Raw genomic sequence first — 57,671 nt, 5'->3', positions numbered from 1 at the left:
CGATGACCCCGTTCTCAACACGACGGCCCAGTTTGATGATTTCCGAGACCTCCCGCTTCCCCGTGGCATTCCTCTCGCAATGAACGACCAGGTCGATGCATGAGGCAACAGTGGGTAGGACGAAGTTGGAATTGATGTTCTCGCCGGCCAGTAATGGAAGCGTACAGATCTTGGTGACGGCGTCTCGTGCGGAGTTCGCATGGACGCTCGCCATCCCGGGAAGTCCGGCATTCATTGCGATGAGCATGTCGAGCGCCTCCGCCTCACGGACCTCTCCTACGATGATCCGGTCGGGGCGCATCCGCAACGCTTCTTTGACGATTCGGCGCATGTCGATCTCGCCGTGGCCTTCAAGGTTGGATTGCCGGCATTGCATGGCCACCACGTCGCGCAAGGGGATCTTCAACTCGAAAATCTCCTCCACCGTGATGACGCGTTCACGGCTCCCGATGCCGGAGGCGAGGCAGTTCAGCAACGTCGTCTTGCCTGCTTGGGTGGCGCCTGAGACCAGGACATTGAGCCCCGCCCCGACGGCAAGATGCAGAAAGTCCGCGGCTTGGCGGCTGAGCGATCCCAACTCGACCAAATGATCCAACCGCGAAGCCCTGGCGATGAACTTCCTGATGTTGACCGACCAGTGCTTCCGGGTGATGTCAGGGATCACCACATGCAATCGGGAACCATCGGGAAGGGCCGCATCAACGAACGGGGTGGAAAGGTCCAATCGCCTTCCCGAGCTCTTGAGCATGCGCTCCACGAGAAGCCGTACTTGTCCGGCGTCCAACCTGATGGACGTCAGCTCGGAGCTACCTCCGCGGGCAGCGAAGACCTCGGAGGGGGAATTGATCCAGATCTCTTCGACTTCCGGGTCGTCTAGCAATGGCTGGAGCGGCCCGAAACCGGCAACGGCATCGAACACGGCCCTGCCGGTTTCGTCGAGGTGCCCCAGCCGGGGCAGGCCTTCCAGAAGCGAGCGTTCGTCGTAGTCGCGGACTGCCAGGTCGACGATGCTTCTTACCTCGGCGACATGCTCGGCGGGATCCAGGCCGCGACGTCGCACACGCTCGCGCACCTCGTCTTCAATGATGCGTTGACCGTCCACGTTCACCTCCCGCCTAGACCTGGGCACGAGCACGATGCCCATGGTGTCCGCAGCTGGGGACAGCAACTGTGAGACTACCGACAGCGACTCCGCCAGACAAGGGATTACAACGTCATGTGGATAATCTCTGGGCCGGTTTTCCACAGCTCCTCGACGCGGGCCACATCAAGTGTGTAGCGCAGCTAGCGTATGAGCGAGCAGGAGACCCGGAAGACTGAGGAAATTGGACATGGCTCTGCACGTCGCTGTATTACCACGTCCCAATGGGCCGTATGAGGCCCCATCCACGGCCTACTTTGAAATCCAAGGACCTGCAGGACTCACCGGAGCCGAACTGGCGCGGGCGCTCGGCGATCTGGGGTATGAGGACTTGTGGCCCAGCGGCACTCTGCCTCTGGAGCAGGTGGGGGCATTGCCAACGCGGGGCATGCTGACGCTCACACCCTTTGCTCGGCCATCGGCAAGGGTTTCGACAACGATGCAGGTGTGGCTGGTAGCAGTCAGTGGTCCCGATTGTGGGCGGCGGGTAAAACTCGCCCGCGGTACCTACTCGATCGGCCGCGGCGATTGTGACCTGCATGCGGCTGATCCGGCCCTGTCTCGGCATCATGCGGACATCGTCGTCGACCACACCTCGATTGCCCTGATCGATACGGGGCGGTCGCATCGGAATCCACGGGCCGGTGCGGCGGCACACCCGAAGTTCCTCGAAGTCGGCGACGAATTCGACATGGGAAACACGACCTTTCGGATTTGCCCGGCAGAGGCGAGTGGCAGCGCCCCGGCCCCCACAGACAGTGCGGCCGCGTGGCCGCCGCCCATGAGCAGGCTTCCGGGTTCGAAAGGCACCGCCGGCCGGCCGTGGTTGATGATCACCGCAGCGCTTCTTCCACTCGGCATCGGCATCGTTCTGGCTCTGGCAATCGGATCCTGGATATTCCTGGCTTTCAGCGCACTCGGGCTGCTCACGGGTGGAGTGCCCGCATGTACCGAGCTCGTGGCTCGTCGGAAGCTCCGTCACAACATCCACCTCCTCTCCACGAAACGCCTCGCCGAAGTAGACCGCGCGGTGCCGCCCGTAGGACTCTGCCTCCTGCAGCGCGGTCCGACCTCCCGGCCAGCCGACGACGGATCTTCGACCGCACGTCGCACCCACGCATTGCGACTCGGCAGTGGTCGAGTCATGCCCCCGGTCCAGGTGGAATCGTCCACGGACCGCGGACCCCACGTTCTTCCACTCCCCGGCCCTGTCGTGGTGGACGTTTCCCGCGGAACCCTGGGGCGCATCACGGGAGCCGGGGCGATGTTCGGCCCGGTGCTGCGCTCCGTCGTCTTTCAGCTTGCCCGATCTTGCAGCAGGACCGGCGCCGCGCTGGTGATCGTCGGCGAAACCGCCGAGCTGCCCCCGGAGGCCCGGTTCCTGCCGGGCGTACTACCCTGCACGGATGCCAAACACGCACGCTCGATGCTCTCCGGGCTGCCTGCCGATTCGGTGATACTGGCCATGCCTGCGCTGCGAGACCTACCTGAGCTCATCTCCGCTGCCCAGTCCGGCGAAAGCCGCAACCCACCGGCAGCCGTCATCCTCACCTCTGCCGGGCCTTATGAACAAACGACGTGGGCGATCGACACTGATTCGGCGAAATTGCGCCGAGGTAGCGAGACGATCGCTGTCAGCCTCGATGGGATTTCAACAGCGACGCTGGCGGCAGCGGGGATCTCCACAGGTCCCGAGTATCCCTGGGGCCCGACCGACCGGTTTCTCCCGACGCAGCCAGATCCAGGTCACGCACCCGGGAACGCTCTGGCAACATGGAGCACTTCCTCTGCGGCTGCCCTGGTCTGCGGGCTCGGCCACTCCTCCGACGGCCCATTGCTCCTCGACTTCGTTGAAGACGGCCCGCATGTCCTGGTCGCCGGGACCACTGGCTCGGGCAAATCGGAGCTCCTCAAATCCATGACCATGGATCTGGTTTCCCGATACGGTCCGGACCAGGTTGCATTGGTCCTGCTGGATTTCAAAGGCGGCTCGACCTTGGGCCCATACGCGGGGACTCCCCACTGCCAAAGTCTGGTGACAGACCTGAATGTCGAGTCCGGACAGCGCCTGTTGTCCGGACTCAAAGTCGAGGTGCGGCGCAGGGAGTCCCTCTTTCGCGAGCTCGAAGCCGACGACTATGCACGGTACAGGCAACTGGCCGGACCGACCGCACCTCCACTTCCACGCTTACTGGTCGTGGTCGACGAGTTCCGGGTCTTGACGGACGAACTGCCTGACGCCGTCGACGAGCTGATGCGCATAGCCACGGTGGGACGTTCACTCGGGCTTCACCTGCTGCTGTCCACCCAGCGTCCCCAAGGCGTTGTCACGGCGGCAATGCGAGCCAATATCAATTCGGTCATTTCGCTCAGGTTGCTCAACGCCGCCGACTCGCAGGAACTCCTGGGGTCCTCGGCGGCTGCCGAGCTGCCTCCCACGAGGCCGGGCTACGGCTTCATGCGTCGCGCGGGCGAGCAACCTCGTCAATTCCGCTCGCAACCTGTTCAGCCCGGCGCCCCTGTCTGGCCCATACGGGAAATCGGCCCGGGATTCCAAGACGTCCGGACGGTAGCGACAATCCATGGCCGCCCCGCCGGGGAGGTGTCGCCGGCCGCCGCACTGGCATCCTTGGTTTCGGGTCTCCCGGAACCAAGAATGCCGATGGCTTCTTTCGCCCCGCCCTTGCCCGAGGAGCTCGTGGACATCCCGGCCCATCTGTGTCGGCACCGTCCGGATGGGGGTATCGCCCTGGGACTGGTGGATGACATCCCCCACCAGCGCCTGACCCCACTCTGGTGGGTTCCGGAGGAGCAACGCAGACTCGCCGTCATTGGCGGTCCGGGAAGCTCGGCGGCGGCAGCCGCATTGCGCATCGTCCACTTGCTGGCACGTGAGGATCCTGAACGGCACGTCTACGTCCTCGACGGTTCCGGCTCCTTCTCCACGGCGTCAAGCTTGCCGCGGGTAGCGGGATACGTCGGGGTGGACGAGCCTGAGCGAGTGGCGCAATTCCTGGACATTGTCGGCGTCGAGCCCCCGTTCTCCCCGGGGGAACCGACCAGGGTTCTCGTGGTCAGCGGACTGGCTGCCTGGAACTCGGCCCTGGGAGCCTCGGCCTATGCGGCCCTGGACGATCGGCTGGCGGCCTTCGCCCGGGCGGCGGAGCAGCTGGGCATCAGCCTCATCGTCATCGGCGACCGGGATGTATCCTCGTCACGCTTCCATTCGCTGGCAGAACATCGGCTGTACCTGCGTTTCGGCCTCGGCCCGGAAACTCTCTTGGGTTGGCCCAGACTCCGGGCGACGGCACCCTATCCCGGACGCGCGGTGTGGACCGGGCCGAGCACGGAGGAGCACGGGGCGGTTGTCCAGCTCTCAACGTCGCCACCTGGCAACGCCGCACCGGAAGCACTCCCCACAATCCGACGATGCCTTGCGTTGCCGGAAGTCGTGTCCATGGACAGGCTCCCCATCAGTGATGCGCGGCCCGGTCGCTATCCACTGGGTCTCTGTGGGCCCGACAACGGGGCGTGGACCTGGGAGCCGGGCAAAGTCGCGCTCGTTCTGGGCGGTCCCGGATCCGGAAAGACCACCTTGATCGATTTGCTGGCACGGCAGTTGGCGGTTGCCAACGATCCGGTCCGCGGTATGCATCCGGGACGCCGTCTACCGGACGTGCTGCTCTTGGACGACGTCCTGGAACTCAGCGACAAGGAGATCACCCAACTGGACGAAAGGATCCGCGCCGGAGAACATGTGGTCATGACCGCGCCCCCGGATCGGGCAGGACTTCTCCGGCTGCCCGCCTCGGCCCGGCTACTGCCGCCCAGTGGATTCCTTGTCCTGAACCCCCGGCAGGCCAGCGACGGGGACGTTCCCGGGTGGCGCGTGCCGCCGCACCGACGAGCACGACCTGGGCGGGCCATGGCGATGGCCAAAGGGCTCCTCATCGACGTCCAATGCGCACAGGCAACTCCCGACGGATGACTCCCCAGCCTAAGCGCGAGGTTCGCGATCTCCGAAGAAGGCCGTTGCCCTGGGATCGAAGGTCAGGATGATGATCGCCGCAGCGGGAACCAGCAGCGCAATCCCCAGCGCGAGTGCCCATCCCCCGGCTCCGAGGAATGAAACGGCAAAGATGACTTGGAAGACCTGCCAGACGATCGCGGCGGCCCTGGTCCAGGCATGCCCCCTGAACACCTGGAACGCCACGTTGGCCTGCCAGATCGAGGCGGCGATGATCAGCACGAGCATGAAGATGCGCCCGCCCAAGGACACGGGCCCGTCGGCAACCAACGACGTCGCATACCAAACCGCCGCCCCCAGTGTGGCCAACGCCTCGAGGAGCAGCAGAACGGATACGACGACGATGGACAGGGGGCGCCCAGGGCCAGGGGCCCCAGCGTCCGAAGGGTCCGCGGGGGCATTCGGGTAGCTCACGTCCCCGAATGTACTCGACGGGTCCGACCCGCCCAAGCGACGCAGTGGCAAAGCCGTGTGCCGAACCCCGCATACCCAGCGCGGAAGCCAGAGTCCTGTGACGAAAACCTCAGGCCGAATGACCGATTAGTTGCCGTCCACCCCTTGTTTACGCACAGGTAACATGAAAACCTTATGAGGCAGTTGCACGGGAGCATGCTTTGATGCTCCCCTTTGTGCTGCCACCGCCCCACCTCTCGGAATATCCGTCGTGGGTCGTTCCCTGATATCTAACCCCAAGGAGCATCAACGAGCATGGATTGGCGTAGTCGCGCAGCCTGCCTGGACAAAGACCCCGAGCTGTTCTTCCCCGTGGGAAACACCGGTCCGGCCTTGCTCCAGATCGAAGAGGCGAAAAGCGTCTGTCGCCGGTGCCCGGTCATCGATACGTGCCTGCAATGGGCCATCGAATCCGGCCAGGATGCCGGTGTCTGGGGCGGCATGAGCGAGGACGAACGCCGTGCCTTGAAGCGGCGAGCAGCCCGGGCCCGCCGCGCGTCATAGCACCGCACGACGTTTAGCCGTTCGGAGGGAGCGAATCGAGAGATTCGCTCCCTCCGGCTCGTTAAGCCCCCTGGCCAGGTTGCCGGTGGACGGAAGTCCTCCTGCGTCCAGGTGATGCCAGGCAACACGGACGGACTCGACACCGCCATTTCCGGCTTCTCCGGGCGTATGTCCCCGGAAACGCCCCCGGTTCTGGCTACCATCGTTGGGTGAGTGAACATGCAGCCAGCCCCACCCGGGGAACGATGATCGATGGACGCTACCGCATTGTCGAGCGGCTGGCCGTCGGAGGCATGTCCACCGTGTATCGGGCCATGGACGTCCGCCTCGAACGCAGCGTGGCCCTGAAACTCCTCCACCCCTACCTGGCAGAAGATCCGGTGTTCGTGGAGCGTTTCCGCACCGAGGCCATCACGGCGGCGGGCTTCTCCCATCCGCATATCGTGGGGGTGCTGGACACCGGCGTCGACGGGCATACCGCCTACCTTGCCATGGAGCTGGTCCAAGGACACACCCTGCGCCAGCTGCTGCGCGACCAGGGACGCCTGGCCCCGCGACAAGCACTGGCGCTGCTGGACGCCATCGTGGAGGGCCTGGCGGCGGCCCACGCCGCGGGTCTGGTCCATCGCGACATCAAGCCGGAAAACGTCCTGCTCTCCGATACGGGCCAGGTCAAGCTCGCGGATTTTGGATTGGCCCGCGCCGCAACGAACCAAACTTCGACCGGGAACCTCATCGGAACCGTGGCCTACGTCTCGCCGGAGCTGGTTACGGGGGCACCGGCGGACGCGCGGAGCGACATCTACGCGCTGGGCATCATGGCCTACGAAATGCTCACGGGACACCAGCCATTCGTAGCCGACACCCCCATTGCCGTCGCCTACCAGCATGTCACCAGCGATGTCCCCGCTCCCTCCGCAGTGCTGCCAGGCCTCGCTTCCGACCTGGATGAACTCGTGGAATTCTGCACGCGGAAGGCTCCCGAAGATCGCCCCCAGGACGCCGAGGCGCTCCTGGGCGAGATCCGTCAGATCCGCCGGACATTGACCGATGACCAATTGGACCATCCCGCCGTCGAGCAGGCCGGAGCGGTTCGGGGTCCACACGACGACGAGGCAACGACGGGAACGGGAGCCACGGCACCCCTCGGCGACGACCACGGACCGACGGACCACACCGAGGTGATCGGCCGGACGGATTCGGCGACCAGTGTCATCGCCACGCACGATGCCACCCAGGCCCTCCCCCGCTACGAAGGGGACACCGACACCGGCGAGCTCACCGCCGTCGTTCCTGGCCACGGCGGGCAGGGAGTGCAGGACAACGGACGCAACCTGTCCCCCCGGGCCCGGGAACGCCGGGCGCGCAAGGACGACAAGGCCGCCCGGCGGCAGTGGGCCCGGGAGGCGCAGACACCCCGTGAAAGCCTGGAATCGCCGTCGTCGCGCAGGCGCGGCTGGATCCTGGGCATCGTGCTGATCCTGGTAGCCGCCCTGGTGACCACCGCGGCGTGGTTCTTCGGGATGGGCCCAGGTTCCCCGGTCCAGATCCCGCAGCTGGCCGGCCAGCCGGCCGCGGCCGCGGTCCAGGCGCTGGCCGCCGACGGCGTCTCCTCCAGCCAACGCGAGGTCTTCGACGAAGAGGTCAAGAAGGGCAGGGTCGTCGGCTCCGACCCGGGATCGGGCACGACGATCCGGCGGTACCAAGCAGTCGAGCTCCTGATCTCCAAAGGTCCGGAGCTTTTTGCCGTCCCCAATATCGTGGGCCGGGACAACGCCGCAGCGAAGAAGGCACTGAAGTCCGCCCATGTCGCTCCCGGCAAGGCCACGAAGGAGTACAACGAGTCGATGGCCGCCGGGCAGGTCGTCTCACAGGACCCGCGGCCGGACGAGCAGGTCCGCCGCGGCACCAAGGTCGCCTACGTCCTCTCGCGCGGCCCGGCACCGGTGGAGGTTCCCCAGGTCACGGGGCAGGCCGAAAAGGTGGCGGTTGCGGCCCTCGAGGGCGCCGGCTTCGAGGCCTCGAAGTCGGGCGAGGACTTCGACCGGCAGGTCCCCCAGGGGTCGGTCATCGCCCAGGACCCTGCTTCGGGCACCGCCGAGCGCGGTTCGACGGTGACGTACACCGTCTCGAAGGGCCCGCGGATGGTCGAGGTCCCGAACGTGCGGGGCAAGCAGAAGGACGAGGCGAAGAAGATCCTCGAGGATGCCGGCTTCAAGGTCGAGGTCAAGGAAAGCAGCTTCGGCATCATCTTCAACACGGTGGCCACCCAGAACCCGAAGTCCGGCAGCATGCAGCCCGAGGGATCGACCATCACGCTCGGCGTCGTCTGACCTGCCGAAGCCGCAGATGCCGCGAGGGCCCACCGGCAACCAGCCGGCGAGCCCTCGTGGCGGGGTATCCGGGAGGTCAGTCCATGCGCGGCTTGCGCCCGGCCAGGGCACCGGCGACCAGGAACGCCATCTCCAGGGACTGGCGGTGGTTCAGCCGCGGGTCGCAGACCGATTCGTACAGGTCGTCAAACTGGTCAGCCCGGATCGGGTCGGCGCCACCGAGGCACTCGGCCACGTCGTCGCCGGTCATCTCCACGTGCAGGCCGCCAGCGTAGGTGCCCAGCGAGTTGTGGACCTCGAAGAAGCCGCGGACCTCGTCCATGACGTCGTCGAAGCGGCGGGTCTTGTAGCCGTTTTCGCTGGTGACGGTGTTGCCGTGCATCGGGTCGGTGACCCAGAGGACCTGCGCGCCGGAGGCCGTGACCTTCTCGACGATGGAGGGGAGTTTTTCGCGGATGTTCTGGGCGCCCATGCGGGTGATGAACGTCAGGCGGCCGGGTTCGCGGTTCGGGTCGAGCTTCTCGACCAGGGCCAGGGCGTCCTCGCCGGTGGTGTTGGGCCCGAGCTTCACACCCAGCGGGTTGCGCACCCGGGAGAGGAAGTCCACGTGGGCCCCGTCCAGCCGGCGGGTCCGCTCCCCGATCCACAGGAAGTGGCCGGAGGTGTCGTACGGCTGGCCGGTGCGCGAGTCGGTCCGCGTCAGGGCCCGCTCGTAGTCCAGCAGCAGGGCCTCGTGGCTGGCGAAGAACTCGGTGGTCTTCAGCGCATCGAAGTCGGCGCCGCAGGCATCCATGAAGCGCACGGCCCGGTCGATCTCGGCGGCCAGCGATTCGTACTGGGCGTGCGCGGGGTTCGCGCGGAAGCCCTTGTTCCAGTTGTGCACGCTGCGCAGGTCGGCGAACCCACCCTGGGTGAAGGCCCGGATGAGGTTCAGCGTGGCGGCGGAGGTGTTGTAGGCCTTGACCATGCGGGCGGGGTCGTGGCGGCGGGATTCGGGGGTGAAGTCGAACCCGTTGACGATGTCGCCGCGGAAGGCCGGCAGCGTCACGTCCTCGCGAGTCTCGGTGTCCGAGGAGCGCGGCTTGGCGAACTGCCCGGCCATGCGGCCCATCTTCACCACGGGCATGGAGGCCCCGTAGGTCAGCACCACGGCCATCTGCAGGATCGTCTTGACCCGGGCGCTGATGCGGTCGGCGGTGGCGGCGGCGAAGGTTTCGGCGCAGTCCCCGCCCTGGAGCAGGAACGCGTGGCCCTGGGCCGCCGCGGCGAGGCGTTCGCGCAGGATGTCGACCTCGCCGGCGAAGACCAGCGGCGGCATCGACGCCAGTTCGGCGACGGCCCGGCCGTGTTCCGGAGTGCCCGACCAACTCGGCTGCTGGGCGATCGGCAGGTCACGCCAGGCATCGAGGCCGGGATCGGCTGCGGGCCCGGGAACCGGGGTGTGGAAGGGGACGGAAGGCTGGGTCGTGTCGGTCACCCGACCAGCGTAGCCGGGCCGTCGACCGCTGCCCTATTTCCTGCGTAAAGTTTCGGCGCCCTCGTCGCCGTCGGGACCCTCGTCACCGGCGGGGGAAGCGTCACCGGTGGCGTCATGCCCGCCGTCGGGGGCACCGGCGTCGTCCTTGGGAGCCCGGATGTGCTCGACCTCCTTCTTGGCGGCATCGACGGTCGCCCGCACCTGGGCGCGGGCGTTCTCGGCGAGCGCCTCGCGGGCGGCCTTGCGTTCGGCCACGCGTTCTGCGGTGAGCTTGGCCTTCACGGTCGCGGCGTAGGTGTCGACGTATTCCTGCCCGGAAAGGCGCATCAGGGCGTACATGATCTCGTCGGTGACCGAGCGCTGGACGAAGCGGTCGTCCTCCATGCCCGCGTAACGCGAGAAATCCAGCGGTTCGCCGATGATCATGCCCACGCGGCGGATGTTCGGGACGGTCTTGCCGATGGGCTGGACCTTGTCGGTGCCGATCATGGCGACGGGGATCACCGGGACGCCGGTGGCCAGGGCGAGCTTGGCGACGCCGACCTTGCCGCGGTAGAGCCGGCCGTCGGGGCTGCGGGTGCCCTCGGGGTAGATGCCCAGCAGCTGGCCGTCGAGCAGGGCCTGTTCGCCGGCACCGAGCGAGTTCGCCGAGGCGGCGCCGCCGGAGCGGTCCATGGGCAGCTGGTTGGTCAGCCGGAAGAACAACGCGGTGGCCTTGCCCTTGAGCCCCTTGCCGGTGAAGTACTCCATCTTGGCCAGGAAGACCACGGGTCGGTCCACGGCCACGGGCAGGAAGATCGAGTCGGAGACGGAGAGGTGGTTGCTGGCCAGGATCGCACCGCCCTCGGCCGGGATGTTGTCCATCCCCTTGACCCACGGCCGGAACAGCAGGTTGATCACCGGTGCGATGAACAGCCGCTTCATGATCCAGTAAAACACGTGGGGGCCTTCCGCCGGGGTCGGTCGTCGGGCGCCCGCCTCGTGCGGACCCCATCTCGGTTACGCTCTACTCTAGGCACATATCCACCCCGGGGCACGATCCCCGGCCTGCTTGGGAGCGGTATGGAATTCTCAACGCTGGCGCCGTCCGATGCCGCCGCCGGCTTCCGGGTGCGCGGGCGCAACGGCGCCGCGGTCCTGCTCATCCACGGATTCACCTCCGGCCCGCGCAGCATGCGCCCCTGGGCCGATGCGCTGCTGGCCGCCGGCTACACCGTCTCGCTGCCGGTCCTTCCCGGGCACGGCACGCGGTGGGAGGACCTGGCCGCCACCGGCCACACCGCGTGGACCGCTGCCGTGGAGGACGAGTTCGACGCGTTGGCGGCCACGCACCACCGGGTCTTCGTCGCCGGATTGTCGATGGGCGGCACCCTCGCCCTGCACCTGGGCATCGTCCGCGCCCCGGCCGGGATCGTGCTGGTCAACCCCGCGCTGAGCATGGCCGACCGCACCGCGGTGCTGGCCGGGGCCATCAAGCGGTTCGTGGCCTCGGTCCCGGCGATCGCCAACGACATCGCCCGCCCCGGCCAGGACGAGGGCGCCTACCCGCGGACCCCGGTCGCCGCGGTCCACGAATTGCGCCGGCTCATCGGTGCCACGCGCCGTCGGCTCGACGAGGTGCGCGCCCCCGTGCTGGCGTACCGCTCGCTCACCGACCACGTCGTCTCGGAGCCGGGGCTGGATGCGCTGCGCCGCGAACTGGTCGGAATGCATCCGTGCGGGCTGCCCCGCCTGCAGCTGCGCTTCCTGGAACGCAGCTACCATGTGGCCACCCTGGATTACGACGCCGATGCCCTCTTCGCCGGATCGGTCCACTTCTTCGACCGGTTGGGAGGGCACCACCATGGGTGAGGACGAGCGCCGGTCTCCACGCGACCGGGCCGCCGACGAGGCGGCGTGGCAGGACCTGGTCAGCCGGCTGGGCGACGTCGGCCAGGACGATATCAGCCAGGGCATCGAGCCGGACACCGGGCAGGACGACGCGGCAGGCCAGGCACCCGCGGACAGCCCGGCGCCCGGGGACAGCGCTTCCGGCCCGGAGGGACGGACGCAGCCGCCGGCCCCCGCGGGTCCCGGGCCGCGCGACTACGCGCTGGCCGAGGAGCCCGAGGAGGACTGGACGCCGGAGGAACCCCCGGCCCTGGGGGCGGGCAACCCGCTGAACGTGCTGGCATGGACCTGCGGCGCCGGGGCGCCCATCGCCCTGCTGCTGGTCGCGATATTCTGGCGCACGGCTCCGGCAACGGTCTGGGTCGGGCTCTGCATCGTGTTCGTCGCCGCGGCCGGCTACCTGGCCTTCCGCCTGCCACGCCATCGGACCGAAGGCGATGACGGCGCCCGGGTCTGACCCTGCGGCCCCGATGCACCCCGTTCCCGGCAGGTGCCGGCGCTGGCGCTTCCCCCGGCCTCGCGAACCGCGCTATCCCGGCTGACCGGTGGCGTGGAGGCGGGCCAGGTCGGCGGCGCCGATGAGCCCGGCGTCGGCCCCCAGCCCCGCCCTGCTGATCCGCGCGAAGGGCCGGTAGCCGCGGCCGGGCAGGTGGCGCCGGTAGGCCGACTCGGCCTCATCCAGCAGCAGGGTGGATGCCGCGCCGAGCCCTCCGCCGACGACGAACGCCCCCGGATCCAGCGCGGCGGCCAGGTTCGCCAGGCCGATCCCCAGCCAGCGGCCGGCCGTCGCCACGATTTCCCGGCTCGCCGGGTCCCCTGCGGCAGCCAGGTCCGTCACCAGTGCCCCGGTGACCGCCTCGGCATTTCCCCCGGCAGCGTCCAGCAGGGTCTGGGCCATCGGGGAGTTCGCCCGTGCCAGTTCGCGTGCCTCGCGTCCGACGGCATTGCCCGAGGCGTACTGCTCCCAGCAGCCGCGGTTGCCGCATGCGCACAGGTGTCCTCCGGGGACGATGACCTGGTGGCCGAACTCCCCGGCCAGGCCGAAGCGCCCCCGCCGCAACCGGCCGTCGGCCACCAGCGACCCGCCGATGCCCGTTCCCAGGGTCAGGCAGACGAGGTTCGGTTCGCCCTGCCCCGCACCGAAGCGGTATTCGGCCCAACCCGCGGCGTCGGCGTCGTTGGCCACGCAGACGGTCCCGCCCAGCAGCTCGGAGAGGCGGTCGCGCAGCGGTTCGTTGCGCCAGGCCAGATGCGGGCTGAACAGCACCGTGCCCGTGTCGGGGTTCATCCAGCCCGCCGCCCCCACGCCCACCGGGGCAGCAGGCGCGTCGCGGCGCAGCCCGCCGACCAGATCGAGAACCGCCTGCTCGACCAGCGCGGGGCTCGTTCCCGGGGTCTGGGCGTGCGCGCGCTGCACGATGGCCCCGGCGGCATCGACGACGCCGGCGGCAATTTTCGTACCGCCGATGTCCAGCCCAATGGCCGGCTGTGCGTGGGCCTGCGGCTCCATCGACCCCACCTTTCCGCGACACCCGCTGGCCCCGTAAGTTACCAACGAGTACGTTAGTGATCCAACACACTATGCTGGGAGCAACGACCGCGCGTCGCCAGCCATCCCGGCGCATACCTACGGAAGCAGAGGAGCACACCGTGCGAGAGTTCAGCGTACCCCCGCTCGTGGTCAGCCGGCCGACATCCAACACCACGGATTTCGTGCTGGAGCAGGCGGCCGGGTCGAACCCGATGCTGTTCTCCCGGCCCGACGGCCGCGGCGGCTGGATCGACGTCTCCGCCCAGGAGTTCGCCGCCGATGCCACCGCACTGGCCAAGGGGCTCATCGCCTCGGGCCTCGAAGCGGGGGCCCGCATCGGCATCATGTCGCGCACCCGCTACGAGTGGGCACTGGTCGACTTCGCGGTCTGGTTCGCCGGCTGCATCTCCGTTCCGGTCTACGAGACCTCCTCCCCCAGCCAGGTCGCCTGGATCCTTGGCGATTCCGGCACCACCGCGGCCATCGTCGAATCGGCCCACCATGAGAACGTCATCCGCCAGGCCGCACACCAGGAACAACTGGAGACCGTCCGATCGGTCTGGCAGATGGACGGAGACGGGCTGGACGCCCTGCGGGAGGCCGGCACCGGCATCAGCGACGAGCAGCTTGAGCAGCGCCGCTCCTCGCTGCAGCTGGACAGCGTCGCCACCATCATCTACACCTCCGGCACCACCGGCCGGCCGAAGGGCTGCGAGCTGACGCACCTGAACTTCGTCGAGCTCAGCCGTAATGCCCAGGCCGCCCTGCCCGAATGCGTGCACGAGGGCGCATCGACGATCATGTTCCTGCCGCTGGCCCACGTGTTCGCCCGCTTCATCTCCGTGCTCTGCGTCGCCGGCGGCGCGAGGGTGGCCCACACCCCGGACATCAAGAACCTGCTGGGCGACCTGCAGGGCTTCAAGCCCACCTTCATCCTGGCTGTGCCGCGCGTGTTCGAGAAGGTCTACAACTCCTCGATGCTCAAGGCCGAGGACGGCGGCACCGTCAAGGCCAGGATCTTCCACGCCGCGGCCCGCACCGCCGAGGCCTGGTCCCGCGCCGAACAGGCCGGTAACATACCGCTGGGCCTGAAACTGCGCCACCGCCTGTTCGACCGGCTCGTGTTCGGCAAGATCCGCGAGGCCATGGGAGGCCGCATCGAGTACGCGGTCTCCGGCGGCGGGCCCCTGGGCGAACGCCTCGGGCACTTCTTCCACGGCATCGGCCTGATGATCCTCGAGGGCTACGGTCTGACCGAGACCACCGCGCCGATCACCGTGAACACCCCGCGCCGGCTCAAGATCGGCACCGTGGGCACACCGCTTCCAGGCAATGCCGTCAAGATCGCGGACGACGGCGAAATCCTCACCCAGGGCGTCTGCGTGATGCGCGGCTACCACAACCGCCCGGACCTGCGCGACGAGGCCTTCGATGGCGATTGGTTCCGCACTGGCGACATCGGAGAACTCGACGCCGATGGTTTCCTGCGGATCACCGGCCGCAAGAAGGAAATCATCGTCACCGCCGCCGGCAAGAACGTCGTCCCCGGGCTGCTCGAGGACCAGATCCGCGCCGACGTGCTGGTCTCCCAGTGCCTGGTCATCGGCGACAACCGCCCGTTCATCGCCGCCCTGGTCACCCTGGACGCCGAGGCCCTGCCGGGCTGGCTCGGGCGCCACCAGCTCGGGGAGCTCTCCGTGCAGGAGGCCGCCGAACGTCCCGAGGTCCGGGACGCCATCCAGTCGGTCGTCGACCGGGCCAACCAGTCGGTCTCGCACGCCGAGTCGATCAAGGCCTTCCGGATCGTGCCCACCGACTTCTCCGAGGCCTCGGGCCACCTCACCCCGTCGTTGAAGGTCAAGCGGGGACAGGTGCTCAAGGACTTCGAGACGGTCGTCGAGGAGATCTACTCGGCCAAGAAGCCCGTCTGATTCCCAGCCTGCACCCCGGCCACGACCCCGCCGACGGCGCCGCCGCTACAGCGGCGCGTCGGGGCCGTGGGGCAGGTCCAGGCCCAGCAGGGCGTTCTCCACGACCTCGGTCAGTGCCGGGTGGATCCAGTAGGGTCCACGCGCCATCTCGACCACGCCCAGCCCGGTGGCCATCGCCTGGATGAGCGGCTGGATGAGCATCGAGGAGTCGTGCCCGAGCAGGTGTGCGCCGAGCAGCCGCCCGGTGGAGCGCGAGGCCACTAGCTTGACGATCCCCTCCTGGTCCTCCATGGCCCAGCCGTAGGCGGTGGACCCGAAATCCTGCACGACGGTGGCGATGTCGTCGGGATCCGCGGCCTGCTCCCGGGCCTGGGCCTCGGTCAGCCCGACGGTGGCGATTTGCGGGTCGGAGAAGACCGCCGCCGGGATGGCCGTGCGGTCGGTGGGCCGCAACGCCTGCGGGTGCTCGAGGTTGTGGGCCACCACGCGTGCCTCGCGGTTGGCCACGTGCTTGAGCTGGTATTCGCTGGATGCGTCCCCGAGCGCATAGCAGCCCTCGACCGGCTGCCCGCCGCGCAGCACGCGCTGGAAGTCGTCCACGGCCAGCCGGCCGTCCTCCTCCAGGTCCAGACCGGCCGCGGCGGCATCGAGCCGGTCGGAGTTCGGCGTCCGTCCGGTGGCCATGAGCACGACGTCGGCTCCGACCTCGAGCGCCTCGCCGTCGTTCTCGAAGTGGCCGGTGACGGTGCCGTCCCCATTGTCCGTGATCGAGGTCAGGTCGTGGTCGAGCACCACGTCCCAGCGCTGGGCGGCGGCCGTGGTGAACCGGCGCGAGATCTCCTCGTCATGGTGGCGCAGCAGGGCACCGGACCGGTTCACCTGGACCACCTGGGCGCCGAGCCCGTGGAAGACGTGGGCGAACTCGGCGGCGATGAATCCACCTCCGACGATCAGCACCCGGCCGGGCAGCTCCTCCAGGCGCATGATGGTGTCGGAGGTGTGCACCTGTGGGAGGTCGACGCCGGGCAGGTCGGGCACCACGGCCCGCGATCCGGAGGCCAGGACCACCTGGTCGGCGGTGATGACTTCCCCGGAGTCCGTCACCAGGGTGTGGGGATCGCGCAGCCGGACGTGCTCGCGGTAGAGGTGCACGTTCTCCAGCTCGTCCTTGCGGTAGCGCAGCCCGTCGGCCGAGATGGCGTCGACGCGGCCGAAGATGCGGTCGCGGATGGCCCGCCAGTCGGCGCCTCGGCGGACGAGGTCGACCCCGAGCCGCCCGGCCTGCGCGGGCGAGGCCCCCAGGGTCGCCGGGTAGGCGAACATCTTGGTGGGGATGCAGCCCACGTTCAGGCAGGTGCCGCCGAATGTCCCGGCCTCGACCAGGGCGACCTTCCGGTCGTCCCAGTAGGGGGTGATCAGCGAGTTGCCCGATCCGGAGCCGACGATGGCCAGGTCGTAGTGTGCCATGGGTTCAGCCCTTCAGCTCGTCGACGACCAGCGCGGCCAGCTCCATGACCGCGTCCCGGGTGGCGGGTGTGAGCCGGTCCAGTTCCACCTGGGAGCCCTGGGCCAGGTGCGGGTCGTGGGGCAGGCGGACCACGGTGGCCACGCGGGAGCGGAAGTGCGCCTCGATCTCCTCGACCTTGACCCCGTGGCCGTGGCCGGCCGACTGGTTGATCACCACGATCGCGTTCTGCGCCAGGTCGGTCCGGCCGTGGGCCTCGAGCCAGGACAGCGTCTCGGAGGCCAGCCGCGCCTCGTCCACGCTGGCCCCGGAGACCAGCACGACGGCGTCGGCCTTCTCCAGCGTGCCCTTCATGACGGTGTGGACCATGCCGGTCCCCGAGTCGGTCAGCACGATCGAGTAGTACTTGGAGAGCAGGTCCGTGACGGCCCGGTAGTCGGCGTCGTCGAAGGCCTCGGCGACCCGCGGGTCGGTATCTGAGGCCAGCACGTGCAGGCGTGAGCCCTCCCGTGCGGCGTAGGCCGAGAGCTTGGCGAAGGTGTCGACCGCGAACCGGTTCTGCACCAGGTGCCGGGCGGTGTAGGCCGACTTGCCCGGGGACCGGTCGCTGAGCGTCCCGCGGTCGGGGTTGGCGTCGAGGGCGATGATGCGGTCCTCGCGCAGCTGCGCCAGGGCCATGCCCAGCAGGGTCGTCACGGTGGTCTTGCCCACCCCGCCCTTGCGGGACAGGACCGGCACGTAGCGGGTCGTCCCGGGCAGGGGCGCGGAAATGCGCCGCTCGGTCTGACGGCGGATCCTCACCGCATCCGAGTCCCCGACGTTCACACGACCAAACGTGGCGCGGAACAACAGGCGACGCCAGCCGCCCACGGGTTCGCGGTCCCGCGGCTCGAGCAGCCGGTCGGCGGTGAGCTGGCCGGCGCTTTCAGGGACGGGCGCCACCGGCTGGGCCGCTTCGGGGGCAGGGCGGCGATCGGCATCCCCGGATGCTGCAGGCGCCGACTCGCCGAGCGTCCGGGCGGGCAGGACCAGCCCATCACCCACAGGACGTGCCCCGTCGGGGATGGAGGCGCCGCCGTCGTTCGCCGGTTGCCAGTCGGAGAGCTCGGGGACATCGGCGGCCCCGGGCCTTGCGGTGCCCGCCCCACCCGGGCTTCGCTGGCCCTCCGTGTCCGTGGCGTCCTGCGGGCCGGTGCCGGCTGCTGGAGTCGTTGCCTCGTCCGGCCCCTCGCCCGGGGTGTTCCCGGCGTCGTCGTCATGGTTCTGGTGCGGCTGGCTCATCTGGTCCTTCTGCGCGAAAAGTGGTGTCGTTCGGCTAGTCAGCACTCACCCTAGCGCACAGCGGGGCGGCCACACCGTGCGTGTGACCGCCCCCTCGATGCCCGTCCGGGCCCGGTTTCAGGCCTCGAGAACGACCAGCAGGTCGCCGCCCTGGACCTGGGCTGTGCCGTTGATGGCGATGCGGGTCACCTTCCCGCCGGCCGGTGAGGTGATGGCCGCTTCCATCTTCATGGCCTCGATCGTGGCGACCGTGCCCCCGGCGGGAACCGGGTCCCCGACGGACACGGTGGCGGTGACCGCACCGGCGAACGGCGCGGCCACGTGGCCGGGGTTGGCCGCGTCGGCCTTCTCGGCCGACTTCACCGTGGATTCGACGTTGCGGTCCCGCACGACGATCTGGCGCATCTGCCCGTTCAGGGTGCACATCAGGGTGCGCATCCCCTTCTCATCGGCCTCGGAGATGGCCTGCAGGGTCACCAGCAGCCGCACGCCCTTGCCCAACGAGATGACATGCTCGGCGTGCTGGACCAGCCCGTAGAGGTAGTCGCGGGTATGCAGGACCGACACGTCGCCGTATTCGGTCCGCGAGGCCTCGAAGTCACGGGTCGGACCGGGGAAGAGCAGCCGGTTCAGGGTCTGTCGGCGGGTGGCCGAGTCGCCCTGCAGGGCCTGGGAGTCCTCGGGGGCCAGTTCCTCGACGCGGACCTTGACGTTGCGTCCTTCCAGGGCCTTCGAGCGGAACGGCTCGGGCCAGCCCCCGGGCGGATCGCCCAGTTCTCCGGAGAGAAACGCGATGACCGAGTCCGGGATGTCGAAGGCCTGCGGGTTGGCCTCGAACTCCTTCGGGTCCACGTTCATGCCCACCAGCTGCAGGGCCAGGTCGCCGACCACCTTGGAGGACGGGGTGACCTTGACCAGCCGGCCGAGGATGGCGTTGGCCGCGGTGTACATGTCCTCCACTGCCTCGAACCGCTCGGCCAGCCCCAGCGCCTTGGCCTGCTGGCGCAGGTTGGAGAGCTGGCCGCCCGGGATCTCGTGGCGGTAGACCCGGCCCGTGGGACCGGGCAGGCCGGACTCGAACGGGCCATACATCGAGCGCACGGCCTCCCAGTACGGTTCCAGCGAGGCCGCGGCCTCCAAGGCGATGCCCGTATCGCGCTCGGTGTGGGCCAGCGCGGCGACCAGCGCCGACTCCGAGGGCTGGGACGTGGTCCCGGCCATCGAGGCGACCGCGACGTCGACCGCGTCGACGCCCGCATCGGAGGCGGCCAGCAGCGTGGCCAGCTGGCCGCCGGCGGTGTCGTGGGTGTGCAGGTGCACGGGCAGGTCGAAGCGTTCGCGCAGCGCCGTGACCAGCTTCGCCGCAGCTGCCGGGCGCAGCAGCCCGGCCATGTCCTTGATGGCCAGGATGTGGGCACCGGCGTCGACGATCTGCTGGGCCAGGTCCAGGTAGTAGTCCAGCGTGTAGAGATCCTCCGCGGGATCGAGCAGGTCGGCCGTGTAGCACAGGGCCACCTCGGCGACCGCGGTGCCGGTGGCGCGGACGGCCTGGATGGCCGGGGCCATCTGCGAGACGTCGTTGAGGGCATCGAAGATGCGGAAGATGTCGATGCCGGCTGCGGCCGCCTCCTGCACGAATGCGTCGGTTACCTCGGTCGGGTACGGGGTGTAGCCGACGGTGTTGCGCCCGCGCAGCAGCATCTGCAACGGGATGTTCGGCAGCTCGGCGCGCAGCAGCTCCAGGCGCTGCCAGGGGTCCTCCCCGAGGAAGCGCAGGGCCACGTCGTAGGTGGCGCCGCCCCAGACCTCCATGGAGAACAGCTGGGGCAGCGTGTGGGCGTAGGCCGGCGCCGCGGCGAGCAGGTCGCGGGTGCGGACCCGGGTGGCCAGCAGCGACTGGTGCGCATCGCGGAACGTGGTGTCCGTCAGGGCCAGTTCGGTACGGGCACGCAGCTCGGCGGCGAAGCCCTCCGGGCCGCGCTCGAGCAGGACCTGGCGCCAGCCGGCAGGCGGCTGGTGCTCGGAGGGCCCGTCGAACGGGCTGCGGGTGGGCTGGTCGGACTTGTCCCCGGGGAAATGCGGCAGCTTCTCCCGTGGGTCCAACCCCTCCCGGCGCGGGCCGTTGGGCTGGTTGACCGTGACATCGGCCAGGTAGGTCAGGGCCTTGGTGCCACGGTCCTGGCTCCGGTTGCCCTCCACCAGGTCCGGCCGCGAGTCGATGAAGTCGGTGGCCACGTCGCCGGCGATGAACTGCGGGTCATCGAGCACGTTCATCAGGAACGGGATGTTCGTGGCCACCCCGCGGATCCGGAATTCGGCCAGGGCGCGCCGGGCCCGGCGCACCGCCGCCTCGTAGTCGCGCCCGCGGCAGGTCAGCTTGACCAGCATCGAGTCGAAGTGCGGGGAGACCTCGGCACCGGTGTAGATCGTCCCGCCGTCCAGCCGGACGCCGGAACCGCCGGCGGACCGGTAGACGGTAATGGTCCCCACGTCGGGCCGGAACCCGTTGGCCGGGTCCTCGGTGGTGATGCGGCACTGCATGGCCGCCCCGCGGATGCGCAACTGGTCCTGGTGGATGTCCAGGTCCTCCAGCGTCTCACCGGCGGCGATGCGCATCTGGGCGGAGACCAGGTCGATGTCGGTGATCTCCTCGGTGACCGTGTGCTCGACCTGGATGCGCGGGTTCATCTCGATGAACACGTGCTGCCCGGCGCGCTCGCCCACGGTGTCGACGAGGAACTCCACCGTTCCGGCGTTCTGGTACTTCAGCGCCTTGGCGAACTTCACCGCGTCGGCGTAGAGGGCCTGGCGGATCCCCTCGTCGAGGTTCGGGGCCGGGGCGATCTCGACGACCTTCTGGTGGCGGCGCTGCAACGAGCAGTCGCGCTCGAAGAGGTGCACCACGTTGCCCTCGCCGTCGGCAAGGATCTGGACCTCGATATGGCGCGGGCGCAGCACCGCCTGCTCGAGGAAGACCGTCGGGTCCCCGAACGCCGTGCCGGCCTCGCGCATGGCCGCATTCAGGGACTCGGCCAGGTCCTCGCGCTTGTCGACGCGGCGCATTCCCCGGCCGCCGCCGCCGGCGACCGCCTTGACGAAGATGGGGAAGCCGATCTTGTCCGCTTCGCCAATCAGCCAGTCGGCGTCATCGCTGGGCTCGGATGAGGCCAGCGTGGGGATGCCCGCTGCCTTGGCGGCCTTCAGGGCCTGGACCTTGTTGCCGGCCAGCTCGAGCACGTCGGCCGGGGGGCCGACGAACGTGATGCCGGCCTCGTCGGCGGCCCGGGCGAGGCCGGGGTTTTCGGAGAGGAAACCGTATCCGGGGTAGATGGCATCCGCGCCAGCGTCCTTGGCAACGCGGATCACCTCCTCCACGTCCAGGTAGGCCCGCACCGGGTGGCCCTCTTCACCGATCTGGTAGGCCTCGTCGGCCTTCTGGCGGTGGATGGAGCCGCGGTCCTCGTAGGGGAAGACGGCTACCGTCTTCGCGCCCAATTCGTAGCCGGCGCGGAAAGCGCGGATGGCGATTTCGCCTCGGTTGGCTACCAGTACCTTTGAAAACATGGTGCTCCTGCAGGGTGTCTGTTGGTCAGGACGAACGCAGCGGAATGCCCGGGTTCGGGACGATGTTTCCTCCGTGCGTCAGGCGCGATGTGTCGATTCAGGCCTGTCGTTACCCTACAGTGGCGCATCACACACCCGGAACTGTGTTTCGTCATGACGTGTGCCACACCGGCGCACGTGGACCCGCGGGCTGCGGCGCCACCTTATGATGGGTAGGAGCCGAAACAGCGAAACAACACAGTAAGGTCGTGGTCCGTTCCGTGCAGGTCGTGAGCATCAGCAGTCTCAAGGGTGGCGTCGGCAAGACGTCCGTCACCCTCGGTTTGGCATCGGCGGCCCTGGCCGCCGGGATCCCCACCCTGGTAGTGGACCTTGACCCGCACGCCGACGCCAGCACCGGCCTGGGCGTGGAGCCCAACGGCGAGAACGACATCGGGCACCTGCTCAAGAACGCGCGGCGGGCCGACATTGCCGCGGCCGCGGTCCCGAGCCCCTGGGCCGGACGATCCGGAGCGGCCGCCGACGGCCAGACGCCCGTTCTGGATGTCGCCGTGGGCGGGGCCTTCAGCGGCATCTACGACCGTCCTGATTTGAAACTGCGCAACCTGCGCCGTCTCCACACCGTCCTGTCGCGCCAGAACCGCTACGAACTGGTCCTCATCGACTGCCCGCCGTCGCTTAACGGCCTCACGCGCATGGCATGGACGGCCAGCCACCGGGTCCTGCTGGTCGCCGAACCCAGCCTGTTTTCGGTCGCTGGAACCGAGCGGACCCTGCGGGCGCTGGAGCTGTTCCGCAAGGAATTCGTCCAGGGGCTGCAAACGGCCGGCGTGGTGGCCAACCGCTTCCGGGAGTCCTCTGCCGAACAGCGGTTCCGGCTCGAGGAGATGCGGACGATGTTCGGCGACGCCCTGCTCTCGCCCGTGCTTCCGGATCAGGCGAATTGGCAGCAGATCCAGGGCGCGGCCTACGCCGTGCACCAGTGGCCCGGCGATGCCGCCCGCCAATCGGCGGCACGCTTCGACGAGTTGCTGCACGGACTGGCCGACCCCGCGTCCGCCGGCGTCCGCTGACCGACCACCGCTCGGGTCCCCCGGGAACCAGAACAGCGCGTGTCCCCGTGGGGCACGCGCTGTTTTCTTGCCACCGGCATCGGCCGCCGGCGGTGACGGTTGCTAGCTGGCGGACTTCTTGGCGGCCCGCCGGCGTCCCAGCTCGTCGCCGGGGAAGACGGCCTCTTCCTCCACTGCGTGTTCGCTGGGGAGCTCGGACAGGCTGCCTTCGACTTCGCGCCAGACCCGTCCGACGGCGATGCCGAACACCCCTTGTCCCCCCTGGACCAGGTCGATGACCTCGTCTGCCGACGTGCATTCGTAGACGGAGGCGCCGTCGCTCATCAGGGTGATCTGGGCCAGGTCCTCCACTCCGCGTTCACGCAGGTGGACCACGGCAGTGCGGATCTGCTGGAGGGAGACCCCGGTGTCGAGCAGGCGCTTGACGACCTTGAGCACGAGGATGTCCCTGAAGCTGTAGAGGCGCTGGCTACCGGAGCCGGCCGCTCCGCGTACCGCGGGTTCGACCAAGCCGGTGCGGGCCCAGTAGTCGAGCTGCCGGTAGGTGATGCCGGCGGCCTTGCAAACCACGGTGCCGCGGTAGCCGGCGCCCTCGTCGAGGACCGGCAGGTCCTCGGTGAAAAGCAGGCCCTGCGCATTCACGCCAGTGCCCTGGCCGGAGCCGGACGATGCCCCGCTGTGCTCACCTGTCGGACTCACGTGGACCCTCCTAGTCAAAAACTCCCCCCATAGGGAGCTTGCCGGCTGCCGGGAACCGTGGAGGCATCGGATGCCGTCCACTGTGCCGAGTGATGGGACAGCGAAGCAATGGGATTCTTATGCTTTGACGGTACGGCCGAACGGGTCCCACGTCAAAGACCTTCAAGTTTAACTTGAGGGCGTGTCGCTACTCATCGAAATCCTCGGGCTCGACCTCGGCCAGGAACTCCCGGAACTGCCGCACCTGGTCTTCTGCGCCGTCCGCCGTGCTGCCGTCCTCGCTGACCAGGACCCCTGCCTCGTCCAGGACCTCGTCGGCACAGGTGATCGGGCATCCGGCCCGCAGGGCAAAGGCGATCGCATCCGAGGCGCGGGAGTCGACGACCGCACCGCCGTCGAATTCCAGCTCGGCGTAGAACACCGTGTCCTTGACCGCGACCAGGCGTGCCTGCACGAGCGGGTGGCCCAGGGCGGAGACGATCGATTCGAGCAGGTCGTGGGTCATGGGACGGGGAGTGGCCATCCCCTGCTGGCTCATGGCGATGGCGGATGCCTCGGGAGCCCCGATCCAGATGGGCAGATGGCGGGGCCCGTCGATCTCCTTGAGCAGCACCAGCGGCTGGTTGGACGGCAATTCGATCCGGACGCCGACGACGATGAGTTCTCGCACGGGTTCCTCCTGCGGTGCTAGTGGTCCATCCTGGCGATGGAGCCGTTGACCAGTGCGCTGTGCAGCGCGAGGCAGGCATCGCTGATCTCCCGTGCCGTTTCGGCGGCGCGGGCCCGGGAGGAGACGTCACGACGGCTGGCCAGGGGCGCGACAGCGCGTTCGACCAAGCCCAGCTCCCGGTCCGCGGCGGCGCGGAAGCCCCGCAGGTGGCGCGGCTCGATGCCGTGGCCGGCGAGCTTGGCGCTGGCGGTCGCGATCCGGACGGCATGTTCGTCGAAGCGCTGGTCTTCCTCGGCGATGATCCCGTAGGCGAGCAGTTCGGAAATGAGCTGGTCGGAGGCTCCGGTCGCCCCCTGCAGTTCGGCGCGGGTGAGGGGGCGTGTATGCCCTGCCAGTTCCTGGGCCAGCTGGTCGGTCACGCTGCGGGGGGCCAGGGTCAGGCCGCCGGCGAGCTGCTCGGGCCGCTCCCCCCGGTCCACGGCGTCGAGGTAGTCCTTGATGACCTTCAACGGCAGGTACTGGTCCCGCTGCAGGGACAGGATGAAGCGGAGCCGGTCGATGTCCCCCGGGGTGTACTTGCGGTAGCCGGCGGCGGTTCGCTGCGGGGTGATCAGCCCCTTTTCCTCGAGGAAGCGGATCTTGGAGGCAGTCGTCTGCGGGAAGTCCTCCGACAACTCGGTCAGGACCTCGCCGATGTTCAGGACATGACCCCGGGGGGCGTCGGAGGCGACCCCGACGCCGCGTCGGGACTGCGCGGATGAAACCACAGGAATTACCGTCAGTCCTGTCGCGGGGCGGTGGTCGGGCGGGTGCCGGCGTAGAAGGTCAGCCGGAATTTGCCGATGCGCACTTCGGCACCGGTCCGCAGGCGCACGGCGTCCACGCGGTCCCCGTTCACGTAGGTGCCGTTGAGGCTGCCCGAGTCAACGATCTGGAACCCCGAGCCGTCGCGCCGGAACTCCGCGTGCTTGCGGGAGACGGTGACGTCATCCAGGAAGATGTCCGCCTCGGGATGGCGGCCGGCGGTCGACAGGTCCCCGTCCAGGAGGAAGCGCGCACCACGGTTCGGTCCGGAGTGGGCGATCAGCAGGGCGGACCCTTCGGGCAGGGCGTTGACCGAGGAACTTTCCTCGGTGGACAGCGAGGCCTCGGGGACGATCTCGTCGCGGGCCGGAGGCAGGCTGATGTTGGTGGTCTCCGCCGCTGCTTCCTTGCGGTTTGCCGCGCCGTCCTCCCAACGGTGATCGCCACTCATGTGCTTCCTCCCTGGAATGGTGCATTGCCTGTGCCGGCCTCTTGGACTGGGGTCCAAATGGCGCGCCCACTTTGTGTTTTATCCAGCCTAGCCTACCGGTTATCCCTGTACGCAAGCCGGTCGCGGCAGCCGGTCATGCGGTGCTCGATCCGGGGGGTATAGGACAGGGGCGGCATGCTCCGGTGCCGGTGGCCCCGGGCGGTCCCTGCGGACGGATCGGCGTCCGGAGGGACCATGGTCCCTCCGGATCGGCGGCCGGGAAGGAGCAGCGAACGAGGAGCACGGAAAAGGGGCCTCACCCGAACGGTGTTCCGTTCTGGCAAGGCCCCTCTTCGCCGGTCGGGCTAGCGGGATTCGAACCCACGGCCTCCTGACCCCCAGTCAGGCGCGCTACCAAGCTGCGCCATAGCCCGGCGGTTCCGCAGCCGTTATCCCGTCCTTACGGGCGGGTGCCGTCTGCGAAAAGCTCCTCGGCTACTCTACCCCATTTTTCGGGTTACCTTGACCGCCCCCGCTTCTCGCGCACCCGCATGCTGACCTCGATGGGCGTTCCGGTGAAGCTGAAGGTCTCCCGCAGGCGGCGGGTGATGAACCGCCGGTATCCGGGATCGAGGAAACCCGTGGTGAAGAGCACGAACCGCGGTGGGCGTGACGAGGCCTGCGTCGCGAAGAGGATGCGGGGCTGCTTGCCGCCCCGTACCGGGTGCGGATGCGCAGCGACCAGCTCTCCGAGGAAGGCGTTGAGCTTGCCGGTGGGGATGCGCCGGTCCCACGATTCCAGCGCGAGGTCCAGGGCAGGGAGGAGCTTTTCCTTGTGCCATCCGGTCGCGGCGGAGAGGTTCACCCGTGGCGCCCAGGCCACGTGGGCCAGGTCCTGCTCGATCTCGCGCTCGAGGTAGCGTCGGCGTTCGTCGTCGAGCAGGTCCCATTTGTTGAAGGCCAGGACCAGGGCACGGCCGGAGTCGATGCTGGTCTGCAGGATGCGCACGTCCTGCTCGCTGAGGACTTCGTCGACTGCCAAGAGGACGACGGCGACCTCTGCCTTCTCGAGCGCCGATTGCGTCCGCAGCGAGGCATAGTACTCCGACCCCTGCGCCATGTGCTGGCGGCGCCGGATCCCCGCGGTGTCGACGAAGCGCCACGTCCGTCCGCCGAGCTCGACCAGTTCGTCCACGGGGTCGCGGGTGGTGCCCGCGACGTTGTCGACGACGACGCGTTCCGCGCCGGCCAGTTTGTTCAGCAGGGATGACTTGCCCACATTCGGGCGCCCGATGAGCGCCACCCGGCGCGGTCCGCCGCGGGGGATCAGCCCGCCGAAGGCAGAGTAGGCCGGAAGCTTCTCCAGCAGGTCGTCCAACAAGTCAGCGGTGCCGCGGCCGTGGAGCGCGGAGACCGGGTAGGGCTGGCCGAATCCCAGGCTCCACAAGGAGGCGGCGTCCGCTTCCTGCGCCTCGCCGTCGACCTTGTTGGCGACGAGGAAGACCGGCTTCTTCTGCCGGCGCAGCATCTTGACCACCAACTCGTCGGTGGCCGTGGCCCCGACGGCCGAATCCACGACGAAGATGACGGCATCCGCCAGGTCGGCGGCGACCTCTGCCTGGTCGGCGACGCGGGCGTGGATGCCCTTGGCGTCGTGTTCCCAGCCGCCGGTGTCCACCAGGGTGAAGTCCCGGCCGCTCCATTCCGCGCTGTAGGACACGCGGTCGCGCGTCACGCCGGGGATGTCCTCCACCACGGCCTCGCGGCGGCCGATGATGCGGTTGACGAGCGTGGACTTTCCGACGTTCGGGCGGCCGATGATCGCCACCACGGGGGGAACGCGGTCGTCCTGCACCTCGAAGTCCTCGTCATCGATGTGCGAGAGCAGCCGGGTGTCCTCGTCGTCGAGTTCGTAGTCGTCGAGGCCATCGCGCAGGGAGGCAGCGCGCTGCTCGGCCTCCTCGTCGGTGATCTGGCTGAGTCGTTCGGCGACGTGGTCCTCGCCCGAGGGGACGTATTCGTCTCCGTCGCCGGGGACGGCGGCGTGATCGGTCATGTTCAGGGGTTCCTTTGTTCGCCGCTCCCGTCATGCACGGAAGCACTTACCATTTTTGCATGCCGCGGCACGGCACTGCCTCAGGCGCGTTTGCCCGCGGCTTCGACCACGGCGAGCACGGCCTGGACGGTCTGCTCGAAATCCAGGTCCGAAGAGTCCACGGTCACCACGCCGTCGGCGGCGCTGGTGAAGCTGGTGACCTTCGAGTCCTTGGCGTCGCGCGCCACGACCTGGCGTTGCAGGTCGTCCTGCGACTGGGTCCCGCCGAGCTGCAGCCCGCGACGGGCCATGCGGACCTCCTCCCGGGCGGTGAGCAGGATGCGGGCCGGCGCCTCGGGGGCGACGACGGTGGTGATGTCGCGGCCTTCGGCGACGATGGGCGCGTTCTCGGAGATGATCTGCTGCTGGCGCCGCACCAGTTCGGCACGCACATCCAGGACGCCGGCGACCGCCGACACGGCTTCCGAGACGAACGGTTCACGGATCGTGGCCGTGACGTCCGCCCCGTTGACCAGGACCTGCTCGTGGTCGGGGTCGGTGCCGATCTCCACGCTCGCCGCCTTCACCGCGCCCGTGACCGCCGCTTCGTCCTCCAGGTCGGTCCCGCCCTCGAGGCAGGCGAAGGTCAGGGCCCGGTACATGGCCCCGGTGTCGAGGAAGGCGGCGCCGAGACGGCGGGCCACCTCCTTGGAGACGGAGGATTTTCCACTACCGGAGGGGCCGTCGATGGCCACCACGAGATTTTCCACTTACTGCACTACCTTCCACGAACGTTCGACGAGGGCTTCGGTCAATTCCAGGCTGCGCCCCGGCAGCACCGACAATTCCACCATGCCGACCTGGTGGCCCGAGGAATGTTCCATCCGCAGGTCCTCCAGGTTGACGCCGGCCTCGCCGACGTCGGTGAGCAGGCGGGCGATCTGCCCCGGTTTGTCGTCAACGATGACGGTGACCACGGCGAAGGCCTGCGGTGGGGCCCCGTGCTTGCCCGGGATGCGGGCCTGGCCGGCGTTGCCCTCGCCCATGAGTTCGGCCAGGTCCAACAGCGCTCCGGGCCCCTGCGGGTCCTCCAGGGTGGCGATGAGGCGGTTGAGGTCCTCGCGCAGCCCGTGCAGGATCCCCACCAGTTCGGGGGCGTTGTGGCTGAGGATCTGGATCCACAGCCGGGGATCGGAGGCGGCGATGCGTGTGGTGTCGCGCAGTCCGTTGCCGGCCAGGGCGAGGGCGTGTGCCGGTGCGTTCATCAGCCGCGAGGCCAGCAGCGAGGAGGCGACTTGCGGGAAGTGCGAGACGAGGGCGACGGCGGCGTCGTGTTCGGCGGCGTCGAGCCGGTGTACGGTCGCGCCCAGGTCGATGGCCAGGGACCCGGCGATGCGCACGCTGTCCTGGGCCGACCCGGCATGGGCGCAGATGACCCAGGGCATGGCGGTGAACAGTTCCCCGCGGGCTGCAGCCGGACCGGATTTCTCGCGGCCGGCCATCGGGTGAGTGCCCACGTAGCGGGCGAGGTCGGCCGCGCCCAGATCCTCGTCGGCCTGCAGTGCCCGCAGGATGGAGGTCTTGACGCTGGCGATGTCCACGACGGTCGCCGCCGGGTGGTCCCGCAGCGCCCGCGAGACCGCGGACGCCGTGACATCCGGTGGGGCGGCAACGACGACCAGTGCGGGCTCCGGGGAGGAATCCGGAACGTAGATCGATCCGGCACCGATGTCCTGGGCGACCTGCTGGGCGGTCGGCGAGGTGTCCGAGAGCAGCACGGAGATGCCCCGGCGGCTGAGGCCGAGGCCGATGCTGGTCCCGAGCAGGCCGGTGCCGACCACCAGGACCGGGCCGGCGAGATGCGTGGCCCCCATCGGCTACATGCCCACGCGGGAGAGCAGGTGGCCGACTTCGTGGTGGCCGAGCTGGCGGATGGTGCCCTGCTTCTGGTCGCCGAGCTTGATGGGGCCCATCTGCACGCGGACCAGCCGCTTGACCGGGTGGCCGACGGCGTCGAACAGCCGCCGGACGATCCGGTTGCGTCCCGAGTGGAGGACGACCTCGACCAGGACCTTGCCGGGGGTGGAGTCCACCAGCTTGAACGAATCGACCGAGGCGATGCCGTCCTCGAGGGCGATGCCCTCCTTCATCTGGGCGCCGATTCCGTGGGCCATGGGCCCGGGGACCTGGACGAGGTAGGTCTTGGGGATCTCGTAGGAGGGGTGCGTCAGGCGGTTGGCCAGTTCGCCGTCGTTGGTGAGCAGCAGCAGGCCCTCCGTATTCACGTCGAGCCGGCCGACGTGGAACAGGCGTTCGCTCTTCTTGCGCAGGTAGTCGCTGACGCAGGGGCGCCCTTCCGGGTCCTCCATCGTGGAGACCACTCCGCGGGGCTTGTTGAACACGTAGTAGCGCATGGTCTCGTTCAGCTGGATGCGCATGCCGTCAACGTGGATGCTCACTGCCGCGGGATCGACGCGGACGCCGAGTTCGGTGACGACTTCGCCGTTGACCTCCACGCGGCCGGCGGTGATCATCTCCTCGCTGACCCGCCGGGAGGCGACACCGGCATTGGCGAGGACCTTCTGCAAGCGGACCCCGTCCTGGTCCTGGCCGGCGTCCGTGCGCGGGGTGGTGCGCCGCTCGGGTGCCGGGCGGTTCTTCTTCACCGGTCCCAGGTTGCGCCCGAACCGTTCGCCGCCGAAGGCCTGCGGGCCCTGTGGCCGGCCTCCCTGCTGCCGGCCCTTGGCCGGCCCCTGCTTCTTCGCGCCGAAGCTGCCGCCGGTCTTGCCGCTCTGGCCCGTTCCACCCTGGTTGCGGCCGGAGGAGCCGGCGTCGGGCTTGCCCCCGGAGGTACCGCGGCCTGAACCGGCGGCGCCGCGACCGGCACCCTGGCCGGGCGTGGACCGGCGCTGCTTGCCGCGGCCTGCGCCTGAATTGGATCCCTGGTTCATGTCGATTCCTTCGTTACTGCTGCGGGTGGTGGCCTAGAACGGGACGTCGTCGAAGTGCTCGAGGTCGTCCAGGCCGGGTAGGTGGGGCGAGAGCTGCGGAAGGTCCGCCAGGCTGTCTACCCCCAATCTTTCCAGAAAATACGGGGTGGTCCGGTACAGCACGGCCCCGGACTGCGGATCGGTGCCCTCTTCGACCACCAAACCGCGCATGCCCAGGGTGCGCACCACCGAGTCCACGTTCACCCCCCGGATCGCCGCGATCCGGGCCCGGGAGACGGGTTGGCGGTAGGCGATGATGGCCAGCGTCTCCAGGGCCGCCTGCGACAGGCGGGCGGTTGCCCCGTCCAGGACGAACCGGGAGACGACGGGAGCAAAGTCACGTTTGGAGTAGACCCGCCAGCCACCGGCCAGTTCCCGCAGCTCGAATCCGTGGTGCGCGGCGTAGTCCTGCCTCAGCTCCGCCAGCAGTGTTTCGACGACCGCCGGTTCGGCCTCCAGCACCTCGGCCAGCCGCGGGACCGCCACCGGTTCATCGGCCACCATGAGCACCGCCTCGATGGCGGCACGCAGGCCCCCGGGCAACAGCTCCACCCCGGCGGGGGCACCGTCGTCGTCCTGGGTCATGGGCCCTCCTCCTGTACGTCGTTTCCGGCCGCACCTGCGGCGGGTTCCCCCTGGTATTCCTCGGCGACCCGGTCGGGGTGCCAGGGTCCGGCGTCGTCGTTCCAGGCCACCAGCAGCTCGCCCAGCGGCCCGTCCTGGTCGAATCCAACATATTTGTCCCGGAACATTTCCAACAGGGCCAGGAAGCGGGCGATCACGACCATCGTCTCCCCGGCGTCCGCGACGAGGTCCGTGAAGCTGACCGAGCTGCCATCCTCGAGCCGGGCGGCGATGATCCCCGCTTGCTCGCGCACGCTCACCGTGGGGGCGTGCAGGTGCTCGACGCCGACGCCCGCTGGTTCCGATGGCTTGGGTTCCAGGGCCCCGCGGGCCAGTTCGGCCAGTTTCCCGGGGGTCGTGGTGAAGACCAGCTCGGGCAGCAGTGCGGCGATGCCCGGTTCCACGGCCACCCGGCGCGGATGCCGTTCGCCCTGCTCGGCGAGGCGTTCGGAAAGCTGGCCGGCGATGGCCTTGAACGCGCGGTATTGCAGCAGCCGGGCAAAGAGCAGGTCGCGGGCCTCCAGCAGGGCGATGTCCTCGTCGGATTCAACCTCGCCGGTGGGCAGCAGCCGGGCGGCCTTCAGGTCCAGCAGCGTGGAGGCCACCACCAGGAACGACGTCGTCTCCTCCAGGGCCCGCTCCCCCGCGTTCAGGCGCAGCTCGCGCAGGTAGCCGATGAACTCGTCGGTCACCTGTGCCAGGGCGACTTCGGTGATGTCCAGCTGGTGCTTGCCGATGAGGTTCAGCAGCACGTCGAAGGGGCCGGAGAAGTTCTCCAGCGAGACGGCGAAGCCGCCGGCCGGTTCCGTTTCCGGTGCGACGGACGGCGACGCGGTGTCCGCCTGGCCCGTCGCGGTCATTACGGGGCGCCGCCGCGGCTGATGAGCTCCCGGGCCAGCATCCGGTAGGAATCCGCGCCGGGGTGGTTGCTCGCGTAGCTGGTGATCGGCTCGGCGGCGACGTTGGCGTCGGCGAACTTGATCGTGCGCTTGATGACCGTCTCGAAGACCTGGTCGCCGAAAGCCTCGATGAGCCGGCCGATGACCTCGCGCGAATGCAGGGTGCGGGCGTCGTACATGGTGGCCAGGACGCCGTCGACCTGCAGGGACGGGTTCAGCCGGTCCTGCACCTTGTCGATGGTCTCGACCAGCAGGGCCACGGCGCGCAGGGCGAAGAACTCGGCGGTCAGTGGGATGATCACGCCGTGGGCGGCGGTCAGCGCGTTGACCGTCAGCAGGCCCAACGAGGGCTGGCAGTCGATGAGGATGACGTCGTAGTCGTCGGAGACCTTGCGCAGCGCCCGTTCCAGGACCTGTTCCCGGGCGACCTCGTTGACGAGCTGGACCTCCGCGGCCGACAGGTCGATGTTCGCCGGCAGCAGGTCGATGTTCTCGATTTCGGTGTGCAGGATCGCGTCGCTGATGCTGGTCTTGCGTTCCATGAGCACGTTGTACACGGTGACGTCGAGCTCGTGCGGGTTCGTGCCGAATCCGGCGCTGAGCGCCCCCTGGGGGTCGAAGTCGACCAGCAGCACCTTGCGCCCGTATTCGGCGAGCGCGGCGGCGAGGTTGATGGTGGAGGTGGTCTTGCCGACGCCGCCCTTCTGGTTCACCATGGCGATGACGCGCGCCGGACCGTGGCCGTCCAGCGGCTGTGGTTCCGGGAACTCCGTCAGGGGTCGACCCGTCGGCCCGACTGCCGGCGGCTCCTTCAGCAATCCGGCCGTACGAGTCCTCGAACCCTTTTGCTCGCTCACGGTATGAACCACACTTCCGTTCGTTGCTTGCTATCTCACTGCCTAGCCTCAAGGCTATCGCCGCCGGGGCCCGCAACCGCGCAGGTCTGCCGGGGAACGGCGAGCCTTTACCTTGAAGCTGAACTCGAGGGTTGGCCCCGGGCCGGGTCATCGGCCGGGCCCGGAAACGCCTGCCGGCCGCCACTCCCGAGGGGTGGCGGCCGGCAGGCGGTGCTGGAGGCGAACCGGTGGCGGTTCCCCCTGCGGGTCCTAGCGGACCGTGGCAGCGACCCGTTCAGGAGCCTGTTCGGGGGCCGATGCCGCCTCCGGTGCCACGGCGGGGCCATGGGCGTCCGGTTCCAGGGAGAGCTCGTCGAAGGGCCGCTGGCCGGCGAGCACTGCACGGGTCTGCTCCATGTCGATCTCGCGCGTCCACTTGCCGATCAGCAGCGTGGCCACGGCGTTGCCGGTGAAGTTCGTCAGGGCGCGGCACTCGGACATGAACTTGTCGATGCCCACGATGACGCCCATGCCGTCGAGCAGCTCGGGACGGTGCGACTGCAATCCCGCGGCCAGCGTGGCCAGCCCGGCGCCGGTGACGCCGGCGGCCCCCTTGGAGGCGATGATCATGAAGACCAGCAGCGAGATCTGCTCACCGAGGTTCATCGGCATGCCCATGGCCGTGGAGACGAACAGCGAGGCCATGGTCAGGTAGATGGCCGTGCCATCCAGGTTGAACGAGTAGCCCGTGGGCACGGTGATGCCGACGACCGGCTTGGAGACCCCGGCATGCTCCATCTTGGCGATCAGGCGCGGCAGCGCCGACTCCGAGGAGGAGGTGGAGAAGATCAGCAGGTACTCGCGGGCCAGGTACTTCAGCAGGGCGAAGATGTTCAGGCCCGTGACGACCTTGAGCAGGCTGCCCAGGACGACGACGATGAACAGGGCACACGTCAGGTAGAAGGCCCCCATGAGGATGGCCATGGAGCCGATCGCGGCCCAGCCGGTGGCGCCGACGACGGCGGCGATGGCACCGAAGGCGCCGATCGGGGCCGCCCACATGATCATCATCATGAGCTTGAAGACGACGGCCTGGATGTTCTGGATGCCGTGCAGCACCGGCTCGCCGGCCTTGCCCATGGACTGCAGGGCGAAGCCGACCAGCAGCGCCAGGACCAGGGTGGGAAGCACGGGGATGTCCCCGGGGATCAGGCTCATCAGGAAGTCGACCAGACCGCCGTCGCCGCCGCCGGCCGCCGCCTTGTAGGGCTGCAGATGCAGCCCGGCACCGGGGTGGATCAGGTTGCCGACGACCAGGCCGATGGCCAGGGCGAACGTGGACATGGTGATGAAGTAGCCCAGGGCCAGGCCGCCGACCTTGCCGACGGTCGCGGCGCGGGCCACGGAGCCGACGCCCAGCACGATGGTGCAGAAGATGACCGGGGCGATGATCATCTTGATCAGCGCCACGAAGGCGGTCCCCAGCGGCTTGAGCGACTTGCCGACTTCGGGGAAGACCAGGCCGATGGCCGCGCCGAGGACGACCGCGACGATGACCATGATGTACAACCAGTGGGTCCTGTCCTTCTTGCGTGCCGGCGGTTGCCCACCGGTGCTCGGGCCCATCGCGGGCTTCCGTTCTTCTGGCTGCGCTGCCATGCCGACTCCTTGGGGGGTTCGTGTTCTGCTTCCACTCCATGGTGGTGGCGGACGTGACGACCCTCACGCTTGCGTTCATATTGTTCACACCGGTGCCGGTCGTGGGACGCTTAACGGTGGATGAAGGGGAGGACCGGCATGGCAGCGACGGCACATCCGGCGGGGACCCCTCGTGGCACGTATTCGCTGGCCACCCGGTTGTTCCTGGTCCAGCTCCTCCTCGTGGCGCTGGTGACCGCCGCCCTGAGCGCCACCAGCTATGCCAACGCCCAGTCCCGGGCACACGAGGCCACCGCCGACCGCGTCCTGAGCATCGCCGAGACCCTGGCCAACGACCCCTACGTGCAGTCCGCAGTCACCTCGCCGCACCCCTCGACGCTCCTGCAGCCCTACGCCCAGGAAGTCAACGCCATGGCCCACGTGGACTTCGTGACCATCATGGCCCCGGACCGCACGCGCTACACCCACCCGAATCCCGCGCAGCTCGGCCGGCACTACATCGGCAGCATCGACAGCGCACTGGCCGGAAAGAGCCAGGTCGAGCAGTATTCCGGGACGCTGGGTCCATCGGTCCGGGCGATCGCCCCGGTCTTCGACGACGACGGCACAGTGGTCGCCATGGTAGCCGTGGGCATCACGCTTGAGACCCTGTCCCTGTCCCAGGCAGCCTCCCTGCCGGCGATCCTCTGGGTCGCGGCAGCCGCCGTCGTCCTCGGGGGCATCGGCTCGTGGCTGCTCAGCCGCTATCTGCGCCGCGTTACGCTCGGTTACGCGCCGGAGGAACTGCGCAGCTTCTTCGCCTACTACGATTCGGCGCTGCATTCGCTGCGCGAAGGCCTGGTTCTCATCGACGAGAAGGGCCGCCTGGTCCTCTACAACGACCAGGCCGCGGACCTGTTGGGCCTGCCGCCGGCCGGGGCGTTGAAGCCGGTCCCGGTCGCCGGGTTGGGGTTGCCGGAGTCGGTCGCGGACCTCTTCGCCTCCGGACGGCGGGCCACCGACGAGATCCACCTGACCCGGGACCGCATCCTGGTGATCAGCCAGCAGCGTGCCACGCAGCCCGACGTCGGCCCCACCGCGAGCTTCCCGTTCCGCTGGGCCCCGTCGCTGCGGCGCGGGAGCCGCCAGGGCCAGGGCCCCTCCCGCTACCTGGGGACGGTGGCGACGCTGCGCGACCACACGGAACTGCAGGCGCTGGCCGGCGAGCTGGAATCGATGAAGACGCTCTCCGAGGCGTTGCGGGCCCAGACGCACGAGCATGCCAACCGGCTGCACACCGTGGCCACCATGATCGAGCTCGGCCGGGAACGGGAGGCCCTGCAGTTCGCCGTCCAGGACCGGCAGGAATCGCAGCGCCTGACCGACGAGTTCGTGCAGTCCATCGACGAGCCGTTCCTGACGGCGCTGATGATCGGCAAGGCCGCCCAGGCCCACGAGCGGGGCATCCGGTTGACCATGACGGCCAGCGGCGATCTGCTTCCCGGGTCGGTGGATGCCCGCGACCTGGTCACCGTGACGGGCAACCTCCTCGACAACGCCTTCGACGCGGCGGCCACCTCCGAGCAGCGCAGCGTGTGGGCGGATTTCTCGGCCGCCGACGGCATGCTCATCATCTCCGTGGCCGATTCGGGTCCGGGCGTGGACACGGACAACCTGGACGGGATCTTCCGCCTGGGCGCCTCGTCGAAAGGGCCCGGTGGCGGGCCGGGTGGCCGGGGGCTGGGCCTGGCCCTGGTGCGGCAGGCCGTGGCCCGGCTGGGCGGTACCCTCGAGGTGGAATCCGACGGCGGGGCGATCTTCACGGTCACCCTGCCCCTGGTGCCGCAGGTTCCCGGCATGAACCCTCCCGGAGGTGCCGCCGATGTCCGTTGAACGCGACCTGCGGGTGCTGGTCGTCGACGATGAGCCCCTGACCGCCCAGGCACACGCCGACTACGTGCGCCGGGTCCCCGGCTACAGCGTCGACGCGGTCGTGCTGACCGGCAACGCGGCGCTGGCCCGGCTGGAGGAGGCCGCCGCCGGCCCCGAGCCGGTGGACCTGGTCCTGCTGGACATGAACCTGGGCGACCTGCACGGCCTCGACGTCGCCCGGCGGATCCGCGGCCGGGGGTACACGGTGGACATCATGGCGATCACCGCCGTGCGGGATCTGTACGTGGTCAAGACGGCACTGTCGGCGGGGGTGACACAGTACCTGATCAAGCCGTTCACGTTCGCGACCTTCCGCGAGAAGCTGGAGAACCACCGGCGGTTCCGGCTCAACCTGGCCGACAAGGGCGGCCCGGCGACGCAGGCCTCGATCGACAATGCGCTGGCGGCCCTGCGCACGGTCGGGCCGACCCGGCTGCCCAAGGGGCTGCTGGAGGAAACGCTGGCGGCGATCTCCCGTGAACTGCAGTCCTCCGGCGGCGCGCTCTCGGCCACGGAGGTGGCCGAGCGGCTGGAGCTCTCCCGGGTGACAGCCCGGCGCTACCTGGAGTACCTGGCCGGGCTGGACCAGGCCGTCAAGTCCCCGCGGCACGGAACGCCGGGCCGGCCCGAGTACGAATACCGCTGGAAGTAGCCGCGGTGCGATCCGCGGTTCAGGCCACGGCGGAGAAGGCCACCACGCAATTCTGCCCGCCGAACCCGAAGGCGTTGGTCACGGCGTGGCGCACCGGCTGGTGCCGGGCCTCGTTGGGCACGTAGTCCAGGTCGCATTCCGGGTCCGGGTCGGCATAGTTGATGGTCGGCGGGACCGCGGCGTCGGTGATGGACATCAGGCACACCAGCGCACCCAGCGCCCCCGCGGCCCCGATCAGGTGCCCGGTCATCGACTTCGGGGCGGTGACGGCCAGCCGGGACGCGTGTGCCCCGAAGGCCCGGTGGATTGCCGCGGTTTCGGTGCGGTCGTTGGCCTGGGTGGACGTGCCGTGGGCACACACCAGGTCGATGTCCGACGGATCCAGCCGGGCCTTGGCGAGGGCGCGCGAGATGGCCTGGGACGCGTACGTGCCCTCCGGTTCCGGAGCCACGATGTGGAAGGCATCGTTGGTCATGGCGGCACTGGAGACCTCCCCGTAGATGCGCGCTCCCCGGGCACGGGCCTCGGAGAGCCGTTCGAGGGTGAAGACCACGGCCCCCTCGCCGAAGACGAAGCCGTCGCGGCCGGCGTCGAACGGGCGGCTGGCCTGCTGCGGATGCTCGTTGTTCCGGGACAGGCCCCGCATGGCCGACAAGCCGGCGAACATGACCGGGGTGATGGAGGCGTCGGCCCCGCCGGCGACGACGACATCGGCGGCCCCGGCGAGCAGCAGCTGGCGTGCCTCCAGCAGGGCGTGCGTGCCGCTGGCGCAGGCCAGGGCGCTGGCATTGACCGGTCCGTGGACCCCGAGGTCGATGGCGACCTCGCAGGCTGCCATGTTGGTCAACGACGAGGCCACGAAGCTCGGGCTGATCCGGCGCATCCCGGCGTCCTGCAGGGTGTGGGTGGCCTCTTCGATCCCGCCGAAGCCCGAGACCGCGCTGTTGATGACGACGGCGGCTTCCCGGTCCCCCAGCGACGCGCCCAGGCCGGCGTCGTCCACCGCTTCGCGGGCCGCGGCGATGGCCAGTTGCGTGCACCGCGAGGAACGGTTCATGCGCTTGACCGGCAGCAGGCCGGAGGGGTCGAAGCCCGTGACCTCGGCGGCGATGCGGGTGGGAAACCCGCTGGCGTCGAACTGGGAGATCGGCCCGACCCCGCTGCGGCCGGCCAGCAGCCCGTCCCAGGTCTCCCGCAGCGTCAGACCCAGCGGGGTGAGGGCGCCGATCCCCGTCACCACGACCCGGTCCGCACCCGGCCCGCTCATCGGGACCTTCCGTCCGCGGCGGGCCGGGCCGGGGCGTCGAACAGGCCGGCGGCATGGTCCTCCACGGCCTGCTGGGCCAGCCGGTAGTGCACCTTCTTCCCCGTGGCCGTCAGCGGCACCTCCTCGACGAACCGGTAGGCGCGGGGCCGCTTGAAGTCGGAGAGGTCGTGGCTGCCGAGGCAGTGGGCCTCCAAGTCCGCGACCGTCAACCCCGCGTCCTGGCGGATGACGTACGCGACCACCCGCTGGCCCCACCGCTCGTCGGGCAGACCCACGACCACCGAGTCCCTGACACCGGGATGCCGGTTGAGCAGTTCCTCCACCTGGACCGGGTGGACGTTCTCGCCGCCGGAGATGATCATGTCGTCCTTGCGGCCCACGATGGTGACGAAGCCGTCCTCGTCCCAGGTGGCCAGGTCGCCGGTGTAGAACCAGCCCTGGTGGAACTTCTCCTCGTCCTTGTCGGGGAGGTTGAAGTACCCGAAACCCGACTTGGCCGAGCGCATGATGACCTCGCCAGTCTCGGTGCCGTCACGGGGTGCCAGGTCGTCCGGTGTGGCCGGGCGGTCGTCGTAGATCCTCACGACGGCGACATCGTCGTCGGTGGACGAGCGTCCGGCGGTGCCGGCGTGGGCGGGTAGGTCCTCGGGCCGCAGGAAGGTGTTCCAGAACGTCTCGGTGGTGCCGTAGCCGTTGAAGATCCTCGGGGTCAGGACTTCCTGGTAGCGCAGCGCCGAGGCCCGGTCCAACGGGGCGCCCATCGTGACGATGCCGCGCAGCGGCGCCAGGTCGCGGGGACTGCGTTCCTGCTCCGTGGCGAGCATTTCCAGTGTGGCGGGCGCGCCGATGAGGAAGGTCAGGTGGTAGCGGTCCACCCAGTCCAGCGCCGTGGCCGCGTCGAACTGGCGCATCGGCACCACGGAGGCGCCGATGTAGAACACCGGGTTCGGTCCGCCGGAGTAGAGACCGCCGCGGTGGAACCACGGGGTCATGTTCAGGGTCCGGTCCTGCGGGGACAACGGGAAGTGCATGATCACGTCGTGCGCGCTCATCACCTCGACGATGGACGGCAGCGACACGCCCTTGGGGCGCCCCGTCGTCCCGGAGGTGTAGAGCCGGGTGGTCTCCTCGAACGTGGAGGCGTCCTGCCGCGGCTCCGGCAGGGCGGTGTCGGCGTCCCGCACGGCCTCGGCGAAGCCGTCGGCCCCGTCCACCGGCCCGTCGACGGCCAGCCGGTGGGCTCCGCAGTCCGCCAGTTCCAGCGCCTGCAGCGCCTCCGGGGCGACGGTGGCGTCGAAGACGAACACGCCGGGGGTGCTGTCGCGCAGGATCAGGGCCGCCTCCCCCGCCGCCAGCCGGTAGTTGATGGGCACGCCGACGGCCCCGAGCCGCTGGGTGGCGAGGTAGAGCAGGGCGAATTCGACGCCGTTGAACAGCTGGTACACCACCCGGTCGCCCGCCCCGATGCCCAGCCCGGCGAGCGCGGACGCCACCTGGTCCACCTGTGCCGCCAGGTCGCGGTAGGTCCAGTCGCGCCCCTCCACCGGGTCCACCAGGGCGGAGCGGTCCGCATAGCGGTCGGCATTGCGGCGGAAGCCTGCTTCGTAGGTGAACGCGTGCTCGAAATAGTCCCGGAGACGGGTCGGATCGTAGGCCATGCGTGCCTCCTCGTGGATGCTCGGCCGCGGCCGCGGGCCGGTGTTCCCGGACGGCGGCCGGGTACCAGCAGACTACTCCGTTCGGAGCCGGTTCCCGAGGGGTGCCGCGGTGCCTTTCAGGAGACGCGCAGGAACGGCAGCAGTGCCTCGATCACCGCCGGGTCCTCGATCGTCGAGGGCACGGAGTAGGCCTTGCCGTCGGCGATCTGGCGCATGGTCTTGCGCAGGATCTTGCCCGAGCGGGTCTTGGGCAGCGCGTCCACGACCCTGACCTGGCGGAAGTCGGCCACCGGTCCGATCTTCTGGCGCACCAGGGCCACGAGCTCGGCGGCCAGCTGCTCCTCGGTGGACTCCACCCCCGATTTCAGCACCACGAAGCCACAGGCCCGCTGGCCCTTGAGCTCGTCGGCCACGCCGATGACCGCGCATTCGGCCACGGCGGCGTGCGAGCCCAGGACCTGTTCGATGGCACCGGTGGAGAGGCGGTGCCCGGCCACGTTGATCACGTCGTCGGTGCGGCCCATGACGAAGAGGTAGCCGTCCTCGTCCAGGTAGCCGGAGTCCCCGGTGGCGTAGAACCCCGGGAACTGCTCGAGGTAGGCCGAGCGGTAGCGCTCGTCGTTGCCCCAGAGGGTGCGCAGGGTGCCGGGCGGCAGCGGCAGTTCCAGGGCGATATTGCCCTCCTCGCCCGTGCCGACGGGTTCGCCGAGGGCGTCGAGGATCCTCACGTGGTAGCCGGGCACCGGGACCGTCGGCGAGCCGGCCTTGATCGGCAGCTCCTCCAGGCCCAGCGGGTTGGCCGCGATGGGCCAGCCGGTCTCGGTCTGCCACCAGTTGTCCACCACCGGCACGCCGAGCACGCGCCCGGCCCAGTCGAAGGTGTCGGGATCCAAGCGCTCGCCGGCCACGAAGAGCGCGCGCAAGGACGAGGTGTCATGGTCGGCGAGCAGCCCCGCGTCGGGATCGGCCTTGCGGATCGCGCGCAGCGCCGTCGGGGCGGTGAACATGACGTCGACCCCGTGCTCGGCCACCACCCGCCAGAACGCCCCGGCGTCGGGGGTTCCGACCGGCTTGCCCTCGTAGAGCACCGTGGTGGCCCCGGCGATCAGCGGGCCGTAGACGATGTAGGAGTGGCCCACGACCCAGCCGACGTCGGAGGCGGTGAACATGGTGTCCCCGGCGTTGACCCCGTAGATGTTGCGCATCGACCAGGCCATGGCCACCGCGTAGCCGCCGGTGTCTCGGACCACGCCCTTGGGCGAGCCGGTCGTGCCGGAGGTGTAGAGCACGTACAGCGGGTCCCCGGCGGCCACGTCGACGGGTCCGGCCGGTTCGGCCGCCGCGGCGAGGTCGTCCCAGTCGTGCCACCCCGAAGCCGTCCCGCCGAATTCGGAGCGGTCGTGTTCGAACCCGTCACGGTGGTGCACGACGACGGTATCCACCTGGTGCGACGCGGTGTCCACCGCCTCGGCGACCGCGGGCAGGTACTCCACGCGCCGGGCCGGCTCGACTCCGCCGGTGGCGGTGACGATCGCCTTCGGGCGGCAGTCGTTGATCCGGGCCGCCAGTTCCTTCGCCGCGAATCCGCCGAAGACCACCGAGTGCACCGCGCCGATCCTGGCGCAGGCGAGCATCGCGATCGCCGCTTGCGGGATCATCGGCAGGTAGAGGATGACCCGGTCCCCCGCCTCGATCCCGAGGCCGCGCAGGACCCCGGCGAACCGGGCCACTTCGTCCAGCAGCTCGGCGTAGGTGTAGGCGCGGGTGGTTCCCAGCACCGCGGAATCGTAGACCAGCGCCGCCTGGTCGCCGCGGCCGGCGGCGACGTGCCGGTCCAGCGCGTTGGTGGTGATGTTGAGCCGACCGTCGGGGTACCAGCCGTACAGCGGTGCCCGGGAGGCGTCCAGCCCACGGGTCGGCTCGGTGTTCCAGTCCACGAGCCCGGCGGCCTCGAGCCAGAAGGCGGCGGGATCCTCGGTGCTGGCGGCATACGTCTGTCGGTAATCCGGTGTCATCGCGACTCCCACTTCGTCGGGCTGGTACGCGGCCACTCTATGGGGCACATCACAGCGATACAAGAGTTTGTATACACGAAAATCGAAGAATCAGCAGATCGGCCGGAATAATGCGGACGCCATGGCAAACGAACCGTCTTTCTGTATACACTGACGGCATGAAGGCAAGCGACAAGGCCTATGCGGCGCTGCGGCGGGATATCGTCTCGTGGGCACTGCCGCCGGGCACCGTGCTGGGCGAAGTCGAGCAGGCCGAGCGCCTCGGCGTCTCCCGTACGCCCCTGCGCGAGGCCCTGTCCCGGCTGGCGGCCGACGGCCTGGCCGTGGCGCAACGCGGCCGCGGGGTCGTCGTCTCGGATGTCTCGCTCGACCACGTCGACGACCTGTTCTCCCTGCGCCGCGCCCTGGAGGTCGAAGCCGCCCGCAGTGCAGCGCGCGCCGGGGACGCCGCGGTGTTCGAGGACCTGGCCGCCGAATTCGACGCCGCGTCCGCGGCACTCGACGCACCGGCCGAGCGCGACGCCTACTATGCCCTGGCCGGGGGCCTCGATGCCGCCATCGAGGCGGCGGCCTCCAATCCCTACCTGGCCCAGGCCCTGCACGGCCTGCGCGTCCACCTGGCCCGTCTGCGCCGTCTTTCCCACGACGCCCCGGACCGCCTGCGGGAGTCGGCACGCGAACACGCCCAGATCGCCCGGGCCATCGCCACCGGTGATCCCGGCCTGGCCGCGGCCGCCACGATGCTGCACCTGCACAACAGCCTTGACCACATCCGATCCCATGCCCTACCGAAAGAGGCCACCGCATGATCAACCACCCCGTCCGCGTCTACCGCTCCGAGGAAAACCTGCCCCGCGAGGACCAGCTGGCCCACAAGATCGCCACCGTCGCCGCCGATCCGGTCGACGTCACCGCCGAGGTCACCGACATGGTCATCAACCGCGTGATCGACAACGCGTCGGTGGCCATCGCCTCGCTGAACCGCGGGCCCATCGTCGCCGCCCGCTCGCAGGCGCTGGCCCACGCACCGAGCTCCGGCGGCAGCGGCGCCTCCATCTTCGGCATCACCGAGAAGGCCTCCCCCGAATGGGCCGCCTGGGCCAACGGCGTGGCCGTGCGCGAGCTCGATTACCACGACACCTTCCTGGCCGCCGAATACTCCCACCCGGGCGACAACATCCCGCCGATCCTAGCCGTCGCCCAGCACACGGGTGCCTCCGGCAAGGACCTGGTCCGCGCCATCGCCACCGGCTACGAGATCCAGGTCGACCTGGTCAAGGCCATCTGCCTGCATGCGCACAAAATCGACCACGTCGCCCACCTCGGCCCCTCGGCCGCAGCCGGCATCGGCACGCTGCTCGGGCTGGACGTGGAGACCATCTTCCAGGCCGTCGGGCAGGGGCTGCACACCACCACCGCGACGCGCCAGTCACGCAAGGGCGAGATCTCCACGTGGAAGGCCCACGCCCCGGCCTTTGCGGGGAAGATGGCCGTCGAGGCCGCCGACCGCGCGATGCGCGGGCAGACCTCCCCGGTGCCGATCTACGAGGGCGAGGACGGCGTCATCGCCTGGCTGCTCGACGGCCCCGAGGCCGCCTACGAGGTCCCGCTGCCCGAGGCCGGGGAGGCCAAGCGCGCGATCCTCGATACCTACACCAAGGAACACTCGGCCGAATACCAGGCGCAGGCGTGGATCGACCTGGCCCGCAAGCTGCACCGCGAGCACCCCGAGGCCACCGACCCGGCGAACGTGGCGAGCGTGCTGATCAAGACCAGCCACCACACCCATTTCGTCATAGGATCCGGCGCCAACGACCCGCAGAAATACGATCCCACCGCCTCACGGGAGACGCTGGACCACTCGATCCCGTACATCTTCACCGTCGCACTGCAGGACGGCGCCTGGCACCACGTGGACTCCTACTCCCCCGAGCGCGCCGGCCGCCCCGACACCGTCGAGCTCTGGCACAAGGTCACCACCGAGGAGGATCCCGAGTGGACCCGTCGCTACCACTCGCTGGACATCTCCGAGAAGGCGTTCGGCGGCTCGGTGGAGATCACCCTGCACGACGGCACGGTCATCACCGACGAGATCGCCGTCGCCGACGCCCACCCGCTGGGCGCCCGCCCGTTCGCCCGCGAGCAGTACATCAACAAGTTCCGCACCCTGGCCCAGGGCCTGGTCGAGCCGGCGGAGATCGACCGGTTCCTCGCCGCGGCCGAACGCCTGCCGGAACTGGCCGCCGGCGAACTCGACCAGCTGAACATCGTCGCCGCGCCGGGGGTCATCGACGCGGCCGCCGCACCGAAGGGACTGTTCTAGATGCTGTATTCCACCACCACTCCCGAAGCCAAGCGGCGCACGCTGCGCGAGCTGCTGGTCCCCGGGACCGCCCGGCAGTTCCCCGGGGCGTTCAACCCGCTCTCGGCCCGGCTGATCGGCGAAAAGGGGTTCGACGGCGTCTACATCTCCGGTGCCGTGCTCGCCAACGACCTGGGCCTGCCCGACGTCGGCCTGACGACCCTGACGGAGGTCGCCTCCCGCGCCGGACAGATCGCCCGGATGACCGACCTGCCGGCCATCGTCGACGCCGACACCGGATTCGGCGAACCGATGAACGTCGCGCGCACCATCCAGGAACTGGAGAACGCCGGCCTGGCCGGCTGCCACATCGAGGACCAGTTCAACCCGAAGCGCTGCGGGCACCTCGACGGCAAGAACGTCGTGGACCTGGACACCATGGTCAAGCGCATCGCCGCCGCAGCCGATGCCCGCCGGGACCCGAACTTCCTGATCATGGCCCGCACCGACGTCCGGGCCGTGGAGGGGCTGGACGCGGCGGTCGACCGGGCCAAGGCACTGGTCGACGCCGGCGCGGATGCGATCTTCCCGGAGGCCATGAAGGACCTCTCGGAGTTCGAGGCCGTCTGCAACGCCGTCGACGTGCCGGTGCTGGCGAACATGACCGAGTTCGGCAAATCCGACCTCTTCACCCGCCAGGACCTGGCCGATGCCGGCGTCGCCCTGGTGATCTACCCCGTGACCCTGCTGCGCAGCGCCATGGGCGCTGCCGAACGCGTGCTCGACGCCCTCCGCGTCGACGGCACCCAGCAAGGACAGGTCGACCAGATGCTGACGCGCACCCGGTTGTATGATCTGGTGGACTACGAGGCCTACAACCGCTTCGACACCGGGATCTTCAATTTCCAGGTCCCCGGACTGGACATCGACGGCAACAACGCGAACCTTCCCGCGGGTGCAAAGGAGCAGCAACCATGAGCGACACCGAGACTGACATCAAGAAGGGCCTGGCCGGCGTCGTCGTCGACTACACCGCCGTCTCCAAGGTCAACCCGGACACCAACTCGCTGCTCTACCGCGGCTACCCGGTCCAGGACCTGGCCGCCTCCAAGAGCTTCGAGGAGGTCGCGCTGCTGCTCTGGACCGGCGAGCTGCCCAGCGCGGCCGAGCTGGAGGAGTTCACCGCCTACGAACGCGCCAACCGCGCCCTCGAGGACAACGTGAAGGCCGCGGTGGACCTGCTGCCGACGGACTGCCACCCCATGGACGTGGCCCGCACCGCGGTTTCGGTGCTGGGCGCCAACCATCCGCTGGCCGAGGATTCCTCCCCGGAGGCGGAGCTGGAGAAGGCGAAGTCACTGCTGGCCCGCTTCCCGGCAGTCGTGGCCTACGACCAGCGCCGCCGCCGGCAGCAGCAGCCCGTCGAGCCGCGCGAGGACCTGGACTACTCGCAGAACTTCCTGTGGATGACCAACGGCGAGGAGGCCGCCCCCGAGGTCGTGGACGCCTTCCGCGTCTCGATGGTGCTCTACGCGGAGCATTCCTTCAACGCCTCCACGTTCACCGCCCGGGTCATCACCTCCACGCTCTCGGACATGCACTCGGCCATCGTCGGGGCCATCGGCGCCCTGAAGGGCCCGCTGCACGGTGGCGCGAACGAGGCGGTCATGCACACCTTCGAGGAGATCGGCATCCGCAAGGACGAATCCCGCGAGGAAGCCGCCGCCCGCGCCAAGAAGTGGATGGAGGAGGCCCTGGCAGCGAAGAAGAAGGTCATGGGCTTCGGGCACCGCGTCTACAAGAACGGAGACTCGCGCGTGCCCACCATGAAGGGCGCGCTGGATGCGATGATCGAGCACTTCGGCCGCGACGAGATCCTGGGCCTCTACGACGGGCTCGAGGCCGCCATGTCCGAGGCGAAGAACATCAAGCCGAACCTGGACTACCCGGCGGGTCCGACGTACCACCTGATGGGCTTCGACACCCAGATGTTCACGCCGCTGTTCATCGCCTCGCGGATTTCGGGCTGGACCGCGCACATCATGGAACAGCGCGCCAACAATGCGCTGATCCGCCCGCTCTCGGCCTACAACGGCCCGGAGCAGCGCGAACTCTGAGCCCGCACTGCCGGCACCACGGCCCGATCGGCGCCCGCGGCACCTGCCGCGGGCGCCGTCGCGTCCAGACGGGTTCCAGGCGGCGTTCAGCTGGGTTCAGCTCGGTTCAGCCGGCGGACGGAGGGGTCACGCCCCGTGAGGCGCGGTCTCGGGACGGGGCACCGCCGTGTAGCGGGCGACCGCGAGGTTGTCCTCGGCCAGCACGACCTCGGCATCCAGTTCCCCGCCGTGCAGCAGCGGCAGCAGCCAGCGCGGCGAATCGTCCCACATCCGCTCCGCCGGCAGCCGGTCCACGGGATGCCACGCCGGGTCCAGCTCATCGGACGGCGTCGCGGTCCCGCTGAAGGCGCAGGCCCGGAAGACGGTGCAATGCATGTCGGCGAGCGGATTGGCCGGGAAGGTGAAGCGGATGGTGGCCACCTCCGCCAGGGCCGCCGGCTCGGCGACAAGCCCGGTCTCCTCGCGAAGCTCGCGCACGGCGGCATCCACCGGCCGCTCCCCCGGCTCGATCTTGCCACCGGGCAGCACGAAATTGCCCCGCCCGAAACCGCGCAGCTTGTGCCCAAGCAGGACCTCGCGGCGTGCGGCCGGACCGCGCTGGAGCAGGCAGAGCACGACGGCGGTGCCCGGTCGGCCCGCGGCCGCGGACTCAGGCACGGGCCCGGGGATGGGCGGCGGCGTAGACCTCGCGCAGGGTCTGGGCGTTGAGCATCGTGTAGACCTGCGTGGTGGTGACCGAGGCATGGCCGAGCAGTTCCTGGACCACGCGCACGTCGGCTCCGCCTTCGAGCAGGTGGGTGGCGAAGGAGTGCCGCAGCGTGTGCGGGGAGACGTCCTTGCCGATGCCCGAACGGTCGGCAGCGGCCTTCAGCACCGACCAGGCCGACTGCCGGCTCAGCCGACCGCCGCGCCGGTTCAGGAACAAGCCGGGCGTTCCCTGCCCCTTGGCCGCCATGCCCGGCCGGCCGCGGACCAGGTAGGCCTCCAGCGCCTCTGCGGCGTAGGACCCCAGGGGCACCACACGCTCCTTGGAGCCCTTGCCGAAGAGCCGGACGACGGCGGGCCCGTCTGCGGGCCGCTTGAGATGCAGGTCGTCGACGTCGAGTCCAACGGCCTCGCTGATGCGGGCCCCGGTCGAGTAGAGGAACTCCAGCAGGGCGCGGTCGCGCAGCCCCGGCGGCGTGTCGGTGGGGACCGACTCGAGCAGAGCGGTGACCTCGGCGATGCTGATGGCCTTGGGAAGCCGTTGTCCGGCGGCCGGCGGATGCAGATCGGCGGCGGGGTTGTCGGCGGTCAGCCCCTCCAGGGCCCAGAACCGGTGCAGGCCGCGCACGGCGACGATGCACCGCGCGGCGGACCGGGGGCTGAGCGGGGCGCCACCGTCGGCTCCATCGCGCAGGGACTGGGCGAAGCCGGTCAGGTGGTGGCGGGTGATCGCCGCGGCCGATGCGACCTCCTGCCCGGCCAGGTACAGGGCATAGCGCTGCAGGTCCCGGCGGTAGGCGGCGACGGTGTTCGCGGCCATCCCCCGCTCGACGGCGACGTGCTGGAGGTAGGCAGCGAGCTCGCGAGCCAGCGCTGGAGGAACCTCCTCCCGGTTCCCGGCGGCTGCCGGGTCCGGTGTCACGGCCGTGGACATCTGGGCACCGGTCCCTAGCCGCTCGTGGACCGGAAGCGGGGGTGGGCCGTCCAGGGGGTGTCGGCCGGCCGCAGGCCGGTGAACCCGCGGGAGCGGGCGGATGCGGCGGCCAGCAGCCCCGCGACGGCGGAGGGGTTGTGGATCCGTCCCTCCAGCACGGCCTGCACGGCCTCGTCCAACGGAACCCAGCGGCTCTGCATTTCCGCTTCCTCCTCGGTGCGCTCGAAGCGCTCGTGGTGCGGGACATCGGCCGGCTGGCGGGCCAGGTAGATGCGCAGCGCCTCGCTGGAGGACCCAGGGGAATTAAACATCTCCACCAGGACGTCCCAGCGGCCAGCGGTCAGGTCGGCTTCCTCGGCCAGTTCGCGGGCGGCGGCGTCGAGTGGGTCCTCGTCGCGCACGTCGAGCAGGCCCGCCGGGATCTCCCACAGCTGCATGCCCACGGGGTGGCGGTACTGCCGGACCAGCAGCACGCGTTCCTGGTCGTCGAGGACGAGCACCGCCACGGCGCCGGGGTGGTCGATGTAGTCGCGCACCAGCGGTTCGCTGTCGGCCGACAGCTCGAAGGTATCCTGCACGACGTCCCAGATGCGCCCGGAATAGGGCGTCTCGGAGCCCAGCACGCGGCGCGGGCTGGGTTCGTCGCCCAGCGCCGCGCCGTGTGGACCGTGGTGGGCCATGGCCTACCGACCGGCCTTCTGGTGCTCCAGCCCGGCCTTGACCAGTCCCGCGAACAGCGGATGCGGGCGGGTCGGGCGGGAGCTCAGCTCCGGGTGCGCCTGCGTGGAGACGTAGTACGGGTGCGCCTCGGCGGGCAGCTCGACGAACTCGACGAGCTTGCCGTCGGGCGACGTGCCGGAAAAGACGAGTCCGGCGTCCTCGAGCTGGGCCCGGTAGCCGTTGTTGACCTCGTAGCGGTGGCGGTGGCGTTCGGCGACCTGGGTCGTGCCGTAGGTGCTGGCGACGACCGTCCCCTCGCCGAGCGCGGCGTCGTAGAGTCCCAGGCGCATGGTGCCGCCCAGATCGCCCTTGCCGGCGACGATGTCCTCCTGCTCGGCCATCGTGGCGATGACCGGGTGCTGGGAGTCAGGTTCGAACTCGGTGGAGGAGGCGTCGGCCAGCCCGGCGACGTTGCGGGCGTACTCGATGACCATCGACTGCAGGCCCAGGCACAGGCCCAGTGTCGGCAGACCGGTTTCCCGCGCGTACTTCAGCGCGCCGAGTTTGCCGTCTAGGCCGCGGATCCCGAAGCCGCCGGGGACGCACATCGCGTCGACGCCGTGCAGCGCCTTCTTCGCCCCGGCTTCGGTGGCGCATTCGTCGGAGGGGACCCAGCGGATCTTCACCCGCGTCTCGTTGGCGAACCCTCCGGCACGCAGGGCCTCGGTGACCGAGAGGTAGGCGTCGGGCAGGTCGATGTACTTGCCGACCAGGGCGACCTCGAGCTCGTGGTCCGGGTGGTGCACGGCGTGCAGCAGACGGGTCCACTGCGTCCAGTCGACGTCCTTGAACTTCAGGCCCAGCGACTGCACGATGTGGGCGTCGAGGCCCTGGTCGTGGATGATGACCGGGATGTCGTAGATGCTCGGGGCATCGGCGCAGTTGATGACCGCCTCGGGGTCGACGTCGCAGGTTCGGCCGAGCTTCTCGCGCATCTCGGTGGGGATCTCGCGGTCGGAGCGGATCACCAGGGCGTCGGGCTGGATGCCGATGGAGCGCAGGGCGGCCACGGAGTGCTGGGTCGGCTTGGTCTTCAGCTCGTGGGAGGGGCCGATGTACGGGACCAGCGACACGTGGACGAAGAACACGTTGCCGCGCCCGACGTCCTGGCGGACCTGGCGGGCGGATTCGAGGAACGGCTGCGACTCGATGTCGCCGACGGTGCCGCCGATCTCGGTGATGATCACATCTGGTGCCTTCTCCGACTCGGCGGGCAGGCGCATCCGACGCTTGATCTCGTCGGTGATGTGCGGGATGACCTGGACCGTGTCGCCCAGGTAGTCGCCGCGGCGTTCCTTTTCGATCACCCGGGAGTAGACCTGGCCGGTGGTCACGTTGGCGGATCCGTCGAGGTTCTCGTCCAGGAAGCGCTCGTAGTGGCCGATGTCGAGGTCGGTTTCGGAGCCGTCGTCGGTCACGAAGACCTCGCCGTGCTGGAAGGGGTTCATCGTGCCGGGATCCACGTTCAGATAGGGATCCAGTTTCTGCATCGTCACCGTGAGGCCACGGGCCCGCAGGAGGTGGCCCAGGCTCGAGGCCGTCAGCCCCTTTCCGAGGGACGAGGCCACACCACCGGTGACAAAGATCTGCTTGGTAGTTTCGGACCGGGACTTGGAAATTGTTCGCTGCACCACGGAATTCGAGCCTATCATCTATTCGCCGGACGGGTTGTCGCCACTCTACTGCCCGGAGCCCGGCCCGCCAGACGCCATCTGGCACCGGCCGGTCCCCCGCAGGGCCTACATGGCCTGTCCGGACAGGGCCAGCCGCGCGCCTTCGAGCAGTTCCTCCGCGTGGGCCTGGGCCGTGTCGGAGTGTTCCTGCCCGGCGAGCATGCGAGCCAACTCGCGCACCCGGTCGGCATCGTCGAGCCGGACGACGTCGCTGGCCGTGAAGCCGGCGCCGTCTCCTGCCTGGGCGTCGGAGGTCTTGATCACGCGTATGTGGCGTTGGGCGTAGGCGGCGACCTGCGGCAGGTGGGTCACCACGATCACCTGGACGTGCCGGGCGAGCATGGCCAGCCGCTTGCCGATCTCCACGGCGGCTTTGCCCCCGACCCCCGAATCGACCTCGTCGAAGACGAAGGTCGGCACCGGATCGGTTTCGGCCAGCACGACCTCGATGGCCAACATCACCCGCGACAGCTCGCCGCCCGAGGCGCCTTTGCCCAGCGGCCGCGGGGCGCTGCCGGCGTGTGGCTGCAGCAGCATCGCGATGTGGTCGCCGCCGTGCCGGGCCGGCTCGTCGAGATCGGTGACCTCGACGACGAACCGGGCATCGGGCATGGCCAGCGCCGCCAGTTCGTCGCTGACGCGGGCCGCCAGGCGCAGTGCCGCAGCCCGCCGCATGTCTCCGAGGGTCTTGGACTGTTCCGCCAGGCGGTCCTGCAGACCCTCCAGCTGGGCCTGCAGGGCCTCGACGCGGCCGGAGTCGTCCTGCAGGTCCATGTGGCGCCTGCGGGCCGTCTCCGTCCAGCTGATCACCTCGTCGATGGTGGGCGCATACTTGCGGATGAGCTGGTTCAACGCCGCACGCCGTTCCTCGACCTCGGCGAGCCGGCCGGGCCCGTCGCCGTCCAGGGCGGCGAGGTAGCTGCCCAGCTCCATGGTCACATCGGCGACGAGGATGCCGATCTCGTTGACGCGCGTCCCGAGGGCCCTCAGTTCGGGGTCGTCGTCGGCGACCATCTCCAGGGCGCGCTTGGCCGCGTCGACCAATCCGACGGCGTTGGGCTCCTCGCTGAACTCGTCGCCGGTCAGTGCCCCATGGGCCGTGACGGCGGCCGAGCGTAGGCCCTCGACGTTGGAGAGCTTCTGCGCTTCGGCCTTCAGGTCCTCGTCCTCGCCGGGGCGCGGGTCGACGGCGTCGATCTCCTCGAGCGCCGCCTGCAGCGATTCGGCCTCGCGGACGCGTTCACGCGAGGCGGAGGTGATCTCCTCCAGCTCCGCCGACGCTGCCTTCCACGTGTCGAAGGTCCCCTGGTAGGCGGCCAGCGCCGCGGCCAGTTCCGGGCCGCCGAACTTGTCGAGCGATTCACGTTGGGCCACGGCGCTGCGCAGCCGGAGCTGGTCGCTCTGGCCGTGTACGGCCACCAGGTGCGTGCCGAGCTCCGAGAGCAGACCCACCGGCGCCGAGGTGCCGCCCACGGCGGCCCGGCTGCGGCCTTCGGCACTGAGGATGCGGGCCAGGATCAACTCGGTATCGCCGTCGTGCTCCTCCAACAGGGCACCGCTCTCCTCGGCGCGGGACAGGGCCGGGCTGCCGGCTGGCAGGCGCAAGGTGGCTTCGGCCACGGCGTGCTTGGCGCCGTGGCGGACGGCCCCGGCGTCGGCGCGGTTGCCCAGCAGCAGGCCCAGCGCGGTGACGACCATCGTCTTGCCGGCGCCGGTCTCACCGGTCACCACGGTGAACCCGGGGTCCAGTTCCAGGGTGGCCCGGGTGATGACACCGAGGTCGGAGATGCGGATCTCCTCGATCATGGGTGCTGCTCCGTCTCGGGACGCGGTTGGTAGTGCCGGGGTTCGACGACCTGCAACGGCGGGTCGATGATCGGCAGGGCCGACGTGGCGGTGTCCCGGTGGCTGTCGGACACGGGGCCGCGCCAGCCGGTGGTCGGCAGCTCGAACTTGCGCACCAGCCGCTCGCTGAACGGGGTGCGGTTCACCCGGGCCAGCCGGACGGGTTTTGGTGACCGGGTGACCTCGACGCGCGATCCCGGCGGCAGGTCCAGGGTGCGTCGGCCATCGCACCAGAGCACTCCCTCGGCGTCGGTGCGCGAGAGCAGCTCGATGGCCATGGTCGAGGTCGGGGCGACGACCAGTGGCTTGGCGAACAGGGCGTGGGCGGAGATCGGGACCATGATCAGCGCCTCGACCCCGGGCCAGACCACGGGGCCGCCGGCGGAGAATGCGTAGGCCGTCGAGCCGGTGGGCGTGGCCATGACCATCCCGTCGCAGCCGAAGGTGCTGATGGGCCGGCCGTCGACCTCCATCACCACCTCGATCATGCGTTCGCGGTTGGCCTTTTCCACCGCGGCCTCGTTCAGCGCCCAGGTGTGGGCGATCCGCCGGTTGCCGAGCCAGACTTGCACGTCGATGGCCATGCGTTCTTCGACGACGTAGTGCCGGTTGACCACCCAGTCGACGGTCTGCCGCAGGTCGGCGCGCTCGCTTTCGGCCAGGAAGCCGACGTGGCCCAGGTTGACCCCGAGCAGCGGCACTGCCGATTCGCGGACCATTTCGGCGGCGCGCAGGACGGTTCCGTCCCCACCCAGGACCATGCCCAGGTCGATGTCGCCCAACGAGGCGTCTTCGCCCAGGATCTGTACTTCCAGGCTCCGCCCGTCCGGGGCGTTGTGCAGGTTGCGGACCTCATCGCGCCGCATGACGGGGATGAGGCCGGAATCGCGCAGCCGAAGACAGGTATCCAGCGCCGCCCGGAGGGCGTCTTCCCGCCCGGTATGCGCCAGGACCAGTATTCGTCTCATGCGTTCCTTCCCTTGTGAACCTACTTCACGGTAGACGAAGGCGTGCCCGTCGGCGGGGCCGGACACGGGGCGTGCGGCCGAAACGGGTGTCCCTCAAGAATAGTCAACATCGTCCACTCCGTGCTCCCCGGCGCCTGGCTGGGGACATCTTCCGGGCCCGGGGACCCGGAGCCGGAGGAAGAACTCCACGTTGCCGTCCTGCCCGGGCAGGGGGCTGCGGGCCAGTCCGGCCAGCACCGTTCCCGCTGCTTCGGCGGCCTCCACCACCCCGTGGACGGCCCGGCGCCGCAGCTCGGCGCTGGTCACGACGCCGGTGCGCCCCAGGTTGTCACGGCCCACCTCGAATTGGGGTTTGACCATGAGCACCAGGTCGCCGCCGGGGCGGGTGACGGCGGCCAGCGGCCCGACGACGAGGCGCAGCGAGATAAAGGACAGGTCGGCGACCACCAGGTCGACCGAGCCGCCGATCAGCCCGGGAACCAGGGTGCGTACGTTGAGCCCCTCGTGGACGTCCACCCGAGGGTCGTTGCGGATCTGGTCGACGAGCTGGCCGTGTCCGACGTCGACGGCCACGACCCGGTCGGCGCCCCGGCGGAGCAGCACGTCGGTGAATCCGCCGGTGGAGGCGCCGGCGTCCAGGCAGCGCAGGCCGCGGACCTGTATGTCGTCGAAGGCGTCCAGCGCTCCGGCGAGCTTGTGCCCGGCACGACTGACGAACTCCTCGTCCCCGGCGTCCTGCACGGCCAGTCGATCGGTCGGGGCGACCTGTTTCGCGGCGCGTGCTGCCGTTGCGCCGTTGACGTCCACGCGTCCCGCGGCGATGAGTTTGGCTGCGTGGGTGCGCGAACGGGCCAGACCGCGGGCGACGAGTTCCTGGTCGAGCCGGCTCATGCGCCAGCGGGGTCGTCGTCGAGGACGCGGCGGAGCCCTTCGTGGATGGCTGCGTAGACGGCCTGGTGTTCGCCGACGGGCAGGTCGTCCAGCTGCTCCAGGGCCTGGAGCTGGGCGTCGACGTCCGGGTCGCCGGTGGGGCCGATGCCGGGTGCGCCGGGCTCGTGGTTCATGGTGTGTCCTCCTGGCAAGGTCCAGCGGCGTGGGCGCCGCAGCGCGCGTTACGAACTGAAGGTGATCTCCGGCGTCGTGCGTTCGGTCGTTCGGGGATTGGCGTACCACCAGGCGCAGCAGGCGGCGCGCCAGGCGTTCAGGTCGCCCCGCTCCCCCGTCACGGTGATGGTCCCGCCGTCGACGCCGGCGCGCGCCGCGCCGCAGACGATCTGCTTGCCGGTGGCCTGCACGACCGGGTAGTCCGCGTAAAGCTCGGAGAGACCGGCAAGGATGTAGCGCGGACGCTGGTCCGACGGTGCGCCCAGGACCGATTGCGGATCATCGACGCCGGTCAGGACGACGGCGGTGGCGAATCCGGCCCGGTTGCCCCCGAGGATGTCGGTGTCCAAGCGGTCGCCCACGACCAGCGGACGCGAGGCCTCGAGCTGTTCCGCGGCAACTTGGAAGAGCAGCGGTTCCGGTTTCCCGGCGACGATCGGCGTGGCGTCCGTCGCCGCCTGGACGGCCTGGACCAGGGAGCCGTTGCCGGGGGCGATGCCGCGGGCGCGCGGTATGGTCAGGTCCGTGTTGGTGGCCACCCAGAGGGCGCCGGAGTTCACGGCGTGCGACGCCTCGGCGAGGTCGCGCCAGTTCACGTCCGGGTCGAACCCCTGGATGACGGCGGCCGGGGAATCCTCGGACGATTCGGCCAGGGCCAGGCCCCGGGCGACCACGCAGTCCCGCAGATAGGCGCTGCCGACCACCAGCACCTTGCTCTTGGCCGGGATCCGTTCGGCCAGCAGGTCCGCCCCGGCATCGGCCGACCCGAACACCGTGCCGGCATCGGCCGGTGCCCCGAGTTGGCGGATGTGCCGGGCCACGACCTCGGGCGAACGGGACGCGTTGTTGGTGATGTAGGCGAGTTCGACGCCGGCACCAGCCAGCTTCCCGAGGGCCTCGGATGCCCCGCTGATGGCGTCGGCGCCGAGGTAGACGACGCCGTCCAGGTCCGAGAGGACGGCGTCGAATGCGGAGATCAGCATGGAGTCGCCCTACCCCTACTTGTCGGAGTCCGCCGGGTCGGCCGAACCGTGGTCCCCGCGCGGCTCGTCCTCGTCGGTCTCGCCGGCCTGCGGCACAGCAGCGCTCTCGTCAGCGGCGCTCTCGTCGGCGGCGCTGTCGTGGGCCGTGCTGGCCGCGTCGGCTTCCGCGGCGTCGTCCTCCTCCGCGTCGTCCTCCTCCGCCGTGGCAGGTGCAGCGGCCTCGTCGTCGACCTGCGTAGCCGGAGCGGACGTGGTGTCGGATGCCGGATTCGTGCCGGCGTCGTTCACGAGATCCCGTGCCCGCGGCTTGCTGCCCGGCGTTTCGTCGTCGTCGTCGTCTTCGCCCAGGTCCATGATGTCGGGATCGGAGAATTCCCCGACGCCCAGTGCCCGTTCGGCCAGCGAGATCTGGCGTCGCCACAACTCGGCCTCGCCGTTTTTGCCCAGGGCCTCGAGCGCCATGGCGTACGCCTCGAACAACCGTGGGCTGAAGGAGAATGCTCGGTTGATGTCCAGCTGCGGGATCTGCAGTTCGGCCAGCGCCGCTTCCCGGTTGCCCAGGTCGGACTGCGCTCCGGAGGCAACGATGGCCATTTCGACCCGACCTGGCGTATCCAATGACGCGGCTTCCTCGCTGTGGGCGGTTTCCAGCGCCTTCTCGGGCTTGCCCAGACCGCGTTCGCAATCAGCCATGACCGGCAGGTGGATGTTCGAACCGCTGATCCGCCGGAACGTGCGGAATTCGCGAAGTGCCTCGGCGTAGTTGCCTGCGGTGTAGGCCGTCAGGCCCACTGCTTCACGAACTACGGCGACGCGCCCGCCACGACGGCTTGCAGCCATCGCGTGCTCGTATGCGATATCCGGGTCGATGTCGATCAGCCGCCCCGCCATGACCAGGTGCTTCGCCACCCAGTCGAAGTTCTTTTCATCCAGGTACCGCAGCTCGGCACGGGTGATGCGGTCCAGCTCCTTGCCTGTGACGTCGGGGTCGATCTCAGGCGAGCGTGGGCGGTCCGAACGGTTGGACACCCGGAGATCGGCGGGATTGTGCGCCGGGCGCTCGCCCTCTTCCAGGCCGGGGAAGTTTCGGCGCGTGTCGTCGCCGCGGTTCAGCTCACGGGGGGCCCGGTCATCGCTTTTGCCGCGGAACCCATCGTCGTTGCGCTTGGGCTTGCCGCGGAATCCCTGGCTCTGGCGGTCGTCGCGTCCGCGTCCTCCTGCATTGCGGTCGTTCCCGCCGCGGAAGCCGCCCTCGGAACGCTCGCGGTTGCCACGGAAACCGCCATCGTTGCGGTCATTGCCGCCACGGTATCCACCTTCGCGACGGTCGTTGCCGCCACGGAAGCCGCCCTCGGAACGCTCCCGGTTGCCACGGAAACCACTGTCATTGCGGTCATTGCCGCCACGGTATCCGCCTTCGCGACGGTCGTTGCCGCCGCGGAAGCCGCCTTCGCGACGGTCGTTGCCACCGCGGAAGCCACCCTCGTTGCGGTCGTTGCCGCCGCGGAAGCCACCTTCGCGACGGTCGTTGCCACCGCGGAAGCCACCCTCGTTGCGGTCGTTGCCACCGCGGTATCCACCCTCGTTGCGGTCATTGCCGCCACGGTATCCGCCTTCGCGACGGTCGTTGTCGCCGCGGAAGCCACCCTCGGAACGCTCCCGGTTGCCACGGAAACCGCCATCGTTGCGGTCATTGCCGCCACGGTATCCGCCTTCGCGACGGTCGTTGTCGCCGCGGAAGCCACCCTCGGAACGCTCCCGGTTGCCACGGAAACCGCCATCGTTGCGGTCACTGCCGCCACGGTATCCACCTTCGCGACGGTCGTTGCCGCCGCGGAATCCGCCTTCGCGACGGTCGTTGTCGCCGCGGAAGCCACCCTCGGAACGCTCCCGGTTGCCACGGAAACCGCCATCGTTGCGGTGATTGCCGCCACGGTATCCACCTTCGCGACCGTCGTTGCCGCCGCGGAATCCGCCTTCGCGACGGTCGTTGCCGCCGCGGAAGCCACCCTCGGAACGCTCCCGGTTGCCACGGAAACCGCCATCGTTGCGGTGATTGCCGCCACGGTATCCGCCTTCACGACGGTCATTGCGATCGTTAGCCCGGGGCCCCTTGGACTTGTCGTCCCTCGGGCCTCGGAAGTTATTGCGTTCGTCAGCCACGGTGGCCGTTCCTCTCTAAGATCCGGCCGCGCCGCATCTGGGTTACATCTTGGGTCCTCGGAAGGCTCCGAAGGGGTTCTAAGCTCATTCAATCTTAGACGCATACTCATCTCGGCTCGCCCGGAGGAGGTGCGCCGTACTTTAACCGACTGTCGGGCCGTTAACGAGTTGAGGCCCTCAACCTGGGGTTGAGGGCCTCAACTTCTAATTGTGGTCCGGCGGCGTCCTACTCTCCCACACCCTCCCGAGTGCAGTACCATCGGCGCTGTGGGTCTTAGCTTCCGGGTTCGGTATGGGACCGGGCGTTTCCCCCACGCTATGACCGCCGTAACTCTTCT

Annotated in this window: 47 protein-coding genes, 1 tRNA gene and 1 rRNA gene (1 of these 49 running past the window's edge); 14 read left to right on the top strand and 35 right to left on the bottom strand. The window is 69.4% G+C overall.

The genetic code is table 11. The annotated features are described in order from the left end of the window. Positions 1–1,102, bottom strand: the 5' portion of a protein-coding gene (locus AB8M85_RS13590; RefSeq protein WP_372699372.1) for a CpaF family protein. 125 nt of this gene lie to the left of the window's left edge; only the first 1,102 of its 1,227 coding nucleotides appear in the window; the start codon lies at positions 1,100–1,102; its stop codon lies off the left edge, out of view. 229 nt (positions 1,103–1,331) lie between these two features. Between AB8M85_RS13590 and AB8M85_RS13585 the strand changes: the two genes are divergently transcribed. Next, entirely contained in the window at positions 1,332–5,129 is a 3,798-nt protein-coding gene (locus AB8M85_RS13585) for an FtsK/SpoIIIE domain-containing protein (RefSeq protein WP_372699371.1), read from the top strand. Between the two features lie 9 nt (positions 5,130–5,138). Here the strand turns inward: AB8M85_RS13585 and AB8M85_RS13580 are convergent, their stop codons facing one another. Next, entirely contained in the window at positions 5,139–5,582 is a 444-nt protein-coding gene (locus tag AB8M85_RS13580; RefSeq protein WP_372699370.1) for a hypothetical protein, read from the bottom strand. 294 nt (positions 5,583–5,876) lie between these two features. Here AB8M85_RS13580 and AB8M85_RS13575 point away from each other — a divergent pair, with 294 nt between their 5' ends. Beyond that, positions 5,877–6,125 (top strand): WhiB family transcriptional regulator, encoded by a 249-nt coding sequence (locus AB8M85_RS13575; protein ID WP_086994524.1) that lies wholly within the window; start codon positions 5,877–5,879, stop codon positions 6,123–6,125. 209 nt (positions 6,126–6,334) lie between these two features. Continuing rightward, positions 6,335–8,458, top strand: coding sequence for a Stk1 family PASTA domain-containing Ser/Thr kinase (pknB, locus tag AB8M85_RS13570; protein ID WP_372699369.1), 2,124 nt, complete (start codon positions 6,335–6,337; stop codon positions 8,456–8,458). A gap of 76 nt (positions 8,459–8,534) precedes the next feature. Here the strand turns inward: pknB and AB8M85_RS13565 are convergent, their stop codons facing one another. Both AB8M85_RS13565 and AB8M85_RS13560 read right to left on the bottom strand, forming a co-directional pair. Beyond that, positions 8,535–9,935, bottom strand: coding sequence for a class II 3-deoxy-7-phosphoheptulonate synthase (locus tag AB8M85_RS13565; RefSeq protein WP_372699368.1), 1,401 nt, complete (start codon positions 9,933–9,935; stop codon positions 8,535–8,537). Between the two features lie 33 nt (positions 9,936–9,968). Further along, entirely contained in the window at positions 9,969–10,874 is a 906-nt protein-coding gene (locus tag AB8M85_RS13560; protein WP_372699367.1) for a lysophospholipid acyltransferase family protein, read from the bottom strand. A 123-nt stretch (positions 10,875–10,997) separates the two neighbouring features. Between AB8M85_RS13560 and AB8M85_RS13555 the strand changes: the two genes are divergently transcribed. Continuing rightward, a complete protein-coding gene (locus AB8M85_RS13555; RefSeq protein ID WP_372699366.1) occupies positions 10,998–11,786 on the top strand; it encodes an alpha/beta hydrolase in 789 nt (262 codons plus the stop codon). Continuing rightward, positions 11,779–12,282, top strand: a complete 504-nt coding sequence (locus AB8M85_RS13550; protein ID WP_372699365.1) for a hypothetical protein — start codon at positions 11,779–11,781, stop codon at positions 12,280–12,282. The genes AB8M85_RS13555 and AB8M85_RS13550 overlap by 8 nt, the downstream gene beginning before the upstream one ends. 72 nt (positions 12,283–12,354) lie before the next feature. Here AB8M85_RS13550 and AB8M85_RS13545 read toward each other — a convergent pair whose 3' ends face one another. After that, positions 12,355–13,335 (bottom strand): ROK family protein, encoded by a 981-nt coding sequence (locus AB8M85_RS13545; RefSeq protein ID WP_372699364.1) that lies wholly within the window; start codon positions 13,333–13,335, stop codon positions 12,355–12,357. 140 nt (positions 13,336–13,475) lie between these two features. On the opposite strand from AB8M85_RS13545, the gene AB8M85_RS13540 reads away from it, so the two are divergent. Further along, complete coding sequence (locus AB8M85_RS13540; RefSeq protein ID WP_372699363.1) at positions 13,476–15,287, top strand: long-chain fatty acid--CoA ligase; 1,812 nt, start codon at positions 13,476–13,478, stop codon at positions 15,285–15,287. A gap of 45 nt (positions 15,288–15,332) precedes the next feature. Here AB8M85_RS13540 and AB8M85_RS13535 read toward each other — a convergent pair whose 3' ends face one another. The 3 genes from AB8M85_RS13535 to AB8M85_RS13525 all read right to left on the bottom strand — a co-directional run bounded on the left by AB8M85_RS13535 (position 15,333) and on the right by AB8M85_RS13525 (position 21,597). After that, positions 15,333–16,754, bottom strand: a complete 1,422-nt coding sequence (locus AB8M85_RS13535; protein WP_372699362.1) for a mycothione reductase — start codon at positions 16,752–16,754, stop codon at positions 15,333–15,335. A gap of 4 nt (positions 16,755–16,758) precedes the next feature. Then, positions 16,759–18,033, bottom strand: coding sequence for a hypothetical protein (locus tag AB8M85_RS13530; protein ID WP_372699361.1), 1,275 nt, complete (start codon positions 18,031–18,033; stop codon positions 16,759–16,761). A gap of 117 nt (positions 18,034–18,150) precedes the next feature. Further along, complete coding sequence (locus AB8M85_RS13525) at positions 18,151–21,597, bottom strand: pyruvate carboxylase (protein ID WP_372699360.1); 3,447 nt, start codon at positions 21,595–21,597, stop codon at positions 18,151–18,153. A gap of 269 nt (positions 21,598–21,866) precedes the next feature. Here AB8M85_RS13525 and AB8M85_RS13520 point away from each other — a divergent pair, with 269 nt between their 5' ends. Continuing rightward, complete coding sequence (locus AB8M85_RS13520) at positions 21,867–22,670, top strand: ParA family protein (RefSeq protein WP_372699359.1); 804 nt, start codon at positions 21,867–21,869, stop codon at positions 22,668–22,670. A 102-nt stretch (positions 22,671–22,772) separates the two neighbouring features. Here the strand turns inward: AB8M85_RS13520 and AB8M85_RS13515 are convergent, their stop codons facing one another. From AB8M85_RS13515 to AB8M85_RS13455, 13 genes are all read right to left on the bottom strand, one after another. Beyond that, the gene (locus tag AB8M85_RS13515) at positions 22,773–23,369 is read right to left on the bottom strand and encodes a MerR family transcriptional regulator (RefSeq protein ID WP_372699358.1); all 597 of its coding nucleotides are present in this window, start codon (positions 23,367–23,369) and stop codon (positions 22,773–22,775) included. A 187-nt stretch (positions 23,370–23,556) separates the two neighbouring features. After that, entirely contained in the window at positions 23,557–24,039 is a 483-nt protein-coding gene (locus AB8M85_RS13510; RefSeq protein ID WP_372699357.1) for a bifunctional nuclease family protein, read from the bottom strand. A 17-nt stretch (positions 24,040–24,056) separates the two neighbouring features. Further along, positions 24,057–24,740 carry a MerR family transcriptional regulator gene (locus AB8M85_RS13505; protein WP_372699537.1) on the bottom strand — a complete coding sequence of 228 codons (684 nt, stop codon included), beginning with the start codon at positions 24,738–24,740 and terminating at the stop codon, positions 24,057–24,059. A gap of 77 nt (positions 24,741–24,817) precedes the next feature. Continuing rightward, entirely contained in the window at positions 24,818–25,294 is a 477-nt protein-coding gene (locus AB8M85_RS13500; protein ID WP_372699356.1) for an FHA domain-containing protein, read from the bottom strand. 339 nt (positions 25,295–25,633) lie between these two features. After that, a tRNA-Pro gene (locus AB8M85_RS13495) sits at positions 25,634–25,707 on the bottom strand. An 83-nt stretch (positions 25,708–25,790) separates the two neighbouring features. Beyond that, entirely contained in the window at positions 25,791–27,329 is a 1,539-nt protein-coding gene (der, locus tag AB8M85_RS13490) for a ribosome biogenesis GTPase Der (RefSeq protein WP_372699355.1), read from the bottom strand. 80 nt (positions 27,330–27,409) lie between these two features. After that, positions 27,410–28,078, bottom strand: coding sequence for a (d)CMP kinase (cmk, locus tag AB8M85_RS13485; protein WP_372699354.1), 669 nt, complete (start codon positions 28,076–28,078; stop codon positions 27,410–27,412). Beyond that, positions 28,079–29,182: a prephenate dehydrogenase gene (locus AB8M85_RS13480; RefSeq protein ID WP_372699353.1), complete on the bottom strand. Its 1,104-nt coding sequence runs from the start codon at positions 29,180–29,182 to the stop codon at positions 28,079–28,081. Positions 29,183–29,185: 3 nt separating this feature from the next. Then, positions 29,186–30,259: a pseudouridine synthase gene (locus AB8M85_RS13475; RefSeq protein ID WP_372699352.1), complete on the bottom strand. Its 1,074-nt coding sequence runs from the start codon at positions 30,257–30,259 to the stop codon at positions 29,186–29,188. Between the two features lie 33 nt (positions 30,260–30,292). Further along, positions 30,293–30,883, bottom strand: a complete 591-nt coding sequence (scpB, locus tag AB8M85_RS13470; protein WP_372699351.1) for an SMC-Scp complex subunit ScpB — start codon at positions 30,881–30,883, stop codon at positions 30,293–30,295. Beyond that, a complete protein-coding gene (locus AB8M85_RS13465; protein WP_372699350.1) occupies positions 30,880–31,782 on the bottom strand; it encodes a ScpA family protein in 903 nt (300 codons plus the stop codon). The genes scpB and AB8M85_RS13465 overlap by 4 nt, the downstream gene beginning before the upstream one ends. Further along, positions 31,782–32,678, bottom strand: a complete 897-nt coding sequence (locus AB8M85_RS13460) for a ParA family protein (RefSeq protein ID WP_372699349.1) — start codon at positions 32,676–32,678, stop codon at positions 31,782–31,784. The genes AB8M85_RS13465 and AB8M85_RS13460 overlap by 1 nt, the downstream gene beginning before the upstream one ends. Positions 32,679–32,927: 249 nt before the next feature. Beyond that, complete coding sequence (locus AB8M85_RS13455) at positions 32,928–34,316, bottom strand: cation:dicarboxylate symporter family transporter (protein WP_372699348.1); 1,389 nt, start codon at positions 34,314–34,316, stop codon at positions 32,928–32,930. 138 nt (positions 34,317–34,454) lie between these two features. Here AB8M85_RS13455 and AB8M85_RS13450 point away from each other — a divergent pair, with 138 nt between their 5' ends. Together AB8M85_RS13450 and AB8M85_RS13445 are read left to right on the top strand one after the other, a co-directional pair. Further along, complete coding sequence (locus AB8M85_RS13450; RefSeq protein ID WP_372699347.1) at positions 34,455–36,188, top strand: ATP-binding protein; 1,734 nt, start codon at positions 34,455–34,457, stop codon at positions 36,186–36,188. Beyond that, positions 36,178–36,879 carry a response regulator gene (locus tag AB8M85_RS13445; protein WP_372699346.1) on the top strand — a complete coding sequence of 234 codons (702 nt, stop codon included), beginning with the start codon at positions 36,178–36,180 and terminating at the stop codon, positions 36,877–36,879. Before AB8M85_RS13450 ends, AB8M85_RS13445 begins: the two co-directional genes overlap by 11 nt. A gap of 19 nt (positions 36,880–36,898) precedes the next feature. Here the strand turns inward: AB8M85_RS13445 and AB8M85_RS13440 are convergent, their stop codons facing one another. The 3 genes from AB8M85_RS13440 to AB8M85_RS13430 all read right to left on the bottom strand — a co-directional run bounded on the left by AB8M85_RS13440 (position 36,899) and on the right by AB8M85_RS13430 (position 41,819). Then, the gene (locus AB8M85_RS13440; RefSeq protein WP_372699345.1) at positions 36,899–38,146 is read right to left on the bottom strand and encodes a beta-ketoacyl synthase; all 1,248 of its coding nucleotides are present in this window, start codon (positions 38,144–38,146) and stop codon (positions 36,899–36,901) included. After that, positions 38,143–39,804 carry a class I adenylate-forming enzyme family protein gene (locus AB8M85_RS13435; RefSeq protein WP_372699344.1) on the bottom strand — a complete coding sequence of 554 codons (1,662 nt, stop codon included), beginning with the start codon at positions 39,802–39,804 and terminating at the stop codon, positions 38,143–38,145. Before AB8M85_RS13435 ends, AB8M85_RS13440 begins: the two co-directional genes overlap by 4 nt. Positions 39,805–39,920: 116 nt before the next feature. Further along, positions 39,921–41,819, bottom strand: coding sequence for a propionyl-CoA synthetase (locus AB8M85_RS13430; protein WP_372699343.1), 1,899 nt, complete (start codon positions 41,817–41,819; stop codon positions 39,921–39,923). A 158-nt stretch (positions 41,820–41,977) separates the two neighbouring features. On the opposite strand from AB8M85_RS13430, the gene AB8M85_RS13425 reads away from it, so the two are divergent. The 4 genes from AB8M85_RS13425 to AB8M85_RS13410 are packed head-to-tail and all read left to right on the top strand — an operon-like array spanning position 41,978 to position 46,238. Next, the gene (locus AB8M85_RS13425; RefSeq protein WP_372699342.1) at positions 41,978–42,628 is read left to right on the top strand and encodes a GntR family transcriptional regulator; all 651 of its coding nucleotides are present in this window, start codon (positions 41,978–41,980) and stop codon (positions 42,626–42,628) included. After that, positions 42,625–44,142: an MmgE/PrpD family protein gene (locus AB8M85_RS13420; RefSeq protein ID WP_372699341.1), complete on the top strand. Its 1,518-nt coding sequence runs from the start codon at positions 42,625–42,627 to the stop codon at positions 44,140–44,142. The genes AB8M85_RS13425 and AB8M85_RS13420 overlap by 4 nt, the downstream gene beginning before the upstream one ends. Beyond that, positions 44,143–45,099: a methylisocitrate lyase gene (gene prpB, locus AB8M85_RS13415; protein ID WP_372699340.1), complete on the top strand. Its 957-nt coding sequence runs from the start codon at positions 44,143–44,145 to the stop codon at positions 45,097–45,099. Beyond that, positions 45,096–46,238: a bifunctional 2-methylcitrate synthase/citrate synthase gene (locus tag AB8M85_RS13410; RefSeq protein ID WP_372699339.1), complete on the top strand. Its 1,143-nt coding sequence runs from the start codon at positions 45,096–45,098 to the stop codon at positions 46,236–46,238. The genes prpB and AB8M85_RS13410 overlap by 4 nt, the downstream gene beginning before the upstream one ends. 126 nt (positions 46,239–46,364) lie before the next feature. Here the strand turns inward: AB8M85_RS13410 and AB8M85_RS13405 are convergent, their stop codons facing one another. The 10 genes from AB8M85_RS13405 to AB8M85_RS13360 all read right to left on the bottom strand — a co-directional run bounded on the left by AB8M85_RS13405 (position 46,365) and on the right by AB8M85_RS13360 (position 55,863). Continuing rightward, entirely contained in the window at positions 46,365–46,895 is a 531-nt protein-coding gene (locus AB8M85_RS13405) for an 8-oxo-dGTP diphosphatase (RefSeq protein ID WP_372699338.1), read from the bottom strand. Further along, positions 46,888–47,877, bottom strand: a complete 990-nt coding sequence (gene xerD, locus AB8M85_RS13400) for a site-specific tyrosine recombinase XerD (protein WP_372699337.1) — start codon at positions 47,875–47,877, stop codon at positions 46,888–46,890. Before xerD ends, AB8M85_RS13405 begins: the two co-directional genes overlap by 8 nt. Positions 47,878–47,891: 14 nt before the next feature. After that, positions 47,892–48,557 (bottom strand): NUDIX domain-containing protein, encoded by a 666-nt coding sequence (locus AB8M85_RS13395; protein WP_372699336.1) that lies wholly within the window; start codon positions 48,555–48,557, stop codon positions 47,892–47,894. Between the two features lie 3 nt (positions 48,558–48,560). Beyond that, a complete protein-coding gene (locus tag AB8M85_RS13390) occupies positions 48,561–50,249 on the bottom strand; it encodes a CTP synthase (RefSeq protein WP_372699335.1) in 1,689 nt (562 codons plus the stop codon). A gap of 87 nt (positions 50,250–50,336) precedes the next feature. Next, positions 50,337–52,076 (bottom strand): DNA repair protein RecN, encoded by a 1,740-nt coding sequence (gene recN, locus AB8M85_RS13385; protein WP_372699334.1) that lies wholly within the window; start codon positions 52,074–52,076, stop codon positions 50,337–50,339. Next, positions 52,073–53,083 (bottom strand): NAD kinase, encoded by a 1,011-nt coding sequence (locus AB8M85_RS13380; RefSeq protein ID WP_372699333.1) that lies wholly within the window; start codon positions 53,081–53,083, stop codon positions 52,073–52,075. The genes recN and AB8M85_RS13380 overlap by 4 nt, the downstream gene beginning before the upstream one ends. A 93-nt stretch (positions 53,084–53,176) precedes the next feature. After that, positions 53,177–53,974, bottom strand: coding sequence for a TlyA family RNA methyltransferase (locus tag AB8M85_RS13375; protein ID WP_372699332.1), 798 nt, complete (start codon positions 53,972–53,974; stop codon positions 53,177–53,179). After that, positions 53,971–54,147, bottom strand: a complete 177-nt coding sequence (locus AB8M85_RS13370) for a hypothetical protein (protein ID WP_372699331.1) — start codon at positions 54,145–54,147, stop codon at positions 53,971–53,973. Before AB8M85_RS13370 ends, AB8M85_RS13375 begins: the two co-directional genes overlap by 4 nt. A gap of 48 nt (positions 54,148–54,195) precedes the next feature. Continuing rightward, complete coding sequence (locus AB8M85_RS13365) at positions 54,196–55,170, bottom strand: HAD-IIA family hydrolase (RefSeq protein WP_372699330.1); 975 nt, start codon at positions 55,168–55,170, stop codon at positions 54,196–54,198. A gap of 15 nt (positions 55,171–55,185) precedes the next feature. Further along, positions 55,186–55,863 (bottom strand): hypothetical protein, encoded by a 678-nt coding sequence (locus AB8M85_RS13360; RefSeq protein ID WP_372699329.1) that lies wholly within the window; start codon positions 55,861–55,863, stop codon positions 55,186–55,188. A 9-nt stretch (positions 55,864–55,872) separates the two neighbouring features. Between AB8M85_RS13360 and AB8M85_RS13355 the strand changes: the two genes are divergently transcribed. Further along, on the top strand, positions 55,873–57,525 hold the full coding sequence (locus tag AB8M85_RS13355; RefSeq protein WP_372699328.1) for a hypothetical protein: 1,653 nt from the start codon (positions 55,873–55,875) through the stop codon (positions 57,523–57,525). 21 nt (positions 57,526–57,546) lie between these two features. Here AB8M85_RS13355 and rrf read toward each other — a convergent pair. Further along, positions 57,547–57,663: ribosomal RNA gene (rrf, locus tag AB8M85_RS13350) — 5S ribosomal RNA — on the bottom strand. Between the last annotated feature and the right edge of the window lie 8 nt (positions 57,664–57,671).

Origin of the sequence: Arthrobacter sp. JSM 101049 (assembly GCF_041679245.1) — a bacterium.
GTDB lineage: Bacteria > Actinomycetota > Actinomycetes > Actinomycetales > Micrococcaceae > Arthrobacter_H.
This window is presented reverse-complemented; position numbering and strand designations above follow the sequence as displayed.

Excerpts from the sequence above, each read along its gene's own strand:
- AB8M85_RS13585 (WP_372699371.1), top strand. The coding sequence starts at position 1,332 with ATGGCTCTGCACGTCGCTGTATTACCACGTCCCAATGGGCCGTATGAG.
- AB8M85_RS13575 (WP_086994524.1), top strand. The coding sequence starts at position 5,877 with ATGGATTGGCGTAGTCGCGCAGCCTGCCTGGACAAAGACCCCGAGCTG.
- AB8M85_RS13555 (WP_372699366.1), top strand. The coding sequence starts at position 10,998 with ATGGAATTCTCAACGCTGGCGCCGTCCGATGCCGCCGCCGGCTTCCGG.
- AB8M85_RS13550 (WP_372699365.1), top strand. The coding sequence starts at position 11,779 with ATGGGTGAGGACGAGCGCCGGTCTCCACGCGACCGGGCCGCCGACGAG.
- AB8M85_RS13545 (WP_372699364.1), bottom strand. The coding sequence starts at position 13,335 with ATGGAGCCGCAGGCCCACGCACAGCCGGCCATTGGGCTGGACATCGGC.
- AB8M85_RS13535 (WP_372699362.1), bottom strand. The coding sequence starts at position 16,754 with ATGGCACACTACGACCTGGCCATCGTCGGCTCCGGATCGGGCAACTCG.
- AB8M85_RS13530 (WP_372699361.1), bottom strand. The coding sequence starts at position 18,033 with ATGAGCCAGCCGCACCAGAACCATGACGACGACGCCGGGAACACCCCG.
- AB8M85_RS13525 (WP_372699360.1), bottom strand. The coding sequence starts at position 21,597 with ATGTTTTCAAAGGTACTGGTAGCCAACCGAGGCGAAATCGCCATCCGC.
- AB8M85_RS13500 (WP_372699356.1), bottom strand. The coding sequence starts at position 25,294 with ATGAGTGGCGATCACCGTTGGGAGGACGGCGCGGCAAACCGCAAGGAA.
- der (WP_372699355.1), bottom strand. The coding sequence starts at position 27,329 with ATGACCGATCACGCCGCCGTCCCCGGCGACGGAGACGAATACGTCCCC.
- AB8M85_RS13480 (WP_372699353.1), bottom strand. The coding sequence starts at position 29,182 with ATGGGGGCCACGCATCTCGCCGGCCCGGTCCTGGTGGTCGGCACCGGC.
- AB8M85_RS13475 (WP_372699352.1), bottom strand. The coding sequence starts at position 30,259 with ATGAACCAGGGATCCAATTCAGGCGCAGGCCGCGGCAAGCAGCGCCGG.
- scpB (WP_372699351.1), bottom strand. The coding sequence starts at position 30,883 with ATGACCCAGGACGACGACGGTGCCCCCGCCGGGGTGGAGCTGTTGCCC.
- AB8M85_RS13465 (WP_372699350.1), bottom strand. The coding sequence starts at position 31,782 with ATGACCGCGACGGGCCAGGCGGACACCGCGTCGCCGTCCGTCGCACCG.
- AB8M85_RS13455 (WP_372699348.1), bottom strand. The coding sequence starts at position 34,316 with ATGGCAGCGCAGCCAGAAGAACGGAAGCCCGCGATGGGCCCGAGCACC.
- AB8M85_RS13450 (WP_372699347.1), top strand. The coding sequence starts at position 34,455 with ATGGCAGCGACGGCACATCCGGCGGGGACCCCTCGTGGCACGTATTCG.
- AB8M85_RS13445 (WP_372699346.1), top strand. The coding sequence starts at position 36,178 with ATGTCCGTTGAACGCGACCTGCGGGTGCTGGTCGTCGACGATGAGCCC.
- AB8M85_RS13440 (WP_372699345.1), bottom strand. The coding sequence starts at position 38,146 with ATGAGCGGGCCGGGTGCGGACCGGGTCGTGGTGACGGGGATCGGCGCC.
- AB8M85_RS13435 (WP_372699344.1), bottom strand. The coding sequence starts at position 39,804 with ATGGCCTACGATCCGACCCGTCTCCGGGACTATTTCGAGCACGCGTTC.
- AB8M85_RS13430 (WP_372699343.1), bottom strand. The coding sequence starts at position 41,819 with ATGACACCGGATTACCGACAGACGTATGCCGCCAGCACCGAGGATCCC.
- AB8M85_RS13425 (WP_372699342.1), top strand. The coding sequence starts at position 41,978 with ATGAAGGCAAGCGACAAGGCCTATGCGGCGCTGCGGCGGGATATCGTC.
- AB8M85_RS13420 (WP_372699341.1), top strand. The coding sequence starts at position 42,625 with ATGATCAACCACCCCGTCCGCGTCTACCGCTCCGAGGAAAACCTGCCC.
- prpB (WP_372699340.1), top strand. The coding sequence starts at position 44,143 with ATGCTGTATTCCACCACCACTCCCGAAGCCAAGCGGCGCACGCTGCGC.
- AB8M85_RS13410 (WP_372699339.1), top strand. The coding sequence starts at position 45,096 with ATGAGCGACACCGAGACTGACATCAAGAAGGGCCTGGCCGGCGTCGTC.
- xerD (WP_372699337.1), bottom strand. The coding sequence starts at position 47,877 with ATGTCCACGGCCGTGACACCGGACCCGGCAGCCGCCGGGAACCGGGAG.
- AB8M85_RS13395 (WP_372699336.1), bottom strand. The coding sequence starts at position 48,557 with ATGGCCCACCACGGTCCACACGGCGCGGCGCTGGGCGACGAACCCAGC.
- AB8M85_RS13390 (WP_372699335.1), bottom strand. The coding sequence starts at position 50,249 with ATGATAGGCTCGAATTCCGTGGTGCAGCGAACAATTTCCAAGTCCCGG.
- recN (WP_372699334.1), bottom strand. The coding sequence starts at position 52,076 with ATGATCGAGGAGATCCGCATCTCCGACCTCGGTGTCATCACCCGGGCC.
- AB8M85_RS13380 (WP_372699333.1), bottom strand. The coding sequence starts at position 53,083 with ATGAGACGAATACTGGTCCTGGCGCATACCGGGCGGGAAGACGCCCTC.
- AB8M85_RS13375 (WP_372699332.1), bottom strand. The coding sequence starts at position 53,974 with ATGAGCCGGCTCGACCAGGAACTCGTCGCCCGCGGTCTGGCCCGTTCG.
- AB8M85_RS13370 (WP_372699331.1), bottom strand. The coding sequence starts at position 54,147 with ATGAACCACGAGCCCGGCGCACCCGGCATCGGCCCCACCGGCGACCCG.
- AB8M85_RS13365 (WP_372699330.1), bottom strand. The coding sequence starts at position 55,170 with ATGCTGATCTCCGCATTCGACGCCGTCCTCTCGGACCTGGACGGCGTC.
- AB8M85_RS13360 (WP_372699329.1), bottom strand. The coding sequence starts at position 55,863 with ATGGCTGATTGCGAACGCGGTCTGGGCAAGCCCGAGAAGGCGCTGGAA.